Genomic DNA, 57,671 nt, shown 5'->3' on the forward strand with positions numbered 1-57,671 from the left:
CGGGGCGTACGCCGAGCGCTGGCCGTGGGCGTTGCGGCCGGTGCCGTCGAAGTCGGGGAGTTCGTCGGCGGTGAAGGCGACCGTGTTGGCACCCCGGCGCAGGGTGACGGGGACGGAGAGCTCGAAGAAGTTGTTGAAGTGGAAAGTGGTCGGGAACAGCACGCGCCGCGGGTCGGCTCCGTCGACGGAGATGTCGGCGTGGCGGCAGACCGGGTCGGGGTTGTAGTGGGTGGCAGGCGCTTGTTCGCCGTTGGAGTAGCGGATGGTCAGCGCGTGCCGTCCGGCGCGCTCGGCCAGGACGGTCAGGGTGAGCGAGTTCGCCGGTCCGGCTCCGACGCCGTCCACCGCCTTGCCGCCGGTGGCGAAGGTGTGGGCGCCGGTGACCTGCGCCCGGCCGGTCAGGACGCCGTCCTCCGCCTGGTACGTGGAGACGGGCAGCAGGCCGCGGGACGGTCCGGCCAGCAGCCGGTCCAGGACGATCCGGTCCGACGCCCCCGTGACCGTGACCTTGTTGATGCCACCGGCCAGGAAGACCGGCAGCGCACCGCGTTCGACGGGCCCGAGTTCCTCGCCGTTGACCGTGAGCAGGCCCTCGCCCGGTCCGATGAGGTCGACGGTGACGCTCGCCTCGCCGTCAACGGACGCGTGCACCCAGAAGGTGGCGGTGCCCCCGCGCGGCAGGACGACCGCGCCGGGTCCGGAGGAACCGCGGTGCGCGTAGCTCACCCGCGCCCCGTTCCCGAGCGCGGCGTACTCGGCGTCGTACAGCGCGGGCGCGGTCACGTGCCCGTCGCGCAGGGCGAGGTCGAGCCGGTCGACGACCGCGTCGCCGCGGGTGGCGCCCAGGTCGGCGTCGTGGGCGGCCAGGGTGAGCGTGTGGTGGCCGGCGGTCAGCTCCACCCGGGTGTCGGTGCGGCCCCAGACCGCCCACTTGTAGCCGAGGGGCAGCCGCAGCTCCTGCGGCCGCTCGCCGTCGACGCGCAGGAAGACGTTGGTGGGGCCCTGTTCGCGCACGCCCTCGGCGAGATTGTGGGAGTTCGCGAAGACGGTGACGTCGTACGTCCCGTCGCGCGGAACCTCTACGTCGAAGGCGAGGACCAGGTCGGAACCGGTGCGCAGGCCGCCGACGTGGTGGCCGCCGGAGGTGGCGAACTTCTCCACGTCGGCCGGGGACCCTTCGGGCCCGTGCACGACGTGGCCGTCACCGCGGTGCGCCGCGTCCTCGGCCTCGTACGTCCGCCGCCAGCCGGTCGAGGGCGGCACCGGAGCGGCACCGCCGCCGGGAGACATGATCACCTGGTAGGCGGACATCTCCTCCAACCAAGGCAGACGCACCGTCACCTTGCCGTCCACGACGGGCACTTCCAGGTCGGCGAGCCGCAACGGCGCGGCCGAGGAACCGAGTTGGCCCGTCCATGGAATCTCGTGCAGCCGTACGTGCACGACGTCGCCGAACACCTCCCGGCCCACGCCCTCGAAGACGAGGCCGGCGCCGCCGCTCCCGCCGCCGAAGAGCACCCGTGCCTGGCGCTTGTCCCGGTCGAGGGAGGCGACGCCCTGGAGGGTGTACTGCACGTTCGGCTGCGGCGCGGTGACCCGGACCGTGTTGCCGGTCAGCTGTCCGTAGGCGTTGAACAGCCACCACTGGCCGTTGCCCTTGTTGGCCTCCACGGCGGAGTCGTTGAGGTTGCCGTCGATGTTCCAGTACGCCATGTCGGCGTCGACCTTGCACTCCTCCAGGGCGGCGATCCACTGGATCATCTGGCCGGGCACGGAGAGGTGGTAGTTGTGGGCGTACTCGTTGATGTTGACCGGCAGCGGGCCGATCCCCAACTCCCGTTCCGTCCGCCGGTACTCGGCGACGTTGCGGCGGATCTCGTCCGGTGACGAGAGCTCGTGCCAGGTGACCACGTCGGGGAGGACGCCGTGGTCGCGGGCGAACTCCAGGAAGCCCCGGACCTCCTCGTACAGGATGCAGGTGTTGGGCCCGGCGATGCGCGCACCGGGGTGCAGGTCCCGGATGAGCCCGCACAGGTCCTGCCAGGCGGCGAAGTAGCGGGCCGGGTCGTCCCGCCAGGAGACGCTGTCGTAACTCCACTCCCCCGTGCCGAACATGTTGCCCTCGGGCTCGTTGAAGGGCACGTACACGACGTGGGACGCCAGGGGGCCGAGGGTGAGCACCTGCTCGACCTGGCGGCGGACCCGGGCCCGGAAGCCGGCGAGGCGTTCCTCGCCGGTGGCGCCGGGCCACTCGTAGGGGAAGCCGCGGTAGATGTCGGTCATGTAGACGTACACGTCCCGGCCGCCCGCCTCGACGAAGGAGGGCAGGATCTCCAGGGCGTCGGCGCCCGGGTGCTGGGTGCCGTCCTGTGCCTTGGTGGAGACCGTGCGCACGTACATGCCCTCGACGACGTTTCGGCTGGGCACGCCGTCGCCGTACAGCCCGTACAGCGTGCCGCCGGCGCCGCCGTGGACGGGGCCGGTGTCGGTGCCGAGATCGACGGTGAGCGTCTGGGCGGCGGAGTCTGCGTCGGTCACGACACCATCCCTTGTCCGTGATTTCGTACACCAGTCGGTAACCCGAACGGGACGACCGTAAGGATCACCTGCGGTCCGCGTCAACGGTCGCGACGGGCACCGCTCACGCGCGCAGGGCGCCCATCCGTCCCTCCAGCCGGGTCAGCAGCTCGGCGAGCAGGCCGGCCAGCTCCCCCGTGCCACCCGGGGCCAGGACGGACAGGACGGCCGTCTCGTAGGCGAGCTGCTCGGGGAGGATGCCGTCCACGAGGGCACGGCCCGCGTCGGTGAGGCGCAGATGCGCGACCCGGCGGTCACGGGTGTCGCCGCGGCGTTCGACCAGGCCGCGCGCGGTGAGCTGCTTGAGGCGCTTGGTGACGGCCGCGCCGGAGGAGTAGGTCTCGCGGGCCAGCTCGCTCGGTGTCAGCTCGTGGCCGGTGCGGCGCAGGGCGCCCAGCAGGTCGAACTCGGGGCGGCTGAGCCCGGCGCGGCGCAGCGGGGCGTCCTCGGCCTGTTGCAGGAGGGCCGCGCAGCGGTTGATGCGGCCGATGACCTCCATGGGCCCGGTGTCCAGCTCGGGATGGACGGCCTGCCACTGCCGGACCACCGCGGCGACCGTGTCCCCCCTCGCCGCGTCACCGTCGGCCGCCGGTCGTCCGTTCGTCCCCGTCATGGCCGTACGTCCTCCGTGGTCCTCGTCCCGGCCGGGGGGCGCGGCCCCAGGCGTCGTACCGTCGCGGCGAGCGTACGGTGTCCGGACTGCTCGGCGAGCACGACCCGCTCCTCGGGCAGGGCGCGTTGCCACCACTCGCCGGACGCGGCGTCGGCCGTGGCGCGCAGTTCGACCAGGGCGGCGGCCAGCGAACGGCGGGCCGTTTCCAGCGCGCGGGGCTCCGGACGGGGTTCGGCGAGCAGACGGGCGGCGCGTTCACGGGCCCGTTCGGCCGCGGTCAGCGCGTGTCCGAGACGGTCGCCCGCCCGCCGGTTGGTCACGGCGACGGCGGCGACGAAGCCGACGAGCGCGCCGACCAGGGTGTCCACGACCCGCTCGGTGATCAGTGCGGCGGAGTCCTGCGTCCGGGCGAACTCGGTGATGAGCAGCGCCATGGGGGTGACGCAGACTGTGCCGAGCCAGTAGTTGCGGCCGATCAGCGCCTCGGCGCCGAAGTTCAGGGCGAGGCAGCACAGCACCAGGGCCGCGGGGTGCAGGTGGGCCACCGGAACGAGGGCGGCGAAGAAAAGGACGCCGACCAGGTTGCCGACGACACGCTGTACGCCCCGGCTCCAGGTGAGAGTGACGTTGGCCTGGTACATGGAGGCGGCGGTGACGACGGCCCAGTAGGGCCTGCCGATTCCCAGAGCCAGGGAGGCGTATCCGGCGAGCGAGCAGCCGATCGCGGTGCGGGCGGCGATCGGGGCGAGCGGGCCGAGGGCGCGCCACCAGGCGGGGTGCGGGGCGGCGCGTTCGGCGTCCACGCCGAGGAGTTCGTCGGCGCCGGCGGCGTCCGGGAGGCCGGTCCGGGGGACGCGGCCGGTGCCTCGCAGGGCCCGCGCCCAGCCGCGCAGCCGCTCGGGGTCGGTGTCGGCGGGTGCGGCGAGGGCGACCTCGGCTCGGACGAGCAGGCGTTCGAGGGCACGGCGGGTGCGGTCGGCGCGGGCGCCGGTGGACAGCAGCGACTGCCAGGCGGCGTGCACGGCGGCGGCCGCGGCGGCACGAGTGCGGGCGTGGCCGTCGCCGGTGCCGCGCGTGGCGGCGTACGCGGCGGCACGAGTGCGGGCGTGGCCGTCGCCGGTGCCGCGCGTGGCGGCGTACGCGGCGGCGGCGTTCAGGGCCTGGGCGGTGGCACGGCGCTCGGGGCCGTGCGGGCGCAGCAGGCCGGGCGCCATGCCGACCAGCCAGGCCCAGGCGCCCGCTCCCACGGCCAGCGCCAGGTGGCCGGGCACCTGGCCGAGGGTCTGCGGCACGAACAGGGAAGCGGAGCTGATGAAGGTCAGCACCACGTTCCCGGGCGGGCCGACACGGGTGGCGTCGCACACCGCCTTCTGCACGGCGGCCAGGAGTGCGCCGACGGTGACCAGGACCAGGGCGTCGGCGGTGAGCGAGGCAGTGAGCAGGGCGACGGCGAGCCCGGCGACCATGCCGAGCACCACCCACGCCAGGGCGCGGGCCCGGGCCGCGTACGGACGGTTGTGGCCGTAGAGCGCGCACAGCGAACCGGCCATCGTGTACATCGCGAGGTCCAGGCGGCCGAGCGCGAGCAGGGCCAGGTTGGGCGGGGCTACCGCGGCGACCACGCTCAGCGCGGGCTTGAACCAGATGTCGGACGGCCGGCCCAGGCGCAGAACGCCGGCCAGGGGAAGACGGTGAGGGGTCGCACAGCTCATACCAACTAATTTAGCATGTGTTTTACCTGTAAATCATTCTCGGGAGGGGCCCTCGCCGAACCTCTCACCTGCCGTGCACCACCGAATGCTCCCGTGCACCCCTATGCGCTCGCGTGCGCAGCGCGCGGATGGGGCATCGCATCCCTCGACCTACCGTGGAGGGGGGAGGTGCGCGTGCACGGACCGACTTCGCCCGGCTGGCTGCTGGTCGCGCTCTGCGCCGGGACCGGGGCCTACTGCCTGCTGCGGATGCGCAGCGGCGTCGAGGAGCAGCGGCGCGCCGCGGGTGGCGAGGCGCTCATGGGCTTCGGCATGGCGGCGATGGCCGTGCCCGGCACGGTGTTCAGCCCACCGCCGTGGACCTGGCCGCTCTACGCCGCGGTGTTCGGCGCGGCGGCAGTGCGTGCCCTGTGGGCCGCGCGCGGCAGCCCGCACCACCTGCACCACCTGGTGGGCAGCGCGGCCATGGTCTACATGGCGGTCGTGATGGCCGCATCCCCGGTATCGCACCACGTCCACGGCGGCGCGGGGGTACCGCCGCTGACGGGCGCGCTGCTCCTCTACTTCGCCGGGTACGTGCTGTTCTCCGGCGTCCGGCTGGTCCCCGCCGGCGTCACGTCCGGCACGGGCGACGTCCGGTGGGGCGACCGGCCGGAGCTGGCGCGGGCGTGCCGGCTGTCGATGGGGATCGGCATGGTGGCCATGCTGCTGACGCTCTGAGGTGCCGGTCGGCGGGGCGGGGCGGGGCGGGGTGCCCTGGACGCGCCGGGCGCAAGCGTTGCCTGCGTCACTTTGCCGCGGCGGACCGTACCCCTCGGTAGCCGCCGCTCATAGGGTGCTGCCCATGATGGTCCCCGCGGCACTGCTGCTGCTCGGCGCCCTGACCGCCGTCGTCGCCCCACGGCTGCTCGCCCGGGCCGACTGGCCGGACCGTGAACCGGTGGTCGCCCTGTGGGCGTGGCAGTGCGTCGTCGCGGCCGTCCTGATGTGCTGCGCGCTGTCGATGACACTCAGCGCGGCGGCCGCCTGGCAGGCGGTGCGCGGGCACGTGTTCGGCTCGGCACCACGGGCGGTCGTGGACGCGTACGCCCTCGGCACGGCCGGACCCTGGGCGGCGACGACCGCGGTGACGCTGGCGTGCGGCGGACTGTGGAGCGCGGCGATGCTGGTCCGCGAGGTGGCCCGGGCCCAGTCACGACGGCGCCGCCGACGGGCCGAACTCCTGGTGCGGGCCCCGCTGTTGCCCGGTGAGGAGCCCGCGGGCGGCCGTCTGGTCGTACTGGAGGGCGGGCGGCCGGACGCCTGGTGGCTGCCGGGGGCCACACCGCAACTCGTCGTCACCACCGCCGCGTTGAGCCGGCTGAAGGGACGGCAACTGGACGCGGTCCTCGCTCACGAGCAGGGACACGCACAGGCCCGCCACGACTGGTTGCTGCACTGCTCGGCCGCGCTGGCGGGTGGTTTTCCGCAGGTGCCGGTGTTCGCCGCGTTCCGCGACGAGATGCACCGGCTGGTGGAACTCGCCGCCGACGACATGGCCTCCCGCCGCTTCGGCCGGCTGACGACCGCGCTGGCCCTGGTGGAACTCAACGAGGACCGGGGCGTCTTCGGCCCCGGCTCCACCCCGCACGCCCACGTCCCCCAACGCGTGCACCGGCTGCTCACGCCCCCGGACCGCCTCACGGCGATGCACCGCCTCCGCCTGACCGCCGCGGCGGCGGTGGTGCCGGTCATCCCGGTGCTGGTGGCGCTGGTGCCGGGGCTGCGGGCGCTGGGGTAGGCCCGCCCCTCGGGCTCGTGGTGCCGGGCCGCTCGGGGCGACGGGCTCCGAGCCCCCGTCGGCCCGGGACTGGCCTCGCACCCCACGTTTCGGCGAAGATCGCATCATGCACCACCCGTCCGTCGACTCGCCGCCCCGCCCGAAGCAGTACCGCGCGGCAGCCGTGGCGGCCGCGCTCCTCGCGCTGTGCTCCGCGCTGCTGCTGACGCTGGTCGCGACCAGATGGCACCCCCTGATCGCCGCGGACGGGGACGTCTCCCGCACGACACACCACTGGGCGGTCGCGGAGCACGGCGTGACGCACACCTTCCGCATCCTCACCGACTGGGTCTGGGACCCGCTGACGATGCGCCTGGTGTGCGCGGCGGCCGCGGTGTGGCTGGTGTGGCGCCGGTCGGCGTGGTGGACGGCGGCGTGGCTGGCGGTGACCGTCGCGGTGGCCACCATCGTGCAGCAGTCGCTGAAGACGGCCGTCGACCGCCCGCGCCCGGTCTGGCACGACCCCGTCGACTCCGCGCACTACGCGGCCTTCCCCTCGGGTCACGCCATGACCGCCACGGTGGTGTGCGGCCTCCTGCTCTGGCTGCTCCCCCGCTTCGGCGCCGGCCGCGCCCTGCGGCGTACGGCCCTGGCCGTGGCCGTCGTGTCCGTACTGGGCGTCGGCCTGACCAGGGTGTGGCTGGGCGTGCACTGGCTGTCGGACGTGGTCGGGGGGTGGCTGGCCGGGGGGCTGGTGGTCGCGGTGGCGATCATGGCCTACGAGTCGCCGTGGGGCGCCCGGGCCCGCTCTCACTGACGGACGGTCCCAGTCAGCCCCACCCGAACATCGAACGTGCTTACGATCATGCGGCGCGGCGTCCGCGCGGCCGGCCCAGGCCCAGGAGGCTCAGGCGGCGTCGGCGTCGGCGGATTTCTCCCCAGGGACGCTCTTCTCCGGGCAGTCCGCCATCGGCGACATCGACGCCTACCTGGACATCAAGTTCAGCATCCAGGTGACCGACGCCCCCGCGGCCAACTCCATCGACCCGCTCGAGATCGCCACCCGCGGCTGGCACGCCGTCAGGTTCTACGGCACCCCGCCGGCCGGGCCACCCGCTACAGTCCAGCGCATGGCTGCCGTCCTCTTCGACTTCTCCGGGACCCTGTTCCGCATCGAGTCCACCGAGTCCTGGCTGCGTGCCGTCCTCGCCGAGTCGGCACTGGAGTTGCCGGAGCCGGAACTGGCCCAGACAGCAAAGGCGTTGGAGGTCGCCGGAGCGCTGCCCGGCGGGGCGGCGCCGGTCGAGCTGCCCGCGGAGCTGGCGGAGGTGTGGGCGGTCCGGGACGAGAGCGCCGCGCTGCACCGGGCCGCGTACACCGGTCTGTCCCGCCGGGTTCCGCTGCCTGCTCCCGGGCTGCACGAGGCGCTGTACGACCGGCACATGTCCCCGCGGGCCTGGTCTCCGTACCCCGACGCCGTCAAGGTGCTGAGCACCCTGCGTGAGCGCGGGATCGGCGTGGGCGTGATCAGCAACATCGGCTGGGACCTGCGCCCGGTCTTCCGCGAGCACGGACTCGACGAGTACGTGGACGCGTACGTGCTGTCGTACGAACACGGCATCCAGAAGCCGGACCCGCGCCTGTTCGCCACGGCCTGCGCGGCGCTCGGCGTCGAGCCCCGTGACGCGCTGATGGTCGGCGACAGCCGACCGGCGGACGGTGGTGCGGCGGCCCTGGGGTGCCGGGTGCACTTCGTGGACCACCTGCCGGTGTCCGAGCGGCCGGACGCGCTGCTGCCGGTGCTGGACCTGGTGGGCTGAGCCCGGCGGAGCCCCGTCGGGGTCCTCCCCGAGCCCGGCCCTGGCACGGCGCCGACGCAGCAGGTCCCGGCACTGGTCGAGCAGAGCCGCCCGTCTGGGACGATCCCCCGCGTCGTCCCTGACGGACGGCAGCCCTGGACAGGCCCCGGTGGAAGCGGCGCCTGGTGCGTCGATTATAGTTGGCTGGCAGCCAGTCAACGCAGGAGTTTCAGCATGTCCCCGCGCAGCGCCTCGGTCAATGAAGAGTTGCGGCGGCGTTCCCGGGAGCGGCTCCTTCAGGCCGCGCTGGAGCTGGTCGGGGAGCACGGGTACGAGGCCACGACCTTGGGTGACATCGCGGACCGGGCGGGCTCGGCGCGCGGCCTGGTGTCGTACTACTTCCCCGGCAAACGCCAGCTCGTGCAGTCCGCCGTGCACCGGCTGATGCACCGCACGCTGGAGGAGGCGCTGGAGCGCGAGCCCCGCACCGACGACGGGCGGGAGCGGCTGGCGCGGGCCATCGACGCGATCCTGGGCCTGGCCCGGGACCGGCCCGTGCTGATGCGCCAGCACATGGCCGGGCTCCTCCAGGCCGAGGGCCTGGTCCAGTGCCCGGAGCAGCGCCGCCTGTCCGAGCTGCTCGGTGACACGGTCGCCAGGTACGGCTCGCAGGACGTCCGGGCCGACTATCCACTGCTGCGCGCCGTGCTGATGGGGGCGGTGTACGCGGCGCTGGTGCCGGGCGTGCCGATGCCGGTCCCGAAGCTGCGGGAGGAGCTGTTCCAGCGCTACGGCCTCGACTGGGAGCTGGGTGTCCCGCCCGGGACGGGAACGGCGGAGGGGCCGTGCGAGAAGGACCTTTCGCGGTTCTTCGCCACGGAGGAACGATCCGGGGAGCAGCGGGGCGCCCCGTAGAGCCAGTGGACCGGTGGAACGGTGGGCCGGTGGGGTGACGCCACGGGCCGCCCCGGCACGTCACCCCACCGGCCCCTGTCGGCGGAGCCGACACGGTGCGATCCTGGACCCATGCGTGTCGCCGTCGTCGGCTCCGGGCCGAGCGGGTGTTACACCGCCCAGAGCCTGGTCCAGCTGGATTCCGAGGTGTTCGTCGACGTACTGGACCGACTGCCGTGTCCGTACGGCTTGGTGCGCTACGGCGTGGCCCCGGACCACGAGAAGATCAAGTCGCTCCAGGGCAGCCTGCGCACGGTGCTGGAGCACGACCGGGTGCGGTTCCTCGGGGGCGTGCGGATCGGCGGCCCCGGCGGGCTGCCCGTCGAGCGGCTCAGGGAGCTGTACCACGCGGTCGTGTACTGCGTGGGCGCCGCGACCGACCGCCACCTGGGCATTCCGGGTGAGGATCTGCCGGGCAGCTGGTCGGCGACCGAGTTCGTGTCCTGGTACAGCGCGCATCCCGACGCGGTCGAGGCCGGTTTCCTGGCCGGCGCCCGGTCTGCCGTGGTCATCGGCGTGGGCAATGTCGCCGTGGACGTCAGCCGGATGCTGGCCCGCGGCGCGGCGGAGCTGAGCCCCACCGACATGCCGCAGGCGGCACTCACCACGCTGGCGGCGAGCGGGGTGCGGGAGGTCAGGATGGTGGGCCGGCGCGGCCCCTCGCAGGCCCGCTTCACCACCAAGGAGCTGCGCGAGCTGGGCGGCCTGCCCGGCACCGAGGTCACCGTGGACCCGGACGAACTGGCGCTCGACCCGGAGTACGCCGACCCGTCCGGGCTGCCCGCGCCGCGGCGCCGCAACGTGGAGGTGCTGCGCGGCTGGGCGGCACAACCGTCCACGCAGGCCTCGCACCACATCCGGCTGCGTTTCTATCTGCGCCCCGTCGAACTCCTCGCCGAGGGCGGGCGCGTGGGCGCGGTGCGCTTCGAACGGACCGTGCCGGACGGGCAGGGCGGGGTCACGGGCACCGGCCGGTTCGAGGACGTCGAGGCGCAGTTGGTGCTGCGCTCGGTCGGCTATCGCGGAGTGCCCCTGGAGGGGCTGCCGTTCGACGCGGCGAGCGGCACGGTGCCGAACGTCGAGGGCCGGGTGGTGCGCGGCTCCGCCGTGTCGGCGGGCGAGTACGTGGCCGGCTGGATCAAGCGCGGCCCGACCGGTGTGATCGGCACGAACCGCCCGTGCGCCAAGCAGACGGCGACCTCCCTGCTCGCGGATGCCCCCGTCCTCGCCCGCGCGTCCGTCCCCGACGATCCGGTCGCGGCGCTGCGGGCCGCCGGGATCGATCCGGTGCCGTGGGCGGGCTGGCAGGCGATCGAGCGGGCGGAGGCGGAGCTCGGGGCCTCGCTCGGGCGGAGCGTGGTCAAACTGGCCGACTGGGAATCACTGCTGGCGGCGGCGCGGACGGCGGCCCCTTAGGAGTCCGGCGGATCAGGTCGCCCCGGCGGGGTCGGGCGCGCGTGGGTGGGCAGTACACACACCGGCAACAACACGGAAAACAACAAACTGTTCAAGGCCCTTACGGTCTCGTGCTGTTCGGATGTCGCCCCCGCCCCCGTCTCCGCCCCGCCCCCGCCGCCGCTCTGGAGTGCCCATGGCCACGACCGCCCCCGTCCACCCCGTCGACGAGGTCCCACCCGCACGGCAACTGGCCGCCTTCGGCTTGCAGCACGTGCTCGCGATGTACGCGGGCGCCGTCGCGGTCCCGTTGATCGTGGGCGGCGCGCTGAAGCTGTCGCCCGCGGACCTGGCGTATCTGATCACCGCCGACCTGCTGGTGTGCGGCATCGCCACGCTCATCCAGTGCGTCGGCTTCTGGCGGTTCGGTGTGCGGCTGCCGATCATGCAGGGCTGCACCTTCGCGGCCGTGTCACCGATGGTGCTCATCGGGACCACGGGCGGCGGACTGCCCGCGATCTACGGCTCGGTGATCGTGGCGGGGCTGGCGATCATGCTGCTGGCACCGGTCTTCGGCAGGCTGCTGCGCTTCTTCCCGCCATTGGTCACCGGCACGGTGATTCTGATCATCGGTCTGTCGCTGCTGCCGGTCGCCGGCAACTGGGCGGCGGGCGGGGCCGGTGCGAAGGACTTCGGGGAGCCGAAGAACCTGGCGCTCGCGGCCTTCGTGCTGGCGGTGGTGATCGGCGTGCAACGGTTCGCCCCCGCCTTCCTGGGCCGGATCGCCGTGCTGATCGGCATCGGGGTGGGACTGGCGGTGGCCGTGCTCTTCGGTTTCACGGACTTCGGCGGGGTCGGGGACGCCGACTGGGTCGGTGTCAGCACGCCGTTCCACTTCGGGGCACCGGCGTTCCAGCTGTCCGCGATCGTGTCCATGCTGGTGGTGGCCCTGGTGACCATGACGGAGACGACCGGTGACCTGATCGCGGTCGGCGAGCTGACCGGGCGGAAGGTCGAGCCGCGCTCCCTGGCGGACGGGCTGCGCGCCGACGGGCTGTCCACCGTCCTCGGCGGCGTGTTCAACACCTTCCCGTACACGGCGTACGCGCAGAACGTCGGTCTGGTCGGGATGACCCGGGTGCGCAGCCGCTGGGTGGTCGCGGCGGCCGGCGGCATCCTGGTGCTGCTCGGCCTGCTGCCCAAGCTGGGCGCGGTGGTCTCGGCCATTCCCGCGCCGGTACTGGGCGGCGCGGGCATGATGATGTTCGGGACGGTCGCGGCGAGCGGTGTGCGGACGCTGACGCGGGTCGACTTCAAGGGCAACGACAACCTGACGGTGGTGGCCGTATCGGTCGCCGTGGGTCTGCTGCCGGTGGGTGTGCCCACGGTGTACGCCAAGTTCCCGGACTGGTTCCAGACGGTGATGAACAGCGGGATCAGCGCGGGCTGCCTGACCGCGATCGTACTGAACCTGCTGTTCAACCACACTCCGGCGCGGGCCGGTTCGGCCGCGGACGGCGGCGAGGAGCCCGTCGAGGAGCCCCGGGGAGAGGCCGCCTAGGTCGTCCTTGGAGTTCAGTCCTTGGAGTTCAGTCCTTGGAGTTCAGTCCTTGGAGTTCAGTCCTGGGAGTTCAGTCCTGGGAGTTCAGTCCTGGGAGTTCAGTCCTGGGAGTTCAGTCCTGGGAGTTCAGTCCCTGCGGAACAGCCCCGTGGGCACCGCCGCGGCCAGCTTCCCGTAGCCCGTCGGGTTCAGGTGCAGCCAGTCCCCGTCGTGCAGGTCGGGGCGGAGGCGGCGGGGGGCGTCCGGGTCCCGTACCGCGCGGTCGAAGTCGATGACCGCGTCGAAGTGGCCGGGAGTGCGGATCCAGGCGTTGACGCGCTGCCTGGCGGCCTCGCGCTCGCCTGCGGGATCGTCGTAGGGGGTGCTGCCGCCGAAGGGTGTCAGGGTGGCGCCGTAGACGCGGATACCCTGGGCGTGGGCGCGGACGACGATCTGCTGGTAGGCGGCGATCAGGTCGTCGGTGAGCCGGCGCTGGGCGTCGGGGGTGGCGTCGGCGGTGCCGATGTCGTTGACGCCCTCGAAGACGATCAGCCTGGAGACGCCGCTGCGGGAGAGGACGTCGCGGTCGAGGCGGGCGAGGACGTTGGGGCCGAGCCCGTCGTTGAGGACGCGGTTGCCGCCCGCCGCCTGGTTGAGGACGGCGATGCCGGAGGTGGCGGACCGGGTCTGGAGGCGGTCGAAGAACTGGTCGGGCCAGCGGTCGTTGCCGTTGGTGGTGGAGCCGCGGCCGTCGGTCAGCGAGTCGCCCAGGATGGCCAGTGCCTCGGTGGACCCGGGCGACAGGACCTCCACGTCGCTCAGCAGGTACCAGTGGTTGACCGGGGTCGCGCCCGGAAGGTCCTGGTCCTGGGTGTGGTCGCCGCTGATCAGGTACGAGGTCGTGCGCGAGCCCGGGTGCGAGGTGAGCGCGAGCGACGGCTGGCCCTGTGCGAGGTACGCCGTGACGGCCAGGGTGGATCCCGTCACCAGATCGAAGTCCAGGGGATCGGAGACCGCCTCGGCACCGACCGGGACGGTCGTGGAGGCCCGTCCCGAGAAGGTGACCCGTCGGGTGCTGCCGGGTTCGACCGCGGCGTCCCCCGCCTGTCCGTCCCGCGGCAGCGCCACCGTCACCGCCGTGAGCGGCAGCGGGGTGTCGCCGTAGGCGTTGGAGAAGCGCAGCCGGATGCGGTGACCGCCGGTGGACACGCGCAGGGTCTGCCGCAGGGTGGTGTCGGCCAGGACGGACCTGGTGCCGGTGAAGGGCGCGGGTGGCAGGTTGGCGGGTTCGGTGAGCTGGGGCATCGCGGTCCAGGTGTTCACCCAGTGCCGGCCGGGGGACTTGTGCGCAGAGGCCCCCGGTGCGGTGGACCCGGAGTTCCTGACCAGGGCTGTGAGCGCCGACGACGTCACCACGAGGGCGAGCGCGAGGACGCAGGTGCTGAGCAGGGTGGCGAGCGGGATACCTCTGTGCGGCTTCACAGGGCCCTTCCTGAACGAGGGGTCGGGAGGCGGGTGCGCGCCGGACTCCCCTCCGGCGCGCATCCGGGTCAGTCAACTGACCGTGCAGGCGGTTCCGTTGAGGGTGTAGGCGGTGGGGGCGGCGCTGTTGCCGGTGTGTGTGGCCTGGTAGCCGATGCTGACGCTCGTGTTCGGCGCGATGGTGCCGTTGTAGGAGGCGTTGGTGGCCGTCACCGCTCCGGAGGACAGGCTGTAGGTGGCGTTCCAGCCGTTGGTGATGGTCTGGCCGGAGGGCAGGGTGAAGCCCAGCTTCCAGCCGGTGACCGCCGTCGTGCCGGTGTTGGTGATGGTCACGGAGGCGGTCAGACCGGTGCTCCAGGCGTTGGTGGTGACCGTCACCTTGCAGGGCCCGGCGGGAGGCGGGGGCACGGTGCCGCCGCTGTCGAGGCCGAAGAAGCGCAGCGCGCGGGCCGCCATGCCGTAGGTGTACAGGTTGTGGCCGACGCCCTGGAGGCTGATGGCCTCGACGGGGGCCTGGTCACCGGTGGAACCGTAGCGGGTGCGGGTCCAGCCGGACTGGGGCGAGTCGGTGGCGGCGGGTGTCTGGCTCACGCCGAGGACGTTGGTCCACTGCTTGATCGCCTCCCCGAAGTTGGGGTAGCGCAGCACGTCGTCCTCGGTGCCGTGCCACAGCTGCATCCGCGGCCGGGGGCCGCTGTAGCCGGGGTAGGCGCCGCGGACCAGGTCGCCCCACTCCTGCGGGGTGTGGGTGAGCGCGCCCGAGGAGCAGGTGCTGTTCCACTCGGACCCGTCGGTGGTGGCGAAGCAGCCGAAGGGCACGCCGGAGAACGCGGCGCCCGCGGCGAACACGTCCGGGTAGTCGCCGAGCAGGACGTTCGTCATCATCGCGCCGGAGGAGATACCGGTGACGAACACCTTGCCGGTGTCGGCGGAGTAGGTGCGGGTCGCCCAGTCCACCATCGACCTGATGCCGACCGGGTCGCTGCCGCCGCCGTGGCGCAGTGCCTGCGGTGAGGAGACGTCGAAGCACTTGCTGGCCCGGCTCACCGACGGGTACACGACGACGAACCCGTACTGGTCGGCCAGTTGGGCCCACTCGGTGCCGGAGTACATGGCGGAGGCGGAGCCGCCGCACCAGTGGACGGCCACCACGACCGCCGGGTGCGCGGTGACGCCGCTCGGTACGTACATGTACATCTGGAGGTCGCTGGGGTTGTCGCCGAAGCCGGTGACCTCGGTGAGCGTCGCCGTGGGCAGGGCGGCGGGGGCCTCGGTGCGGGCGGCGGCCGGCGGCGCGGTGAGGAACACCGCCGCGAGCAGCGGGAGCAGCGCCGCGAGGAGCGCGGTCAGGGTCCGTCGTAAGGGCACTGTGGGGGGCATGTGGGGCATCGTGGCATGGACATGGCCTCCATGGAAGCGCTCCCACGCGACTTCCCCGTGGCCGGAACAAGCCGTGCCGTCTTCTGCGCGAAGCGTTGACTAGAAAGCGCTTGCATCCTACGGTCCCGTTCAGCGACATGACCGAGGGGATGGATATCAGACGGATATCGCCCCCTATATGGTCGTTTTCTTGCGCAGGTCGTTCAACACCACGCACACAATTCACTTCCATGACCTCGCACGTGGACACCTCACCCCCACGAAGGGGTGCGCCCCCAGGCACCCCCGACAAGGAAGAAGGAATCGGGACATGACTTCTTCGGCACGACCGCGCGTCCGCAGGCGCGCCGTGACGGGCGCACTGGCCGCCGTCGGGCTCTCTGCTGTCATGATCATGACAGACGGAGTCCTGGCGCCGGCGAGCGCCGCCACCTGGCCCAGCGCAAACGGCAGCCAGGCGGTCACCTCCACCATCTCCGTCTCCGGCACCAAGGACTACGGGATGAAGCGCCTGTACGGCAGCGGAGACCTGGGCACCGGCGGACAGAGCGAGGACCAGGACCCGATCCTCGAACTGGCGCCCGGCGCCGTTGTGAAGAACGTGATCATCGGCGCCCCCGCCGCGGACGGCATCCACTGCCTGGGCAGCTGCACGCTCCAGAACGTGTGGTGGGAGGACGTCGGCGAGGACGCGGCGACGTTCCTCGGCTCATCGTCGTCCAACGTGTACACCGTCTCCGGCGGTGGCGCGAAGGAGGCCAGCGACAAGGTGTTCCAGTTCAACGGTGCCGGAACGCTCAACGTCTCCGACTTCGCGGTGCAGAACTTCGGCAAGCTGGTCCGTTCCTGCGGCAACTGCCGGACGCAGTACAAGCGGACCATCAACCTCAACACCATCGAGGCGACCTACAAGGGCAGCGCGCTCGTCGGCATCAACACCAACTACGGCGACAGCGCGACGCTGAAGAAGATCACCATCGTCGGGGACAGCAGCAAGAAGATCGTGCCCTGCCAGAAGTACATCGGCAACAACACGGGCGCGGAGCCGCCCAAGAACGGCAGCGGCCCTGACTCGACGTACTGCAAGTACTCGACCTCCGACATCACCTACAGGTAAGGCACCACCACTCCCCCACGACGGCCGTCGTACGAGGCGCACCCGACGGCGCTTCGTGCGACCGCCCACCAGTGTCCACTGCTGTCTACGCCGTCCTGCCGAGCATCGTGTCCGTCAACTCCCGCTGATAGCCGGTGTAGGCGGCGCGCAGGTCCGGGCCCGGCCAGTCAGCGGGCAGGAGTTCGGCGGGCAGCACGGGGTCGGCCAGGAGGTGGCGCACGGCGGCCGCGAGGGCGGTGAAGCGGTCGGCCGGGCGGTCGGTCGCGGCGACGTGGGCGAGCAGCGCCCTGGCGGTGTCCGCCCAGGCCTCCAACGGCCACAGCCCCGTGGCCAGGTCACGGGCGGGTTCCTCGGGCCGGGCGGTGAAACGCCGGACGACGTCGCCGAGGCCGTCGGGATCCGCGCGGCGCAGATTGGCCGGCCGCAGCCAGATGCCCTCGCGGAGTTCGGCCAGTCTGCGGGCGGCCAGCCGGGCGCGGAGCTCGGCGCGTTCGCCGGGGCCGCGGCCGGTCGCGGTGACGACCACCATCTCCCATTCGCCGTCCCAGGGGCGGGTCTCCGGATGCACGGCCTCGTCCTGCCGCCGCCGACGGCTGAGCAGACGGTCGCTGAGCCGGTAGACGGCGTCCGTGCGCCGCAGGTCACCGGCGGCCACCATCCGGCTGAGGGCCGCCCGCAGGGTGGATCCGCCGACGCCGAGCGGCTCGACCGCGCGTACCAGGTCCTTCACCGGCAGCTCGGGCGGCTGCGCGCCCAGCAGCAGGCTGAGGACCACCGACCGGGCGGACAGGGGGCGCAGCTCGAGCTCCGGGGGGTGGGCCGCCGCGTTCCCGGCCGTGTTCCCGGCCGTGTTCTCGTGCATGGAGACGTACTGTACGGGGCGGCGGTTGTTGCGATATTGCTGCGCTCGTAGAAATAGTGCAACACTGCCGTGTATGGCCGACACCTTCGCGCACCCGCAGCCGTCATGGCACACCACGCACGACGTCACCAACCAGCCCCCGCCCCTGGCCCCCTACGACGCGTCCGAGGACGTGGCCCTGCTGGAGGGGCTGCGCCGGGAGGGCGCCGGCTGGGCCGAGGAGGACGTCCGGCGGCTGGGAGCGCTGGCGGGCAGCGCGGAGGCGCAGGAGTGGGCCGAACTGGCCAACCGGCACGAGCCGGAGCTGCGTACGCACGACCGGTACGGGAACCGGATCGACGAGGTCGAGTTCCACCCGAGCTGGCACCATCTGATGCGGGCCGCGGTCGCCGAGGGGCTGGCGGGCGCGCCCTGGGCCGACGACCGGCCGGGCGCGCATGTCGCCCGCAGCGCGGGCGGGCTGGTGTGGGGGCACACGGACGCCGGGCACGGCTGTCCTACCTCGATGACGTACGCGGCGGTCCCCGCGCTGCGGGCCCAGCCGGAGCTGGCGAAGGTCTACGAGCCGCTGCTGACCGGCAGGGAGTACGACCCGGAGTTGCGCGTCCCCACCGACAAGCCCGGGCTGCTGGCCGGGATGGGCATGACCGAGAAACAGGGCGGCTCCGACGTCCGGACGAACGCGACCGCCGCCACGCCCACCGCCGAACCCGGCGTGTACACACTGCGCGGGCACAAGTGGTTCACGTCGGCGCCGATGTGCGACGTGTTCCTGGTGCTGGCCCAGGCTCCGGGCGGCCTGTCCTGCTTCCTCGTCCCCCGCGTACTGCCCGACGGCACCCGCAACACCTTCCGCATCCAGCGGCTCAAGGACAAGCTGGGCAACCGGTCCAACGCCTCCTCCGAGCCGGAGTTCGACGGCACCGTGGCCTGGCTGGTCGGGGCGGAGGGGCGGGGCGTGAAGACGATCATCGAGATGGTCAACTGCACCCGTCTCGACTGCGTGATGATGTCGGCGGCGCTGATGCGCAAGACGCTCGTCGAGGCCGGCCACCATGCGCGGCACCGCAGCGCGTTCGGCGCGCGGCTCGTCGACCAGCCGCTGATGCGCAACGTACTGGCCGATCTCGCGCTGGAGTCGGAGGCCGCGACGACGCTGACGCTGCGGCTGGCGGGGGCGGCGGACCGGGCGGTGCGCGGGGACGCCGGGGAGCAGGCCTTCCGGCGGATCGCGACGGCCGTCGGCAAGTACTGGGTGACCAAGCGGGGGCCGGCCTTCACGGCGGAGGCCCTGGAGTGCCTCGGCGGCAACGGGTACGTGGAGGAGTCCGGGATGCCCCGCCACTACCGGGAGGCGCCCCTGCTGTCGATCTGGGAGGGCTCGGGGAACGTCAACGCGCTCGATGTGCTGCGGGCGTTGGGGCGGGAGCCCGCCACGGCCGAGGCCCTGTTCGCCGAACTGGCCCTGGCCAGTGGTGCGGACGCCCGGCTGGACGCGGCCGTGGGCCGGTTGAAGGACCGCCTGCCCGAGGCCGAACCGGCGGGCGCCCGACGCCTGGTGGAGGCGATGGCTCTGGCCCTGCAAGCCTCCCTGCTCGTCCGGCACGCCCCGTCGGCGGTCGCCGACGCCTTCTGCGCCACGCGGCTCGGCGGGGACTGGGGGCATGCGTTCGGCACGCTGCCGGGGTCGGCGGACGTGGACGGGATTCTGGGGCGGGCGGTGCCTGCCGCGAACTGACGTCCGGCCTTGCGGGCGGCGCCGCCGGGGCGGTCGGCGGGGGTTTCTCGCCCCCGCCGCCCCTACCCTTCCCGGCCCCCAGGGGCTCCGCCCCTTCGACCCCGCCAGGGGGCGCGCCCCTGCACCCCCAGCGGGGCTCCGCCCCTGCACCCCGCCCGGGGGCTGCCGCCCCCAGGACCCCAGGGGGCTCTGCCCCTGCAACCCGTCAAGGGGCTGCGCCCCGGCACCCCCGCAGGGGATCCGCCCCTGCACCCCGCCCGAGGGCTGCCGCCCCCAGGACCCCCACGGGGCTCTGCTCCTGCCACCCCGCCGGGCCTGCGCCTCGGCACCCCCGCAGGGGATCCGCCCCTGCACCCCGCTCGGCGGCTGCCGCCCCCGGACCCGGCTCCGCCGCTGTGCCGCGCCGGGTCTGCGCCCCCGCACCCCGCCCAGGGGCTGCCGCCCCCAGGGCCCCCACAGGGCTCCACCGCTGGGCACCGCCGGGCCTGCCTCCCTGCACCACCCCAGCGGAGCTTCGCCCCTGCAACCCTGCCCGGGGCTACCGCCCCCAAGACCTCCACGGGGCTCTACCCCTGCAACCCCGCCGGGCCCGCGCCCCGGCACCCCGCCCAAGGCTGCCCTCCTCCAGGAACCCGCGGGGCCCGCCCCTTGCAAGCCCGACCGGGGCTGCCGCCCCAGAAACCCCACGGGGACCCGCCCCTGCAACCCCGCCCGGGGCTACCACCTCCTGCACCCCCATCGGGCCCGCGCCTGCCGGGGCTCCGCCCCGGGCGCCATCGGCCTGGACAGCCTCGTCATCGAACGCCGGACTGGCTGTTCTTGTGGTTCGTCGGGTCGGCATGCGCACGCCATCTGGGGGGAATTGATCCCTCCGGGCCGTGGGCGCGGTTCGTGGCCGGTCCGTGCCGACGGATCGCACACAGTCGCCGTGCGATTCCGCTTCGTTGTCAGTGCCGTGGTGCAGACTCGCGATCAGGTGGCAATCGCCTGGGGAGGACAACGTGTTCACGGGGATCGACGAGGTCGACTGGGCCTCGCTGCGGCATGCGTACGGCAGCGCCGAGGACGTGCCCGGGCTGCTGCGGGGGCTGGCGTCCGCGGACCGGGACGAACGGGAGGGCGCGCTGGACGGGATGTACGGCTCGGTGCACCACCAGGGGAACGTGTACGACTCGACGCTCGCCTGCGTCCCGTTCCTGTTCGCCCTCGCGGCCCGCGCCGACGTCCCGGACCGCGGCGGCATAGTCGAGTTGCTGGTGAGCATCGGCATGGAGGGCGAGGGCGCCGCGGTGCGGTCGGGTGCCGAGGGGTTCGTCGCTCTGGCCGCGGATCCTGATCCATGGGTGCGGCGCGCGGCGTCGGCCGCGCTGGTGCGGTTCCTCGACGATCCGGGACGTGTGCTGGGCGTGTTGCGGGACCGGATCACGGTCGAGCGGGACGACCGGGTCCTGTTGGCCCTCACCGAGAGCCTGGGTCTCTTCGTACGGCGGCATCCGGCGCACGCCGCCGCCGCGGTGGACCTCCTGGCCGCGCAGAGCCTGCCGCCGTACGGACCCGGGCTGCGGCTCGCGGCCCTCGGTCAGCTCGCGCTCGGGGCGCCGGACCGGCTCCCGGCCGAGCTGGTGCCGACCGCGGTCCGGCTGCTCCGGGACAGGTCCGAGCAGCGGACCGGCGGACGGCCGGACGAGCCGGACCGCCCCGGCACGGACACCCTCGTCGGCCGGATACGGCGGCTGCGGCCCTCGGACGAGGAGGGCGCGTACCTGCTGCGGACCCTCCACAGCGCGTTGGACGACCGGGTCGCGGACCGGATCGCCCTGCTCACCGGGCAGTTGACCAGCCCGGCCCCGGTGGACCGGCGCAACGCGGTGTGGATGGCGGCGGCGCTGCTGCGTGAGTGGCGTGCCGACTACGCGGGGCTCGTCGGGCTGCTCGGCACCCAAGTCATGCAGGAGCAGGATCCGTTACGGGACGCGGCGGTGTCCGTGCTGGCCGAGCTGTTCGACCTGGCCGCCCCCGCGGTCGACCACGTCCATGCCCTGGTGACCGCACGGCCCGACCTGTGGGTGCGCCGCTGGGAGCGCGGGGCGCCGGCGCTGGGTGGTCCGCTCAAGGCCCTCGCCCGCAGCGGGGATGCCAGGGCGGTGCCCGTTCTCGCTCAGCTGCTGGCCGGCCCGCTTCCGCCGGACGACCTGGGGCACGCGGTGGTGCACCTCGGGCCCGCCGCGGCCCCGCTCGCCCCGGCGCTGCGGCGCCGGCTCGGGCAGATACGCCTCGACTCGCCCGGGGCCGCCGACCGTGCCGCTCCGCTGCTGTCGGCGCTCACGGCCCTGGCCGACGTGGCGGCCCTGCCGGAGGTCCTGCGCCTGCTGAGTACCGCGCCGCGTGCCCTCGGACCACGCGACACCGCCGTCGGGTTCGCGATCCGCGCCCTGGACAGCTTCGGGCCCGCCGCGCGGGAGGCGGCGCCGCTGCTGCGGGGGCTCCTGGACACCGAATACGCCGCGGAGGCCGCGGGGGCACTGTGGTCGACCGGCGAGGACGTGTCCGTCGTACTTCCCGTGCTGCTGCGGGAGTTGACGCACGAACGCTCCGGGCGCCGCCGTCCGGCCGCCGGGGAGCTGGCCCGGCTCGGGCCCGCGGCCCGCCCCGCGCTCCCCGCGCTGCGCCGTATGACCGGGGCGAGCGGAGTGGGGGAACGGGTCTCGGCCGCGGCGGCGTTGTGGCGGATCGGCCAGGATCCGGAAGACGTCCTGCCGGTGTTCCGCGCGGCCTGGGCCGGGAATCCCCGGACCCGCGGCACGATCGCCGCCTGTCTCGCCCGCATGGGGCCGGCGGGCGACCCACTGCGGGACCTCCTGCGGACCGAAGTGACCGGCCCTCGGCGCCACACCGCACGGGCGGGCGGGTACGGGAGCCATGACATACAGAAGGACGAGGAACTGCTCCGGCTGTGCCGGAGGGTGCTCGCGGGAGAGTGAGGGGCCGTCCGGCCACTTGCCGGTGGCGACCGGCCCCCGCGCTCCGCGACCGGCCCCCGCGCTCCGCGGCCGGTCGCGTCAGCCGGTCATGCGCCCCCACTGCGGGCCCAGTCGCGCCCACTCGGTGTCCCAGTCGGCCATGCGGCGGCGTTCCAGCCGGCCACGCAGGGCCAGTCCGGAGACCAGGGGGACGGCGGCGGCGCTGACGCCCACGAGGCTGCCGATCAGGCCGGCGCGCAGGTGGGCCTGGGAGACCGAAGCGGGACGGCTGACCAGCTGGCCCTGCGGGTCGGTCCACACGGTGACCGGGCTGCCCGGCTTGCTGCCGGGCTCGACGCGGGCCTGGCCGGTGTGCGTGGAGCCGTCCGCCACGGTCCAGCGGACCTTGGCCCACACCCGTTCGCCGGAGTTCGCCGTCCCCGGGGCCTTCTCGGTGACCTGGGCCACGGTCGGCCGCCACTCGACGCGCTCCCGGGCCAGCCCGTGCTCGACGGAGCCGGCCGCCGCGAGTCCCGACAGGACCCCGGTCAGCACGGTGAGCAGCCAGACGCCGAGCACCAGCCAGGCCTCCACCGTGTCGGCACGTCGTTTGAGCGGGTTGCGCCGCCAGCGCCACAGCCAGACCTTCGGACCACGGAACGCCTTCAAAGGCATCCTCCTCACGAGCGCACGGACAGACCGGCCGCCTTCCCGACCGCCTTCCCATACGGGGGATGTCCCCGTCCTGCTCAGGGCGAGCCCCCGACTCGACGGTCGCACGACAGCGCCGGTCCGCGCAGGCGTCTGACCCGAAGACGCCCCACTGATCTCCGCCACACGCCGACACGACCCGCCTGACCAGCGATGACGCCACTTCCATAGGTGACTGTCAGTGCCGGGGTGCAGACTGGCCGATGTCTGAAAACTCACGTGACAAAGACGTCCCGGAGGTGGTCGGCATGAGCGAGGTTCTGCTCGCTGTGGGTACGCGAAAGGGCTTGTTCATCGGGCGGCGGCGAGGTGGCGCCTGGGAGTTCGACGAGAGTCCCTGCTTCAACGCCCAGGCGGTCTACTCGGTAGCCCTGGACACCCGCGGCGGCACCCCGCGGCTGCTGGCCGGAGGCGACAGCGCGCACTGGGGCCCGTCGGTGTTCCACTCCGACGACCTGGGCCGCACCTGGACCGAACCGGCCCGGCCGGCCGTGAAGTTCCCCAAGGACACGGGCGCCTCCCTGGAGCGGGTCTGGCAGCTGCACCCGGCCGTCGCCGAGCCGGACGTGGTGTACGCGGGCACGGAACCGGCCGCGCTGTACCGCTCGGAGGACCGCGGGGAGAGCTTCGAGCTGGTGCGCCCGCTGTGGGAGCACCCCACCCGCTCGCGGTGGGTGCCGGGCGGCGGCGGTGAGGGGCTGCACACCGTGGTGACCGACCACCGGGATCCGCGGGCGGTGACCGTCGCGGTCTCGACGGCCGGGGTGTTCCGCACCACGGACGGCGGCGCGAGCTGGGCGCCGTCCAACTCCGGTGTGTCCGCGGTGTTCCTGCCGGACCCGAACCCGGAGTTCGGCCAGTGCGTGCACAAGATCGCGCAGGATGCGGCGAACCCGGACCGGCTCTATCTCCAGAACCACTGGGGTGTGTACCGCAGCGACGACGCGGGCGCGCACTGGACGGACATCGGCGCGGATCTGCCGTCCACCTTCGGTTTCGCGGTGGCCGCCCACCCGCACCGGGGCGACACGGCGTACGTCTTCCCGATCAACGCGGACGCCGACCGGGTGCCCGCCGACCGTCGCTGCCGGGTCTTCCGCACACAGGACGCGGGCAAGACCTGGGAGCCCCTGGCCGCCGGGCTGCCCCAGGAGGACCATTACGGCACGGTGTTGCGCGACGCGCTCCGCACGGACGACGCGGACCCGGCGGGCGTCTACTTCGGCAATCGCAACGGCGAGGTGTACGCCTCCGGCGACGACGGCGACAGCTGGCAGCTGCTCGCCTCCCATCTGCCGGACGTGCTGTGCGTACGGGCGGCGGTCGTGGACTGATCATCTCTGTCGACGGTTCGGTCATCCTCGGTCGGCCCGCGGCCTGCGCTTGATCAACGCACCGCGTGCGGCAGTAGGGTGACGCCCGTGGCACCACGACCCTTGCATGAAATCGTCGAACCGGGCTGGGCGAAGGCCCTGGAACCCGTGGCCGGACGGATCGCCGCGATGGGCGACTTCCTGCGCGCGGAGATCGCGGCGGGACGCACCTACCTCCCGGCCGGGCCGAACGTCCTGCGCGCCTTCCAGCAACCCTTCGACGACGTCCGTGTCCTGATCGTCGGCCAGGACCCGTACCCCACGCCCGGACACGCGGTGGGGCTGTCGTTCTCCGTCGCGCCGGACGTACGGCCGCTGCCGCCCAGCCTGATCAACATCTTCCGCGAGCTGGGCGCCGATCTGGGGCTGCCCCAGCCGTCGACCGGCGACCTCACCCCGTGGACGCAGCAGGGCGTGCTGCTGCTCAACAGGGCGCTCACCACGGCTCCGCGCAGCCCCGGCGCGCACCGTGGCAAGGGCTGGGAGGAGGTCACCGAGCAGGCGATCCGCGCGTTGGCCGCGCGCGGCAAGCCGCTGGTGTCCGTCCTGTGGGGCCGCGACGCCCGCAACCTGCGTCCGCTGCTGGGCGATCTGCCGTCGGTGGAGTCCGCGCACCCGTCACCGATGTCGGCCGACCGCGGCTTCTTCGGCTCCCGTCCCTTCAGCCGGGCCAACGACCTGCTGATCCGGCAGGGGGGACAGCCCGTGGACTGGCGCCTGCCGTGACCGGTGCGGGGGCCGGACCGGGCTTCCTGGCCGTCGACTCGGGAGGCTCCGGCCTGCGGGTCGTCGTCGGGGCGGCCGGGCGCGGTCCGTCCGCGCAGGGGCAGTCGCGGGAGCCGGTGCGCACGGGTGCCCGGGGGATCGACCCCGCCCATCTGATGGAACAACTCGTGCCCATGGTGCGGGCGTTGGCGGCGGAGGCCGGGGTCGGCGGGCTGGACACGGCCGTGGTCGGTGCCGCCGGGTTCGCGTCCCTGGGCGGGGCGCTGCGGGCCGAGCTGCCGGGCGCCCTGGCCCGGGAGCTCGGGGTGCGGGCCGTCGCGCTCGCCGCCGACGCCGTCACCGCGTACGTGGGTGCGCTGGGGCCACGGGCGGGGGCCGTGGTCGCCGCGGGTACGGGACTGATCGCGCTCGGCACCGATCTGACGAGCTGGCGGCGGGCGGACGGCTGGGGCCATCTGCTGGGCGACTGCGGCGGCGGTGCCTGGATCGGGCGGGCCGGGCTCGAGGCGGCGCTGCGCGCCCATGACGGACGCGACGGCGGCTCCGCCCCGCTGCTGGCGTGCGCCGAGGAGCGGTTCGGGCCGGTCGCGGGGCTGCCCGGCACGCTCTACCCGCGCGCGGACCGCCCCGCCGTCCTCGCCTCCTTCGCGCCCCAGGTGGCCGCCTGTGCCGCGGGCGATCCCGTCGCGGCCGGCATCCTGCGCGCCGCGGCCCGGCACATGGCCGAATCCGCCACCGCGGTGTGCCCGCCCGCAGGGGAGCCCCAAGTGGCTGTCACCGGGGGTCTGGTCAATCTGGGCGCGCCGCTTCTCGTACCGCTTGCCGAGGAGTTGGCGCGGCGACTGCCGCACGCCCGCCATGTCCAGCCCGAGGGGGATCCGCTGCACGGCGCGGTGCGGCTGGCGGCCGAGTTGGCCGCCGGGCGGCTCACTCTCCCGAGTGATGAGGCGATGTTGTACGTGGTGACCACAAAACGGGATTGATCCCGTCGGTGAAGGAAGTGTCCAGGAAGTGTCCGAAACGTGAAGCGATCACTTCTCATGTGTCCGTAACTCATCAGACAAAACCGGACGGATACCGCTCACCTGCACCCTCCCCGAACAGAGAAGCCCAGGAAACCAGTAACATGCGGCGCCATGAGTTCCCCCACTGGGCCCGCGTCCGGCCTGCCAGTACGAATGCCGCGACCCCGCCAGCCCGGACGGCACCGCCGCCCCGAACCGCTGGTGGCTCCCGAGGGCGCGCCCGCGCTCGTCCTCGCGGTGCCCGGCACGCCCAGCGCCGCCACGCGCAGCCTCGCCGAGGAGGTCGTGAGCATCGCCCGCTCCGAGCTGCCCGGCCTGGATGCCCTGATCGGCTACCTGGACGGGGACGACGCGGAGTTCCCGACCCTGAAGTCCGTCCTCGCGTACGCCGCCGACGAGCGCACGGCCCGCTATGAGCAGGCCCGCGCCGCGGGCGTCGACGTCAAGGCGCCCGACGGCCCGGTGGCCGTCGTCGTCCCGCTGCTGGCCGGGCCGGACAGCGCACTGCTGCGCCGGGTCCGGCAGGCCCTCATGGACAGCCGGCTCGCCGCCGAGCTGACCGATGTCCTCGGCCCGCACCCGCTGCTCGCCGAGGCGCTGCACGTGCGTCTGTCCGAGGCGGGTCTGGCCCGCGCCGACCGGGCCCGGCTGTTCACCGTGGCGACCGCCGCGGACGGCATCATCCTGGCCTCCGTCGGCGGTGACGAGGCCGTGCAGGCGGCCGGGATCACCGGAATGCTGCTCGCCGCACGCCTCGCCGTGCCGGTGATGGCGGCGGCCCTGGACGAGGAGGGCTCGATCTCGTCCGTCGCCGACCAGCTGCGCTCCTCGGGTTCGCAGCAGCTGGCGCTCGCGCCGTATCTGATCGGCCCCGAGATCGACGCCGGCCTGCTGGAGGCGGCCGCCACGGAGGCGGACTGCGCCATCGCGGAGCCGCTCGGCCCGTACCCGGCGATCGGCAAGCTGGCGCTGGCCAAGTACACGACGGCGCTCGGGATCGCCCCGCAGCAGGCGCAGGGCACGCCGGTGCGCTGAGGCGCCGGCGTCCGCCCCGGGAGAGACCGTACGGACGGCGAAGGGCCCGCACCTCGGGGAGGTGCGGGCCCTTCGCCGTGCCCGGGCGAACCGGGTCAGTCGAGGACCACGCAGGAGGCCGCGGGCACCTCGACCGAGCCCTCGTAGAGCGGCATCCCGGTCGCCGGGTCGACCGTGAACCAGGTGACGTTCCCGGAGCGTTCGTTGGCCGCGTAGAGGACGCCTCGGGACTCGGCGAGCGCGCGCGGCCAGTGACCGCCGCACGGGACCGTGCCGATCAGCCGCAGGACCTCGCCGTCGACGGCGAACGTCGTCAGTACGTCCTCGCCGCGTGTGGCGATCCACACATGGCGGCCGTCGGGCGAGACGACGATGCCGGAGGGGTAGGCGTCCTCGGCCGGGGCGCCCGGCAGGACGGGGGTCTCGGCCAGCGGCTGGAGGGAACCGCTGTCGCCCTCCCAACGGCAGACGGTGACGGTCGGGGTGAGTTCGTTGACGACGTAGGCGTACCGGCCGTCCGGGTGGAAGGCCAGGTGGCGGGGGCCGGAGCCGGGGCGCAGCGCGAACTCGCGGTGTACGGCCGGGGTGCCCCGCCGAAGCGTGCAGACCCGGACCGAGTCCGTGCCGAGGTCGACGCTGACGGCCCAGCGGCCTCCGGGGGCGGGCTGCACCTGGTGGACGTGCGGTCCCCGCTGACGCTTCTGGTGGGGGCCTGATCCGGTGTGCTGGAGGTGGCCGGAGGGCGCGGCCTCCAGGGTGCCGTCGGCGCGCAGGGGGACGACGGTGACGCTGCCCGAACCGTAGTTGGCGGTGAGGACGTGTCCGTCGTGGACGCTGAGGTGCGTGGGCCCGCTGCCGCCGACCGGCACCGGATGGCCCGCGAGCTCGGGCCGCTCGCCGTGCACCCGGTAGGCGGCCACCGAGCCCTCGGCGGTCTCGCTGACCGCGTAGAGCGTGTGCCCGCTGGGCGAGAGGGCCAGGTACGACGGGTCGGGAACGCCGCGGACGCTGCCGAGCAGGCTCAGCGCGCCGCTCTCCGGATGCACCGCCGCCATCACGATCCCGGGGCCGCCCGCCGCCGTGAACGACCCGATGAACGCCCTTCGCCGCCGCGTGCCGCCCTCTGCCACCGCTGCCCCTTCCTCGCCGCGCCCGCGCATGCTCGCTCGGGCCGACGGTAGCAGTGGATCACGGTCGGTCTAGACCAGGCGGGGCGCGGGGCGTCCCGACGAACCGTTTCCTCGCCCCCGCCGCCCCTACCCTTCCCGTCCCCAGGGGCTCCGCCCCTTCAACCCCGCCGGGGGCTGCGCCCCCGAACCCCCACGCGGCTCCGCCCCCGCACCCCACCGGGGGCTGCGCCCCCACGACCCCGCCGGGCCCCGCCCCTACCCCGCAGGGACTGCCGCCCCCAAGGCCCCGCCGGCCCCTGCCCCTTCAGCTCCGCCGGGGACTACGCCCCCGAACCCCCACGCGGCTCCGCCCCTACACCCCCCGGGGGCTGCCCCGAAGCCCCCGCCGGGGACTGCGCCCCCAACCCCCCCACGGGGCTCCGCCCCTGCACCCCGCCGGGCGCTGCCGCCCCAAAGCCCCCGCCGGGCCCCACCCCTACAACCCCTCCGGAGGCTGCCGCCCCCAAGACCCCCGCCAAGCCCCGCCCCTCCAGCCCCGCCGGGCCCCACCCGTTCAGTCCCTCCGGGGACTGCGTCCCCAAACCCCACCGGGCGCTGCCGCCCCCAAGACCCGCGCCAGGCCCCACTCCCACACCCCACCGGGCGCTGCCGGCTCCAGGCCCCCAGGGGGTCCGCCCTCACCCCGGCCGGGCTCCGTCCCTCGCGCCCCGCGCCGCAGGCGTCGAAACGGCCTTCAGGCCCTCACCAGCCCCGTCGCCGCCGGAGGCGTTCGCAGGGGCTCTGCCAGGTCGGACAGGGCGCGCTCCAGGCCGTGCAGGTGGGCCAGGGCGGGCTCGGCAGGGGGTTCGGCGGGGTGGGTGACGTGGCCGGGGGCGCCCTCGGTGAGCGCCTCGACGGCCGTCTCCACGCGCCAGCAGGCGGCGGCCAGGCGGGCGTCGTGGGAGGCCTCCGGGTCCGCGGCGACCGTGACCAGGCCGCGGATCTCCCGGGCGCAGTCGTCGAGCAGGGCGAGCACCCGGCGGGCGCGCCGCTTGCGGCCGAGCAGGGGGTTCAGGGGGTGCACGAGCGGCGCGACGGACAGCCGTACCCGGCCGAGCAGCTGCTCGAGTTCGGCCACGCGGAGCGCCGGGTCCGCCGCCTGGTCACCCGCGAGGCGGGCCGCGGCCTCCGCCGTGCAGGCGTGCACGCAGCGCAGGGCGCGCTGGATCCAGGCGTCGGTGGTCGTGTGGGTGGTGACGGGCAGCACGAACAGGACGGCCAGCACTGCACCGGCGGCGCCTACGGCGGTCTCGGCCAGGCGCAGGGCCAGCAGGCCGGGACCGAGGACGCCGAGGAGTCCGTAGAGGAGCTCGGCGAGCAGCGTCACCCAGAGCATCATCCAGGTGTAGGACACGGCGGCGGTGTAGAAGATGCCGAAGACCGACGCGGCGACGAGGACGGCGGTGGCGAGCGGCGCTCCGTGCAGCGGGACGACGACCAGCAGCCCCAGGGCGATGCCGATGACCGTGCCGAGGACCCGGCGGAAGCCGCGTACCAGCGTCTCGCCGCGCGAGGCGGTGTTCACGAAGATCCACCAGGTGGCGCCGACGGCCCAGTACCAGCGCTGCCCGGACACCAGCTGGCCCAGGACGAGGGCGAAGGCGGAGCCGGCGGTCGCCTGGACCGCCTGCCGGGTGGTCACGCGGGCCAGTCCGCCGGCGGCGGGCGCGGCGGGCACCGGGGCCGGGGGCAGCCGCCGCTCGTAGCACCACAGCCCGAAGCGCACCGCCGCCGCGGTGAGCACGGACAGCAGGACGGCGGCGTACAGCTCGGGCAGCTGTCCGACCCTCGCGTGCAGGAACTGGGCCACGAAGAACGTCATGAAGGCGAACACGCCGAGGCTGTGGCCGCGCGGCCCCCAGCGGCGCGCGTACACGCCCGCCCCGACCACGGCGAGGAAGGCCAGGTCCCGCGCCACGGGGTGGTCGCGCAGTTCGGCCGCCGCGGCGAGCACCGGCAGGCCCACGGCGGGCAGCAGCGCCGTCGTGACCGCCTGCCCCCGCACGGGGGCGTCGGTGACGGTGAACAGGGCGAGCAGCGCGGCCAGCCCGCCGGTCACGGCGCCCACGAGGGAATGCCCGGCGAGGCCGCAGACCACGACCGCCAGTCCGATGCCCAGTACGGCCCGCGAGGCGAACCTGAGCCGCAGCCGCCCCGGGTCCGGAGCCACGAACACCCTCTTCAGCACTGCTTCCCACCCCTTGACGCACCGGCACACAAAAGGCGCCACGGAGATCCGCGGCGCCATCGACGCTCCAATGAGAGCATCAAGCAGCTCACTGGCTCAAGTGTCGGCTCCATCACTGGGCCATTGGCTTAGTTTCCATCCCCTTCCCGCATCCACGGCGAGGCCAACGGTGCAGGTCGCGCGGTACACGTCAACCGGGTATCGCTGAGCCATTGGTACAGTCGTACGTCATGACCGTGGACGAGCTCGACACCCGCATCCTGCGGCTGCTGCTGGAGCAGCCCCGCACCAGCGTGCGCGAGTACGCCCGCATCCTCGGTGTCGCCCGCGGCACGCTCCAGGCCCGCCTGGACCGTCTGGAGCGGGACGGTGTGATCACCGGCACGGGCCCGTCCCTCTCCCCCGCCGCGCTGGGCCACCCGGTGCTGGCGTTCGTGCACATCGAGGTCACGCAGGGCCATCTGGACGACGTCGGGGACGCCCTGGCCTGCGTGCCGGAGATCGTGGAGGCGTTCTCGATCACGGGTGGCGGGGATCTGCTGACCCGGGTCGTGGCGCGGGACAACGAGCACCTGGAGGACGTGATCCAGAAGCTGATCAGCCTGCCCGGTGTGGTGCGCACCCGCACGGAGGTGGCCCTGCGCGAGCGCGTCCCGCACCGGCTGCTGCCGCTGGTGGAGTCGGTGGGCAGGGCCTCCCGCACCTAGGGCCTGTTGCGGCGCGGCATCCTGGACGCCATGAGCACCGGCCATCACTTCTCGGTCATCTTCGACCTCGACGGAACGCTCGTGGACAGCGAGCCGAACTACTACGAAGCGGGCCGGCTGACCCTGGCCGAGCACGGCGTCCGGGACTTCACCTGGGCGGACCACGAGGGCTACGTCGGTGTCAGCACCCTGGAGACGGTCGCCCTCTGGCGGGAGCGGTACGGCCTGAGCGCCCCGGTGGCGGAACTGTTCGCCGCGACCGACCGGCGCTATCTGGAGCTGGCCCGGAGCCGCACGCGCGTGTACCCCGAGATGCGGAAGTTCGTGGAGCTGCTGGCCGACGGGGGCGTCCCGATGGCCGTGGCCTCCGGCTCATCCCCCGAGGCGATCGATGCGATCCTGGCGGGCACGGGTCTGGACAGCCGGCTGCGTACCGTCGTCTCGGCCGACGAGGTGTCCCGCGGCAAGCCCGCCCCGGACGTCTTCCTGGAGGCGGCGCGGCGGCTCGGGGCGGCCCCGGCGGACTGTGTCGTCGTGGAGGACTCGGCACCCGGCGCGGCCGCCGCCCACGCGGCCGGGATGCGTTGCGTCGCGGTCCCCTACGTCGCCGCGCAGGCCGGCGCGCCGGAGTTCGCCACCGCCGCTCTGCTGGTGCGCGGCGGCCAGGCGGAGTTCACGGCGCGGTCGGCCTTCGCGTGGCTCACGGGACGGGCCGCGACCGCCTGACCGGCCGCGCTCCCCGTGCGGTGGACGGCCGGGCATGCCAGCGTGGCGCCATGACCACAGTCCAGGCACGGTCGTCCGAGCCGAGCGTCGATGACCGGCGCTGGCTGGCGCTCGGGGTGTGCCTCACCGCCGGGTTCATGACCCTCCTGGACACGTCGATCGTGAACGTGGCCCTGCCGTCGATACAGCAGGGGCTGGGGGCCGATCAGGCCGACCTGTCGTGGGTGGCCTCCGGGTACGCCCTGACGTACGGGCTGATGCTGGTGCCGGCGGGCCGGCTGGGTGATCTGCGGGGCCGCAGGGAGACCTTCCTCGTCGGGGTGGCGCTGTTCACGCTGGCCTCGGCGGCGTGCGGGATGTCCTCGGCCGCCGGGTGGCTGGTGGTGTTCCGGCTGCTCCAGGGCATGGCCGGGGGCATGATCGCGCCACAGAGCTCGGGACTGATCCAGCAGATGTTCCAGGGCGCCGAGCGGGCCCGGGCGTTCGCCATGTTCGGCAGTGTCGTCGCCGTCTCCACCGCGGTCGGCCCGCTGACGGGCGGTCTGCTGATCCAGGCGTCCGGCGGCGACGACGCCTGGCGCTGGGTGTTCTACGTCAATCTGCCCATCGGCGTGGCGGTGTTCGCCGCGGCGCTGCGGCTGCTGCCCCGGACCCCGCCACGGGTGGGCCCGCAGGAGGGGTTCGACGTGCCCGGCGTGCTGCTGCTGGGCTCCGGTGCGCTCGCGCTGATGCTGCCCCTGGTGCAGGAACAGCAGTGGCCCGGACGGCGCAAGTGGGCGCTGGTTCCGGTGGCCGTGCTCCTGCTGCTGGCGTTCTGGGCGTGGGAGCGGCGGCAGGGGCGGCTCGGGCGGGCCCCACTGGTGGACCTGCGGCTGTTCACCCGGCGGTCGTTCTCCCTGGGCGCGCTGCTCAGCCTCGTGTACTTCGCGGGCTTCACCTCGGTCTTCTTCGTCTACACGCTGTTCCTCCAGAACAGCCTCGGCTACAGCGCGCTCGCCGCCGGAGCGGCCGCGACACCGTTCGCGGTCGGCTCGGCGGTCGCCGCCCTCGCCGGAGGGCGGCTGGTCGTCCGTTACGGCCGCATACTGGTGGTCCACGGGCTGTGCGCCGTGGCGCTGGGGCTCCTCGGGGCCGTCGCGGCCGTGGAGTTCGTCCCGGACCGGGACGTGGCCTGGGCCGCAGCGTTGCCGCTGCTCGTCGCCGGGGTCGGTTCGGGGCTGACCGTCTCCCCCAACACCACGCTCACCCTCGGCCGCGTCCCGGTCCGCCGGGCCGGGGCCGCCGGGGGTGTGCTCCAGACGGGTCAGCGGATCGGTTCCGCGGCCGGTATCGCCGCCGTGGGCGCCGTGTACTTCGCCCACCTCGCGGGCCACGGACAGGTCGCCGGGGCGCTGGAGATGGGTCTGGCCACCGCTCTCGGGTTCGTGCTGATCGCACTGGTGCTGGCCATGGCGGACCTGTGGGAGAGCGAGCGTGCCACGGGTCGGTGATCCGGTCGCGCGGACGGCCGGCGGTGGGCCCCTCCGGTCAGGACCGCCGTCGCGGCTTGCCCCGTTTCGGGGCCTTCGCGCCGCCGGAGCGGCTCCTGGGGCTGCGGCCGGCCGTCTTGCCGGCGGCGGGCTTCTGCCGGGCGGCGGACGAGTCCGCGCGCTTGCCCTTGGGCGGGGTCTCGGGCCGGGCGGGGCGGCCGCGCGTGCTGTTGACGGTGCGGCCGCGGACGATGCCGATGAAGTCCTCGACGAGGTCGGTGGTGGCCTCCTCCGGCCAGGACAGGGCGACGCTCGACTGCGGGGCGTCCACGACCGTCCGGTAGGTGAGGTCACGGCGGTGGTGCAGGCGGGCCAGTGACTGGGGGACGACGAGGAGGCCGACGCCGGCGGCGACGAGTTCGACGGCGTCCGCCGTGGTCGCGGGGCGCTCGAAGGCGGGCTCGCCGGGCGGGCTGTCCCAGTCGAACACGTCGTCGAGGGGGTGGAAGAGGACCTCGTCGGCGAGGTCGGCCAGGGTCACCTCCTCGGCCGCCGTGATCAGGTGGTCCTTCGGGACCACGACCACCGTGGTCTCGGTGTAGAGGGGGATGGCGCTGAAGACCGTGCGGTCCACGGGCAGCCGGACGAATCCCGCGTCGGCCTCGCCCGTCCGCAGGGCGTCGGACGCCTCGACGGCCGTCACCTGGAGGAGTTCGAGCGGGATGTCGGGCAGGCGCTCGTTCCAGATCCGCACCCACTTGGCGGGGGTCACTCCGGGGACGTACGCGAGCCGGAACGACGGCGATTCCTGCGAGTCTGTCACGTCCGCCAGGTTACCGGCCGTGTTCGGACGTCCCCTACTCGGCCGATACCCTTGACGTCATGAAGTCGCAGCAGACCACCCAGACGATGAAGCCCGCCACGGCGGCGAAGAAGCTGGGTGTGTACCTCCCCGCCACCCCCGCCGAGTTCCAGGAGGGTGTGGTCACGCGCGCCGAGCTGAACCAGCTCCAGGCCGAGCCGCCCGAGTGGCTGCGGGAGCTGCGCCGCACCGGTCCGCACCCGCGCCCGGTCGTCGCGGCGAAGCTGGGCGTGTCCATCGCGGGTCTCGCGCGCGGCGGGGTCACCGAGGCGCTCACGACCGAGCAGATCGACGCGCTGAAGCAGGCCGGCCCCGAGTGGCTGGAGAAGGAGCGCGCCACCCAGGCGGAGGTCCGCAAGGAAACCGCGCGGATCAAGAAGAAGAACGCCGAACGCGCCGAGCGCCCCTGACACCGACCGCACGCGCCCCTGAGACCGAGCGCCCCGGTTCTCCTTCTCGCCGACGCCCCCATCGCCGAGCGTCCCGTCGTAGGTGGGCATCTGGATGGCCGCCCCCTACAACATGGTCATCATCCTCGCCGGACTGGCCGGCGTGGACCGCACCCTGTACGAGGCCGCCGCGATGGACGGCGTCTCGCTGTGGCAGCGGCTGCGCCATGTGACCCTGCCCGCGATCCGGCCCGCCATGGGCATCGTCCTCACCCTCGCCGCCATCCGCGGACTGCGCGTGTTCACCGAGGTCTACGTCCTCACCGGCGGCGGCCCGGCCGGATCCACGGACGTTTGGATGGCCCGCGCCTACACCCTGGGCTTCACCCGCAACGACATCGGCGGCGCCTCCGCGGCCTCCGTCGTCCTGCTCTGCGTGACGCTGCTGCTCACCGTCACGGTCAACTACTTCCGCAAGAGGGGAGACGTGCGATGAGCGCCCCCGCCCTCGACCCCGTCCACACCCCGTCCGGCAAGGTCACCGCCTCCCCCGCGAAGGCGCGCGGCCAGCAGGCCCGGGCCACCGCGGCCCGCTTCGACACCGCGCTCGGCTGGAGCGACAGGCCGGGTCCGGCCTGGGCCCTGCGGATCCTGCTGCCGACGACGTGATCCTCCCCGGCGCCCTGGAACTGCGCGGCGGCGAGATCAAGGTCCCCACCGGCCCGGGCCTCGGGGTGGAGCTCGACCACGACGCCCTGGACCGGCTGCACCGGCTGTACGTGGACTCCGGCGTGCGCAGCCGTGACGACACCGGGTACATGCGCCGGATCCATCCGGAGTACGAGCTGCGGCTGCCCCGCTGGTGAACGCCCCGCCGGTGACCGCCCCGCTGTGACCTACCGGCCCGCACGGCGTTGTCAGTGCCCTGTCCTAGAGTTCCCGTCACTTGATCACTGCGGTGCGGGGAGGCACGGATGGGGTGGGTGCGGGCGGGCGGCTACGAGGTCGCCCTGGAAGCCGGGAAGGTGGTGTGCCGCAACGCGTCCGGGCGGCGGCTGAAGTCCGTCCCCGCCAAACTCGCCGACGAACCGGCGGTCGTGGGACTGCGACAGCTCGTCGAGTGGCTCGAACGGCACGAACGGCAGTGCCTGGCCGACGTCGAGAAGTGGATGGTCCGCTCGCTTCCCGTGCCCCTCGCCGTCATCGCCCGGGTGTGGCCCGACCCCGCCTGGCGGGCCGCGCTGCGCGACCTCGTGGTCACCGGCGCCGACGGCACGGTCGCGGGATTCCTGCGGGACGCCGACGCCGAGCGCGGCCTCGGCCTGGTCGACCTCGACGGCGACACCGTGCGCATGGCCCCCGCCCTCGTCCGCGTTCCGCACCCCGTGCTCCTCGACGACCTCGAGGAGCTGCGCGAGTTCGCCGTCGAACTCGGCGTGGAGCAGCGGGCCCAGCAGCTCTTCCGCGAGGTTTTCCCCCGCCCGGCCGCCGTCGACGCCGAGGGCACACAGGTCGAGGAGTACGCGGGCGGCTCCTTCAAGGAGCTGCGCTTCCTGCACGGCCGGGCCACCCAGCTGGGCTACCGCGTGCGCGGGGGCAACGCCGTGTGCTCCGTGCTGGAGGACGGCCGCGGGATCGAGGCCCGGGTGTGGATCGGCGACTACGACGGTTACGAGGAGACCGAGACCGGACCGCTGATGTGGACCGACGCCGCCGGCCGGGCGCTGAAGCTCGGTCAGGTCGGGCCGGTCGCCTGGTCGGAGGGCATGCGCATGGCGGCCGCGCTGTACGCCGGACGCGACATCGAGGACGAGGAGCGGGTGGCATGACGACCTACGACGAGACCACCGTCACCGCGCTGCTGGACTCCGGCGCCGTCCTGCCCCCGGGCAGCACCGTCCGCGAGGACGCCGACACCCTCACCGTCCGCACCTACACCCACCCCGCCCTGGACGACCGTCAGGTGGTCCGGCTCGTGCCCGGCACCCTCGGCGAGGCCGAGGACCTGGCGCTGGAGTTCCTCGGCCTGACCCGGGAGCCGGAGACGCCCGAGGTCGGACAGGTACGCCGGGAGACGCTGGGCTTCCCCGCCTGGGCGCTGGTCAACGACCCGGCGAACGGACACCACGCGCTGGCCCTGGTCAAGGACGTGGAGCGGCTCGCCCGCCAGGCCAAGTCCCGCCCGGGCAACGCCAAGGACGGTTTCGAGGCGCTCGGCGTGCGGCTCGGCCGGACCGTGCCGCACTTCCTGCCGACCTTCTACGAGCAGGCCGCCCGGGTTTTCCTCCAGCACGAGAACACCACGTACGCCGCCGCCTTCTTCGGCAAGGCCCGCGAGGCCGAGCGGGTGCACGCGCTGGCCGTCGACGAGAATCGGCAGCGGGCGGTGTTCCTGGAGTTCGCCTTCGCCGGGGCGCTGACGGTCAAGGCGCTCAAGGAGCATGTGAAGGACCTCGCGCGACGGCTCGACCCAGCTCAGGCGTGGGCGCAGTTCCGGCAGCTGACGGTGGAGCGCTGCGCGGCCGGGATGCCGCCGTACGCTTCGCTGCCGCAGGACGCGCGCGGTCTGATCAAGGCCGCCAACCTGCCCCGCGTCACGGAGGAGTGCGCGCTCCTCGCCGACCTGCTCGCCTCGCCCGCCGCCGTCCGCGCGCCCGCCTCCTTCTGGACCGCCTACCGGGCCACCCTGCCGGTCCTCGCCGAACAGCGGCCGGCGGTCCGGGCGCGGCTGCTGGACATCATGCCGACGGGGCTCGGCCGGGAGGTCGAGGACGACGAGTTCTGGCTGACGCTGCTGGCGGAGTGCGGCGCGGACCGGCTGCTGACCGGAGAGGACGATGACGCGGCCGACACGGGGCCCGACGACGACGCCGCCGACTGGCTGAGCCGCTGGGCGCTGCACCGCAAGCACGGCAGCGCCTACAGCCGCCGCTCCCCGGCCACCCTCGCGCTCGTCGAGCGGATGGCGCCGAAGCTGCGAACGGCCGGGCGGCCCGTCGACCTGTTCACCGGGCGCTGGCACGCCGGTGCGGACCTCGACCTGCTGGACCTGTGCGCGGCGCTGGGTGTCCCGCTCGCCGTGCCCGACGCCGGCGTGGACGTGTACCTGGCGCTGGAGCGCTGGCTGCCCGACACCACCCCGCCGGGCCGGCGTGATCTGGCCGCCACCGCCGCGGACCCGCGCCTGCGGCGCCTGCTGCACGGGGCCGTCGGCACGCTGGGCAACGGACAGCGGGTGACGCCCGAGGTGATGGCCGCCCTCGCCGCCCACCCCGTGCTGGGTGACGTCCTGCGCGAGTGGCTGGACGAGGCGGCCGGGGAGTTCACGCGCGCGGCGGGCCTGCCCGGTGCCCGTGCGGCCCTCGACCGGCTGCGGCCCTTCCGTGCCGTCGCCCGAGAGGCCAACCCCGAAGCGGTCGCCCGGATCACGCGCCGCGCGGTCGCGCCGCTGCTCGGCCGGACGCTGCGCGCGGGCATCCTCGACGAGCTCGGCTGGCCCGCCCTGGAGGAAGGGCTGCGGCTGCTCGACGGCAAGCCCAGGAAGGGCGAGGACAACGCACTGTCCGTCACCGAGGCCTGGCCCGCGCTGATCCTCGCCCGCCGCCACAAGGCGGTCGTCGTCGGCCCCGAGGAGATCCTGCTCGAGCACGAGCTGCGCCTGCCCGACGACCTCGACCGCTGGCAACGTCCCCGGTTCCGCTACACCGACGGCGAACTGCTGGTGATGTGGCGGCAGGGCAGCAAGCAGTCCGGCTACTGGTCCGCCCGGCCGGCCGAGGTGTTCCCGCTCACCGGCGAGCAGATCCCCGGCTACTGGTCCGGCCACGAGGCCGGCACACCCTCGATCCCGCTGCCCGGCGGCGGCCGGGCCACCGGCGGGCGCACCCTGCACGCCGGCGACACCGTCCTGCCGCCCAGCCGTGCCGTCATCGGCGACGGCACCACGTACTGGCGGCAGGGCAGACAGGGCCGGCAGACGGTGTGGCTCGAGTACGACCCGGCCACCGGCACGCACGGCCGTGCCTCGCTGCCCGCCTTCCTCCGGTCGGGCATCCGTGAGGACGCGTCCCTGCTGCCTGCCCAGTGCGAGGTGCTGCCGCTGCGACCGGGCCTGGAGAACAGCCCCTTCGGCACCGACGGCACGGTCCTGGGCCGCTGGGTGCGTTCCGAGGGACAGGGGCCCGAGGCGGTGACGACCGCGGGCACCCCGGACGGCCGGACCGTCACCCTGGCCGCCGGGCGGGGTCAGGTACGCCGCGTTCCGCTGGGCGGGCTGAGGCTGCCCGGAGGTGCCGAGCCCGTGGTCGCGCAGGACTTCCCGAAGGTCGCCCTGTTCGCGGGCGACGACACCTCGGACGCCGGCCTGCTCGGCCGGGTGTCACCGCTCGAGCAGGGCGGCGAATTCGCCGCCGGCACCCGCCTCGTGCCGCCGGTCTCCTTCTGGCACGCCCTGCGCCCGCGCGACGAGCGGTCGTCGGCCGTGCTGCGGGCCCTCACCGACGAACAGGTCGACGAGGTGCAGCGGGTCACGGCCACGGCGCTGGCCGAGCGGCGGGAGCGGGAGGCGGCGGCCCGCAAGAGCATCACCCATGGCCCGGGCACCGAAGGCGGGCTCGGCGTGCCGACCGCCGAGGAAGTCGCCCGCGAGGCCGTGTCCCGTGCCCTGCCGGGCCTCGCCGACGAGCGGATGCTCATCGGCGTCGCCGCCCTGGTCCGTACGGCACTGCGGATCGCCGAGTCGGCCGCAGCCTTCGCGGCACCACCCGTGGAGCGGCCGCAGCCGGACCGCCGGCGGACCGAGGGCATGTTCGCCGACTACGGTCCCGAACTCGGCGACGACCGCGCCCTGCACGTCGCCACCGCCGGCCTCGCCCGCCTGGGCTCGTGGTGGGGCGGACAGCGCTGGAGCGTGCTGCGCCAGATCCGGTCCGTGAACCACGTGCTGTCCGGCAACCCCGCCGACGGCAAGCCGCTGCCCGACCGCGAGCGGCTCGCCACGCTCGACGGCGGCTGGCACAGCGACGAGCACACGATCCCCGGCATCGGCATGGTGTGGACGCCCCTGCTGTCCGTGCTGCGCCCCCTCGCCCACCGCGCCGCCTCGGCCGCCCTGCCCGACACCGAACGGGAAGCGCTGCTCCTGCTGTTCGAGGCGATGACCGAGGGCCCGCTCGTCACCGCCTGCGGGGACACGCTCCGCGAGATCGTGCTGAGCGAACCGCACGACAAGCAGCAGCGGACCGGCCAGGTACTGCGCCGCGAGGGCCGCACCGTGGTCGTCCTCGGCTGCCAGAACATCGACGCCCGGAGCGACCGGGTCAACTGGCTGGCCCTCGACCACGATCCGACCGGCACGTTCGGCGCCGTCGCCCACTTCACGCTCGACAGGGAGACCCGGCACACGCCGGAGATCTCCACCGAGCGGCTGGCCACCCTCACCCAGCTGATCCGGGACAAGGGCGCCGCGCCCTGGCGGCCCGAGGCACCCGCCGCGCTCGGCGCCGCGACGCGCCAGGGTCTGGGCCCCGTGCAGGCCGCCGTGCTGCTCGCCGGTCTGCCGGACCATCCCGACGCCGAGGTGTTCGCCACCCTCGGGCTGAAGCCGCGTCAGGTGGACTTCGGCAAGGGCATGCTCGCCTCGCTCGGCACGGACGGCCGTGCCGCGCTCGTCGCCGCCCTGCTGCCCGAGGACCCGGCCGATCTGTGGGCCTCGGGGCCGGACACCGAGGCCGCGGGCCGGCTGTGGGCCGAACGCCACGGCTCGCTCGTCCGTCTGACCGAGGAGCTCGCCGCCGAGCTTCCCGTGGGCGCCGGCGCCGCCGAGGCGGTGCTCAACCCCGGGCACACTCCCTGGCTGAGCCGCACCACCGTCCTGCGCCCCGACAAGGACGGCGAACTCGCCTGGGCCGACCCGACGGCGATCCCGAGCCGGTACGACCTGACCGGCGCCGTCGCCGCCCTGTCCACGCTCGCCTACCACCTGCCGTACGGGCATCCGCTGCGCGCCGCCCTGCCGGACGGCCTGGCCGCGCTGCGCCGCCGGCTCACCGACCCTGAGCTGCTGCTCGATCTGGACGTCGCCTGGGCGGAGAAGGGCGGCCCGACCGCCGTCGAACTCCGCAAGGCGTACGGACTGCCCGCCACCGGCGGCTCGGACGAGTACGGGCGCACCCCGGTCGGCGAGGCGCTCGTGCTGCGGCCCTGGTACGGCGACAGCGAGAGCGTCCTGGTCCGCCCGGCCGCGCTCACCGGCCCGGACGACGACGTCCTGCTGCTCCTCGAAGGTCTGGTCGGCCCCGCGCGGGGCGAGGGCATACGGACTCTGCGGACGATCCTCGGCGACGGCCTCGACCGGGCCCTGTCGGCCGGTACCGGGGCGGACGGTCCGGCCGGCCACGCCCAGGACCCCACTCTCAGCGCGCCCGCACTGGTCACCGAGGTCGCCGAGGCCCGGGAACTGAGCGAGGACGCGGCGGCGCTCTACCTGCAACTGCTGGCCCTGCCCGACCCCACGGACCGCAACTGCGCCCGCTGGACCGGCTGGAAGCCCGCCCGACTGAAGAAGGCCCGAGCCGAACTGGCCGGGACCGGCCTGGTCGTGGAGGCCAAGCGGCCGCGCGCCGGACGCACCCTGTTCCTGCCGTGCGGCTGGCACGACCTCAAGTCCCCGGCGCTGCCGGTGGAGACCTGGAAGGAAGGGCTCTACCCGGTCTCCCTGCACGGCCGTGCGGCACCGCCGCTGCCGGTGCCCGAGTTGTTCGCCCGCGCCTGGGACCGCGTACGCGCGGGAGACGCGCCGGCGTACGAGGAGCTGACCACGCGGGCGACGCGCAGGGGGCGCCGCCGATGAGCAGCCCCGGCTCGAGCGCCCCGACCCCCTTGACCACCATCCGTACCAGCGCCCCCGAGGACCACCGCCGATGACCACCACCCTCGTCCCCGACGCCACCCGGCAGATCGTCCCGCCCGAGGAGCGGTACGCCACCGAGCTGGCCTTCCTCACCGCGTACGACGACGGGCCGCGTCCGCCCGCCTGGCGGCTCACCCCGCGTGCCGTCGTCACGTTCGTCATGGGCAGCGACGGGCGGGCGCTGCGGCTGCCCGACGACGCGGAGGTCCCCGAGGGTGTGCCGCGCCGGCTGGTGGTCGAGGGCAAGTTCGTCGGCGACCGCGCACTGGTCGAGCGGTGCGTGGTCACGCTCGCCGGTGAGCGCGGTCTGCTGCTCGTGGGCGAGCCAGGCACCGCCAAGTCCATGCTGTCGGAGCTGCTGTCCGCCGCCGTGTGCGGCACCAGCGGCCTGGTCGTGCAGGGCACCGCGGGCACGACCGAGGACCAGCTCAAGTACGGCTGGAACTACGCCCTGCTGCTGGCCAAGGGGCCCAGCCGGGAGGCGCTCGTGCCCTCGCCCGTGCTGGCCGCGATGCGCCGGGGCGCCATCGGGCGGGTCGAGGAGGTCACCCGGTGCCTGCCCGAGGTACAGGACTCGCTGGTGTCGTTGCTCTCCGAGCGGCGCATCGCGGTCCCGGAGCTGACGGGCGGCGAGGACGCCCTCGCGCACGCCGCGCCGGGCTTCAATCTCATCGCCACCGCCAACCTGCGGGACAAGGGCGTCTCCGAGATGTCCGCCGCCCTCAAGCGGCGCTTCAACTTCGAGACGGTCGGCCCGATCCCGGACCTCGACGCCGAGACGGCGCTGGTGCGTAGGCAGGCGCGGGCCTCCGTCGAGCGGGCCGGCGCGCCCTTCCAGGTCGACGACGCCGTCCTGGAGGCCCTCGTCACCGCCTTCCGCGATCTGCGCGAGGGCCGGTCGGCGGAGGGCTGGGAGGTGGAACGGCCGTCCACGGTGATGAGCACCGCCGAAGCGGTCTCCGTCGCAGGCGCGCTGGGGCTGGCCGCCGCCTACTTCCCCGGGGACCGCGACGTGCTCGGACTGCTGCCCGGCCACCTGCTCGGCGTGGTCCGCAAGGACGACCCGGCCGACGCGGCCCGGCTGCGCGGTTACTGGGACGGCCCCGTGCGGCGCCGCGCCGAGCAGGGCTCCGCCACCTGGCGCACCCTGTGGGACCTGCGCACGGTCCTGGAGGGCTGACAGCCGTGCCCGTCTCCCCCTCTCCCGGCTCCCCCTCCCCCGACGAGGCCGTCGCGGCCCTCACCGACCCGGCGGCGCCCTATCTCATCGGGGTACGGCACCACGCGCCCTCCCTGGCCGCGGTCGTGCCGGTGCTGCTGGACGCCGCGAAACCGGACGTGCTGCTCGTCGAACTCCCCGCCGAGCTCCAGGAGTGGCTGCCGTGGCTCGGCCACGAGGAGACCCGGGCCCCGGTCGCCCTCGCCGCCGCACCCGGCGACGGAGGCGGCGGCCCTGCCTTCTACCCCTTCGCCGACTTCTCCCCCGAACTGGCCGCCGTCCGCTGGGCGGCCCGCCACGAGGTCCCGGTGCTCGCCTGCGATCTGCCGCTGGCCGACCGCGCGTGGGGCGAGGACCGGCGGGCCCACCGGCCGCAGGCCGCAGGCCGCCGCCCGGCGTCCGGCGGGCCGGGCCTCGCCGTGGCCCTGCGGTCACGGCTGACCGGCCGCCCCGGCGACGATCTGTGGGACCGTCTCGTCGAGGCCGCCGCGCCGGGCTCACCGCCCGAGGCGGTGCGCCGGGCCGCCCTGCTCACGGGGTGGGCGCTGCGCGAGGACGCGGCGGCCTCGGGCGGGATCCCCGAGGTGGACCTGCGGCGGGAGCGATGGATGCGCGCCCGGCTGGCCGAGGCCACGGCGCGGGGCGAGCGGGCGGCCGTGGTCGTCGGTGCCTTCCACGCACCGGCGTTGGTGCCCTCCTGCGAGGAAGCCGGGCCGGACTCCGCCGCCCCGGCCGAGACCGGTGAGGGGCCCGTATGGACGACCTCGCTCATCCCCTACACCTACGCCCTGCTGGACGAACGCTCCGGCTACCCCGCGGGCATCCGCGATCCGGAGTGGCAGCACCTGGTCCTCGATGCGGCGGGTGACCCGGCCGCGCTGGAGGAGGCGCTGACCCGGGCGGCCGTACAGGTGTGCGCCCAGCTGCGTGCCCTCGGTCATCCGTCCGGACCCGCCGACGCGCGGGAGATCAGCAGGCTCGCCGGAGACCTCGCGCGGTTGCGCGGTCTGCCCGCGGCGGGCCGGGGCGAGCTGGTCGAGGCGGTGCAGACGGTGCTGGCGCAGGGCGAGCCGTACGGCAGGGGCCGGGCCGTGGCCCGGGCGATGGAACGGGTGCTCGTCGGCACGCGCGGCGGGCGCCCCGCACCCGGCGCGCCGCGCAGCGGACTCGCCCCCGCCGTGGAGGCGGAGCTGTCGGCGCTGGGCCTGCCCGGGCCGCAGGCCGGCGCGTCCGGTGCGGCCCGGGACCTGCGCCTCGACCCGCTCCGCTCCGATCTGGACCGCCGCCGTGAGCTCCTGCTGCGCCGCCTGACCGTGTGCGGCGTGCCGTACGCGGAGGCGAAGGACGTCGTCGGCGCGGGCGGCGCCGAGGCTCTGACCTCCCGCTGGGAGGTGCGTTGGACGCCCGCCACCGCGGCCATGCTGGCCACCGCCGGGGTGCGCGGTGTCACCGCCGCCCAGGCCGCCGAGGGCCTGTTGCGCGAGCGGCGGCACGCCGAGCGGGGCGAGGGAGGACCCACCGCCGCGCAAGCCCTGCACGGGCTGGAGCAGGCGGCGGAGTGCGGGCTGCCCGGTCTCGCGGACGAGCGGCTCGCCGACACCGCCGAGGTGCTGCCGCAGACCGGCACCCTGCCCGAACTCCTCGCCGCGCTGGCCCTGTTGGACCGGCTGCGGTCCGGGCACATCGCCGGGCTCGGCACCGACGAGGAGCGCACGGCTCGGGCGGCGGCCGTGGCCGAGCTGCTGACCGCCGCCGCGGTGCGCCAAGTGGACGGGCTCACCGGCTCCGAGGATCCCGCCGACGCCCACGCCCTGCTGGCCCTCGCCCACCGCGCCGACCAGTTGGGCGGAATCCGGCTCACCGACGCCCTCGCCCGCCTGGCCGCGGACGGTTCCCCGCTGATGCGCGGCGCCGCTGGGGCCGTACGCGTGTTTCTCGGGCACGAGGACGCGCGGGCGCTCGGCGGGCGCGTGGCCTCCTGGGTGGACACCGCCCTCGATCCCGAGTCCCGGTCCGCGCTGGCCGCCCGGCTCACCGGGCTGCTGACCGCCGCCGGCCAGCTGCTGGAGGCCGCGCCTCCCGCCCTGGAGCCCCTGCTCGCCCGCGTGTCGGAACTCGGCGACCAGGACTTCCTCGACCGGCTGCCCGCACTGCGGGGCGGATTCGACACGCTCAGCCCGGCCGCCCGCGACCGCCTGCTCGCCGCCGTCGAAGAGCGCCTGGACACCGGCCACTTGGCGGACACCGGCGACATCGACCCCGCGGCCCTCGCCACCTGGACGCGCGCGGATCTGGCGGCCCGCGAGGTGCTGCGGACGGCAGGGCTGCTTCCGCCGCCCGTGAGCCGACGGGAGGAAGCCGGTCCCGTCACCGGAGCGGCCGCCTCCCTCGACGCATCCGGTGCGCTGAACCGGCTCGCCCCCGCCGACCGATGGCGTCTGCTGCTGGGCCGCCGCAAGGACCGACTGCCCCGGAAGGCTGCCGCACTGGCCACCGCGCTGGACGAGCTGTACGGCAGCGGACGCGGCGAGGGCAGCCGGGGCGATCTCACCGGCGGCGGGGGCCGGGGCGGGCGGGAGGTGCCGTATCCCGGGGTGCGGGAGTGGTCGGAGGAGCTGGCGGCGCTGTTCGGGCCGGGCATCCGGGAGGAGGTGCTCGCGGCGGCGGCCGCGGCGGGCCGCCGGGACGTGTTCGCCGAGCTCGACCCCGACACCGTACGGCCCTCGGTCGACCTGTTGCGCAGTGTGCTGCGGCACGCGGGCGGGCTGCCCGAGGCCCGGCTGGCCGCGCTGCGTCCGCTCGTGCGGCGCCTGGTCGACGCCCTGACCCAGCAGCTGGCCACGCGGTTGCGGCCCGCCCTGCACGGCACGGCGCTGCCCCGCCCCAGCCGGCGCCCGGGCGGCGGTCTCGACCTGCCCCGCACGCTGCGGGCCAACCTGGCGACCGCGCGGCGCGGACCGGACGGCACGGTCCAGGTCGTCCCCGAACGGCCCGTCTTCCGCACACGGGCCCGGCGGGCCGCCGACTGGCGGCTGATCCTGGTCACCGACGTGTCCGGGTCCATGGAGGCGTCCACGGTCTGGGCCGCCCTCACGGCCTCCGTACTGGCCGGCGTTCCCACCCTGTCCACGCACTTCCTGGCCTTCTCCACCGAGGTCATCGACCTCACCGACCATGTGCAGGACCCGCTGTCGCTGCTGCTGGAGGTCAGCGTGGGCGGCGGCACGCACATCGCGGCGGGGCTGCGGCACGCCCGCGAACTGGTGACCGTGCCCTCCCGCACCCTCGTCGTGGTCGTCAGCGACTTCGAGGAGGGCTACCCGCTCGGCGGGCTGCTCGCCGAGGTCCGTGCCCTGGTGGGGGCCGGCTGCCATGTCCTGGGCTGCGCGAGCCTCGACGACACCGGCCGGCCCAGGTACTCCACCGGCGTCGCGGGGCAGCTCGTCGCCGTGGGAATGCCCGTCGCCGCCCTCAGCCCGCTCGAACTCGCCCGCTGGGTAGGGGAGAAGATCGCATGAACCCGGACCTCCCGCCGGTCGCCCCGTCCGTGACCGCCGAGCTCGTCGGGGCCCTGTCGCCCCGGCTCCGCAAGCGGCTCGACGCCGGCGTCACCAAGCTCGCCGCCCGGCCCACCGTCGTCGACGGCGACACCGTGCGCATCGCCGTCGACGACGACACCCACCTCGAACTCCACGCCCCCGACGGCTCGGTGACCAGCGCGGACGCGATCCGCTGCGGATGCCTGCTGGCCCCCGGCTGTCTGCACCGCGCCGCGGCGGCGTCGGCGGCACCGATCGCCGACATCGGATCAGCCGCCCCTGCCGAACAAGCAGCCACCGTCGGCGCCGAACCGCAGGCCTCCGACGCACCGGAGCCCTCCGTGGAACCGGAAACGGCCACCGCCGGCCAACGCGCCGCCGCCCGCGCCGTGCACGACGCGGCGGCGGCCGTGCTGGACGCGGGCACGGACGGCACGGGCGCGGTTCTCCAGGCGGAACTGCTGCGCGCCGCGCACACCGCACGGCTGGCGGGCCTGCCCCGGGCCGCCGCCTCGGCGGTCGCCACGGTCACGGCGGTGCGCGCGGCCCGCTCGGCGGATCCGGCGTACCGCCTCACCGACCTCGTCGCCGCGCTGCGCGAGGTCCTGTCCGTCGCGCACCGCCTGCCGTCCGCCACCGGCTCCGACCTGGCGGCCCTGCGCGGCACCGTACGGCAGCCGTACACCCCGGACGGTTCGCTGCGCCTGTACGGCCTCTTCTGCGAACCCGTCCTCACCGCGACCGGCTACGCGGGTGCCGTCACGTGGACCGCCGACGCCGACGGCCGTCTCTGCACGGTCTCGGACGTCGCCCCGGGAGGTTCTGGGCGGGCCGTGGGCGCGGCGGACCGTGCCGTGCGCATCGGTGACACGGCTCTGACCCACCGCGAGTTGTCACGGGCGGGCCTCGCGGTGTCCGGGGCCACCGTGTCGCCGACGGGCCGGCTGGGCGCGGGTGCCGGGGTACGGGCGGTCCGCGCGTCCGGCGCCGGCTGGGGCGACGAGCCCCTGAACCGGCTGTGGACCGTGCCCGTCGCCGATCAGGTGGGGCGGGCCCTGGACGACGACCACGGCCTGCTGTTCCTGGACGTCACCCTCATGGGCACGGTCCGCGAGGCGGCGGGCGACTGCCTGCTGGCCGACTGCGACGGCCGCGCGCTCCGCCTTGCCGCCGCCCACGATCACCCCGCGCTTCCCCACCGGGACAACCTCCGCCTGCTGGCCGCGGCCCGTGGCAGCCGCCTGCGGATCGTCGCCCGTCTCACGCCGGCCCCGCAGCCCCGCGCCCTGCTGCTCGCCGCCGAACACCCCACGCGTCCGGGCACGCCCGTGGATCTCGGCTTCGACCGCCTCCAGCAGGCCGACCTGCCCACCGAGGCGCCCCCGCCCGCCGAACCCGTCGTCCCCGCCCCGGACGAAGCCCCCCTCCACCTGCTGCGCCGCCGTGTCCACCAGGCCGCTTCCGGTGGGCGCCGTGTGCTGGCCTTCGCCGGGGAGGGCGACGGCGACGGGCGACGCCTGAGCCACCACGGCCTGCCGACCGCGGGCGACCTGCTCGACGAGCTGCGATCCGCCGCCGCGGACCGCACCCGTGACCCCTTCGGCCGCCTGCTCCCGGCCGACACGGCCCGCTTCGCCCGCGCCTGGCTGGCCGCCGCCCTCTACACCGAGGAGGTGGACCGGGCGCTGTGCGCCGCGGCGTGGGGCGCGTGAGTCGGCACCGCGCGCCCGCCTCAGCGCAAGGCGCCCTTGGTGGCGTCCGCGATGAAGCCGCGGGCGAAGAAGGTGAACACCAGCACCAGCGGGATGACCGACAGGAGCACCCCGGACATCACCATGCTGTAGTCGGTGGAGTGTCCGGCGTACAGCTGGGCCAGCGCCACCTGGAGGGTGAGGCGATCGGGGTTGACGAGCATCACCAGCGGCAGGATGTAGTCGTTCCAGGCGGCGATGAAGGTGTAGATGCCGAGGAACGCCAGGGCCGGCCGGACGCACGGCAGCACCACGTGCCAGTAGAGACGGAAGAATCCCGCGCCCTCGACGCTCTGGCCGCCTGGTGCGCAAACCTCGTCATGGACGGGGAGACCGTGCTGCTCGACATCGGCACCACCGCCCACCGGGTGGCCCGCCATCTGCACGGCCGGTCCCTCACGGTGATGACCAGCAACCTGGCCGTCTACGAGGAACTCCAGGACGACAACGACGTCCAGTTGATCCTGCTGGGCGGCGTGGTCCGGCGCGAGTACCGCTCGCTGGTCGGTTTCCTCACCGAGGACAACCTGCGGCAGGTGCACGCCGACCGGTTGTTCCTCGGCACGAGCGGGATCCGCCCCGACGGACAGGTACTGGACACCACCGCCGTCGAGGTCCCCGTCAAGCGGGCGATGATCGCCGCGAGCGCCCAGGTGGTCCTGCTGGCGGACGCGGGCAAGTTCCCCGGCACCGGCATGGCCCGGGTGTGCGGTCCGGAGGAGCTCGACATCGTGGTGACCAACGCCCCGGGGGACGAGAAGACCTGTAATCGGCTGCGCGAGGCGGGAGTTGAGGTGGTCGAAGTATGAGACTCACGATCCTGGGCGGCGGGGGCTTCCGGGTCCCGCTCGTGTACCGGGCGCTGCTGGGCGACCGGGGCGAAGGACGCGTCACCGACGTGACCCTGTACGACCTCGACGCCTCCCGGCTGACGACCATCAGCCGGGTCCTCGCCGACCAGGCCGCCGGGCACCCCGACCCGCCCGCCGTCACCGTCACCACCGACCTCGACGAGGCGGTCACCGGGGCCGACTTCGTGTTCTCCGCCATCCGCGTGGGCGGGCTCGCCGGCCGGGCGGCGGACGAGCGGATCGCCCTGGAGGAAGGCGTGCTGGGCCAGGAGACCGTCGGCGCGGGCGGCATCTCCTACGGGCTGCGCACCATTGCGGTGGCGCTCGGGATCGCCCGTCGTATCGCCGCCCTGGCACCCGACGCCTGGGTCATCAACTTCACCAACCCCGCCGGCATGGTCACCGAGGCGATGACCGCCCGCCTGGGCGACCGTGTGATCGGGATCTGCGACTCCCCGGTGGGCCTCGGCCGGCGCGTGGCCGGCGCGCTCGGTGTCGACCCGGCCCGCACCCGCCTGGACTACGTGGGCCTGAACCACCTGGGCTGGCTGTGCGGCCTGTACGCCGACGGCCGGGATCTGCTGCCGTCCCTGCTCGCGGACGAGGCCGCGCTGACCTCGTTCGAGGAGGGCAAGCTCTTCGGCGCCGACCTGCTGCGCACGCTGGGCGCGCTGCCCAACGAGTACCTGCACTACTACTACTTCCACCGCGAGTCGGTCGGCTCCGCGCGAGCCGTCGGCCAGACACGTGGAGCCTTCCTGCACTCACAGCAACAGCGCTTCTACGACTCCCTGGGCACCGTCACCGTCGGCCCGCCCGCTCCCCGCGCGGCCTGGAGCGCGTGGGACGCCACCCGCCTGGAGCGCGAGACCACGTACATGGCCGAGAACCGCGACGCCGTCGGCATGGGCGAACGGGACTCCTGCGACCTGGAGTCCGGCGGCTACGAGCGGGTCGCCCTCGCGCTCATGCGGGCCATCGCCCTGGACGAGCGCACCACCCTCGTGCTCAACGTCCGCAACCGCGGCCGGATCCCCGCACTGGACGACGACGCCGTCATCGAGGTCCCCTGCCACGTGGACGCCAACGGCGCCCGGCCCATCGCCGGGGCCCCGCTGCCCGACCACGGGCAGGGCCTGGTGCACGCGGTCAAGACCGCCGAGCGGGCGGTTGTCCACGCCGCCACCACCACCGACCGCGCCCACGCTCAGGGCGTTGACGATCCACCCACTGATCGACTCGTACACCGTCGCGAAGCGCCTGCTGGACGCCTACCAGCGCCACTTCCCCGAACTCGCCTATCTCGGCCGCTGAGCGAACTGTCCTGCGATACGCCTTACTTCGGCGCCTGGAAGCCGCCGATCTTCTGCTCGAGCAGTTCGGCCAGCCGCAGCGGGGTGCGGTCCTCGAACATCGGGCCGATGAGCTGCACTCCCACCGGGAGACCCTCAGGGGACCGGCCCGCCGGTACGGCGGTGGCGGGCAGGCCGGGCATGGTGGCCAGACCGGCCCAGACGAGCTGGTCGAGGTACGGGTACTCGACGCCGTCGATGTCGATCCGGCGCTCCATCGAATCGGGGTTGTGGTCGTGCGGGAACGCGGGAGTGGGCGTGATGGGACACACCACCGCGTCGAACTCGGCGAAGAACCGCCGCCAGCCTCGGCGGTGGAGCTCGCGCCGGTTGTTCACCTCGATCCAGTCGCGGTGGCTGAGCACCATGCCGCGCAGCCGTGCCGCATCGAGACTCCGGTCGTCCGCGCTCAGTCCGGCGGCGTGGGTCCGCAGCTGCTCGTACAGTTCGTCGGGAAAACGCGCGGCGGAGTTCGCGAACAGCAACTGCGTGTAGAGCAGCGCCGCTTCGGTCGGATCGGGCAGCAGCGGACTGTGCCGTTCGACGCGGGCGCCGCCGTCGACGAGCGCGTCGGCCACCCGGTCCACGCCCGCCCGCACAGCGGCCCCGGTCGGAATGAGCGGATGCTCGTCGAGAACCAGGACCCGGAAGTCGTCGAGCCCCTCATGGCGCGCGGGCGGCAGCGTCACGTCGTACGCCACACCGAGCGTCAGCGGGTCCGGTCCGGCCATCACGTCGAGCAGGAGCGCGAGGTCGCGGGCGGTGCGCGCCATCGGGCCGACGACGGCGAGGTCGGGCTCGGCCGGCAGTGCCGGCGCGGGCGGCGGGGCCATGCCGCGGGTCGCCGCCAGCCCGAGTGTCGGCTTGTGCGCGTAGACACCGCAGAAATGCGCGGGGGTGCGCAACGAACCGGCGATGTCGGAGCCGATGGACAGCGCGCCGAACCCGGACGCCAGGGCCGCCGCTGATCCGCCGGAGGATCCGCCCGGCGTTCGACCGTGGTCCCACGGGTTGTTGGTGGTGCCGTAGATCTCGTTGAAGCTCTGCACGTCTTGCAGCCTCAAAGGCACATTGGTCTTGCCGAGCAGCACCGCGCCCGCGGCCTTGAGCCGCGACACCTGCACCGCGTCCTCGGCCGGTATGTGGTTCCGATGCGGCGGCATGCCCCAGGTCGTGGGCAGCCCGGCGATGTCGTAGGACTCTTTGACCGTCACCGGAATGCCGAGCAGCGGTCGGTCCTCACCGCGGGCGCGCGCCTGGTCGGCATCGCGCGCGGCGGCCCGTGCACGGTCGAAGTCCGGCACACAGATCGCGTTGACCGCCTTGTCCTCCCGCTCGATGCGGGCGATCGCCTCTTCGGTCAGCTCCGTCGAGGTCACTTCACCGGCACGTAACGCGGCCGCGAGCGCTTCGGCCGTCTGAAAGCTCCATCCCATGGATCAGACCGTAGCGGCCTCTGGAACAGGCCACGAAATGCCAGTTCGCACAAGGGTGCGGGGGCAGTGGCCAGACAGTCGCCCTGACTGACGGCCAGTCAATTGTGTGCCGTGTCACGCACCCCAATATGTGCCCGAGTTGCATGCATCACAGCGGATATGTCCATTTATCGTCCATGCTCGAAACGGCCACCGACTCCCGAAGTGGAGCCTATCGGCGATGCCTTGGGCGTGAAGTCTCAAAGTGACCCATGACACAGCATTCGCGACAAATCCCCTTGTTCCCTTGGAAAGGTGCCCCGCTATGGCCGCTTACCTCTGCCCTCCCGCCGTGATACATGGCGAGCACTCCGTGGAGACCAGTCAGATCGTGGCGGAGGTGCGCGACCGGCATCCGCACGCGGTGTGGGCGCCGCGGATCGACGGCATCGCGGCCAGTACCGGCATCGAGACCCGCGGCTGGATGCTGCCGCTGGAGGCCGCGGTCGCACCCGGCAACGGCGGCGCACTGCGGGCTGCCGGCATCGGGCCGGCCCAAGAGGCGCTCGCACGCGAGGGGTTCACCCACCAGGACGTGGACCGCGCGATCGCCGCGCTCGAGGCGATACCCGCACCGCAGACCGTCCAGGAGCGCACCGCGCCGGCCTGGGAGGCCGTGCAGTCCTACGGGGAGCGTGCGGCGCGCGGGGCCCTTCAGATCGCCGGACTGGACGCCGCGGACATCGACTGCCTGATCACCAGTCACTCCACCACCCCGGCACTGCCGGGTCTGGACATCGCCCTGGCCAACAGGCTTCCGCTCCGCAACGACGTGATGCTGCTGCCGGCCACGCAGTGGGCCTGTATAGCGGGGACCCGCTCCCTGGCGCTGGCGGCGGATCTCGTGGCCGCGGACCCCGACCGGGTGGTTCTCGTCGTGATCGCGGAGGCGCTGAGCACGACCTACCAGCCCGCGGACGACACTCTCGAGTCCCTGATCGTCCGGTTGCTGTTCGCGGACACCGCGGTCGCCATGGTGGTCACGGGCCGCCCGAGGCGCGAGTCGGTGCTGCGGCTGGACTCCGCCTGGCACCACACCCTGCCCGGCACCCAGGACCTGCACCGCCTGGACACGCGGGCGGACGGCACCCACTTCGTGATGGACCGGCGCGGGCCGCGCGCCGTGCAGGAGACGGTCACCGCGATGTGGGAGTGGCTGCGCGCCCGTTACCAGGACCACCCCGACGCCTGGCACCCCGACGTGCTGCTGGCGCACCCCGGCGGGACCCGGGTGCTGGAGTACATGGAACAGACGATGCCCGACGCGTGGCCGTCGGGGCTGCTGGACCACAGCCGGGACAGCTACACCACCGGCAACCGCGGAGGCGCCGCCGTCTTCGACATCATGCGGCGGGCGCACGACGCCGGGCAGAAGCCGGGCAGTCGCGCCGTCCTGTACGCGGCGGCACCGGGCCTGACCGCCACCGCCCTGGAAGGGGAATGGCTGTAGTGCGAGGCCGTGGTGCCCCCCGCTCCGGCCGACGGGCCGTCCGCACGTCGCCGCGCTTCCGTACGGCGGTCGCGCCCCCGCCCCGCGGCCGCGTCACCTCGCGACCTCCGCCCAGACCACCTTGCCGGTGTCCGTCCACCGCACCCCCCACCGGGTGGTGAGCCTGTGCACGATGTGCAGGCCACGACCGCCGTCGTCGAGGAGGCCGCCCAGGCCCAGACGCGGCCTGCCGTTGCCGGTGTCGCCCACCTCACACAGCAGACCGTGACCGGTCCTGATCAGCCGTACCGTGACGGGACCGGTGGCGAAGCGCACCGCGTTCGTGACCAGCTCGCTGACCAGCAGCAGCACGTTGTCCCGGGTGTCGTCCCTGGTGCGCCACTGCCGCAGCAGCGCGGAGACCTGCGCGCGGGCACGCGCGGGGGCGTCGTCGCGGGCGGGCAGCCGCCAGGTCGCGGTGTCCCCCTTGCGGTAGCCGATCATCCGCGCGAGCAGCAGGGTCACATCGTCACGCTGGCGCGCGGGCGCCAGCCCGGAGACGACGCGCCGTGCGGCCTGCGGCAGGGCGTCCCAGGGGTGCACCGTGGACACGACGTCCGCCAGCCTGCGGATGCCCTCGTCGATCGACACGGCCGGATCCTCCACCAGGCCGTCGGTGTAGAGGGCGAGCAGGGAACCCGGGGGTGCGCCGAACGTGTGCACGCCGAACGGCTCCCGCAGCGCGAACTCGGCGCCCAGGCCGGGATGAGGGCGTACCGGGAGCGGGCCCGCGTGCCCGTCCGGGGACACCAGGATCGGGGGGAGGTGGCCGGCGCTGGACAGTGCCACCCGATGGCTGACCGGGTCGTAGAGGACGATGCAGCAGGTCGACCCGAGGGCGCTGTAGCCGGCCGCCAGCCCGGACTCCGCGTCGTCCAGCAGCGTCACGGTCTCGTCCAGGTGCTCCAGCACCTCGTCGGGCGCCAGCCCCGCGGACAGCAGAGCGCGAGCCTCCATGCTCAGCTGGCCCATGGTCGCCGCGGCTCCCAGGCCGTGCCCGACGACGTCACCGACCACCAGCGCGGTACGGCCGTCCGGCAGCGGAAAGCTGTTCACCCAGTCTCCCCCGACGCCCGCGCTGTCGGGCGTGGCGGGCTGGTAGACGCTGGCGAATTCGATGGTGTCGCCGCCGGCCCGGGGCAGCAGCCGCCGCTGCAACGCCAGCACCTGCGTGTGCTCGCGCTGGTGCTGACGGGCCAGGTCGACGTGATGGGCGGTCCTGGCCACGAGTTCCTGGAGGTCGAACAGCTCGCTGTCGCGGAAGGGGCAGTCCGCCCGCCGCCAGACCTCCGCCAGGCCCAGCACGACGGGCGGCGAGCCGTCCAGGACCAGCGGTATGCACGCGACACCCGCCGACCGTTCACCGGGCACCAGGGCGCGCATCACCCGCGGACTGCCGAGCACCCGCTCGACCGCCTCCCGGTCGGGTATGACGATGGCCTGCGGGGCGTCGTCCCGCCGTACCGCCTGCGCCAGCAGTCGACTCGCGTCGCTGGGAAGATCGTCGCCCGGAGTCACATAGCCCTCGGGCCACGACCGGTCCGGCACCAGGGCCGCCCGCCGTAGCCGGATGCGCCCCCGCCCCTGCCCGGTGACTCCCTCGCCGGTCCACACGGCGAAGTCGAGGTCGACGGCGGCCACGTCTCCCCAGGCCAGCAGGGACTGCGCCAGCGACTGCGCGGTCTCGTCGATGTCCAGCGAGGTGCCGATCGCGGTCTCGGCGGCGTACAGGTGCAGCCTCCTGGCCATGGCGATCACGGAGACGGTCAGGCCCTCCTCAGGCACCGCGGCGGGCAGGATGCTCAGCGAGACCACCAGTTCCGACCCGTCGCCGCGCCGCAGGCGCTGGATCCGGGCGACGTGCGCCTCCCCGGTCTCCAGGACCTGGCGCAACCGCCGTGTGACCGGCGGTACGTCCCTGGGGGGCAGAAGATCGACGAAGGGACTCCCGGCCGCGGCGTCCAGGCCCGCGAACACGGGGGCGTCCAGATTGCTGCCGGTGATTCTCAGGTCCCTGTCCAGGTTGACCGCGCCGAGAATCTGGTCCTGAGGGCCGGCCGCCGGGTTGTCGGGGACGCGTTGGCGGTTGGTGGGCTCGCCCTGCACGTCGGCAGGACCGGCGGCCGCTGCCGCTCCGCCGCGTGGGATGTAGCGCCCCAAAGCGCTGCTGACCAGGCCGAACGACGACGAGGACGAGGGAGAGGGTGTGGACTCCATGCGGCACCCCTCGGCAATCCCCGGCGCAGCGCCGGGGCCGTACTCGGACCCGTGCGACGGGGCCCCGAGATCCCTGACCGCACACCTCATTCAATAACACCGGGGGTCGCTTCGCCCACACCGGCGAAGCGCGGTGAACGCGGACAGTGAGGAACGCACGGCCTGTGGCAGCCCCGGCGACGCATAGGCTCTGAGTGGGGCTCCGGGGGAGACCGGAATCCGAGCTGCGGGAACAGGGGGAGCTTCGATGGTGACAGCGCGCCGGTTTCCGCTCGGCTCCGCGACCACGCTCACGGAACTGGAGGACGACCCCCACCCGCGGCTGGCCCTGCTGCGCGCCCGCGAACCCGTCTCGTGGCTCCCCGTGCTGGGCGGCTGGCTGGTGACCCGGCGTGATCTCGCACTGCGCGTGATGCGCGACGCGACGACCTTCACGGTGGACGACCCCCGCTTCTCCACCGCCCAGGTGGTCGGCCCGAGCATGCTCTCCGTGGAGGGCGCCGAGCACAAGCGGCACCGCACCCCCTTCGCCGACCCGTTCCGCGCGCAGGACGTGCACGACCGGTTCACCGGGTTCGTGGAACAGGAAGCCGCCCGGCTCGTGGAAGGCATCCGGCCGCGTGGCAGCGCCGAACTGCGCCGGGAGGTGGCCGGGCCCCTGGCCGTCGCCGTCGTCGCCGAGTCGCTGGGCTTGGTCGGCGCGGACGCCGAGGCGGTGCTGTCCTGGTACGACGCCCTCGTGAGCGCGGTCTCCGACATCACCGCCGGGCTGCCGGCGAACCCCGCCGGGGCGGCGGCGTTCGACCAGCTGCGAGGAAGCGTCGAGGCGACGGTCGCGACAGGGAGCGACGCGTCGCTGCTGGTCAAGGCGGCCGAGAGTAAGCGCCTGAAACTGCCGGAGGTGGTCGCCAACGCCGCCGTGCTGATGTTCGGCGGTATCGAGACCACCGAGGGGATGATCGCCAACGCCGTACTGCACCTGCTGACGCACCCTGATCAACTCGCCCTCGTACGCGCCGATCCAGACCTGGTCGACGCGGCGATCGAGGAATCGCTGCGTCTGGAACCCGCCGCGGCGGTGGTGGACCGCTACGCGACGGCCGACGTGACGATCGGCGGGGCGGACGTGCGGCGCGGTGATCTGGTGGTCGTCTCGCTCGCCGGCGCGAACCGCGACCCCGAGGTCTTCCAGGACCCCGACCGTTTCGACCTGCGACGGGGCGACTCCCGCCGCCAGCTGGCCTTCGCGCACGGCCCGCACTTCTGTCTGGGCGCCCACCTCGCCCGCCTGGAAACCCGTGCCTGCCTCCTCGCACTCCTCGACCGTCTCCCGGGCCTGCGGCTCGACCCGGCCTCGCCCGCCGCGCCCAGGGGCCTGGTCTTCCGCAAACCCCCGGCTCTGCGCGTCCGCTGGGACGCCCCGGCGCAGCGGTGACATGACGCCGGCTCACCTCCCCCCACCCCGCCGTGTCGGGCAAGGCCGAACGGTGATTGGCTGTCCCCCGTTCCGTCAGGCAGTCCATCCACGGGAAGGCCCCAGCCATGAGCAACCCCTACGCACTCGAGTACAAGGTCGTCACCTTCCGCGAGTCATTGATCGGCGACGCACTGGACAGCGACAAGCTGGAGAAGGTGCTGAACAAGCACGCCGAGGACGGCTGGGCGCTCAAGGCGATCACGTCCGCCGACGTGAAGGGCCGCATAGGGCCCGGTGCGGTCGAGGGCCTGCTGCTCACTCTGGAGCGTCCGCGCCGCTGACGAGCGCCGTTCCCGCACGGCCCGAGCCGGCCGGCGGCTCCTGCTCAGGAGCCGCCGGCCGAGCGCGGGCGTTCACTGCCGCACGCCGACAAGGACGGCGAAGGCGGCGAAGACGCCCCCCTTGCCGGCACGGCCTATGCGCCGCGACGGACCCGGGCGGCCTTGCGGGCCTCGGCGATCTGTCGGGCCTCGGCAGACCGGCGGGACGCGCCACCGCCGCCGGCCCGCCCCGGGCGGGTGCCGAGACCACGGAAAGGGGCGCCGCCGCGCTTCGGGCGCTCCGCGACCGGCTCGCCGCCGGCGACGGGGACACCGGTGGGAGCCTGGGCTCCGGTGATGCGGCTCAGCTCGGCCTCACCGGAGCGGACCTGCGTGATCTTCGGCCTGATGCCCGCGTCGGACATGAGACGGGCCATGTCCCGGCGCTGGCCGGGCAGGACCAGCGTGACGACGCTGCCGGACTCGCCGGCGCGGGCAGTCCGGCCGCCGCGGTGCAGATAGTCCTTGTGGTCGCCCGGCGGGTCGACGTTGACGACGAGATCGAGGTCGTCGATGTGAATGCCCCGAGCCGCGACGTTGGTGGCCACCAGCGCCGTGACGTCGCCGGTCTTGAACTGTGCCAGGGTGCGGGTGCGCTGGGGCTGCGACTTGCCACCGTGCAGCGCCGCGGCCTTCACGCCGCTGCTCAGCAGGTGCTTGGTGAACCGGTCGACAGCGTGCTTGGTGTCCAGGAACATGATCACGCGCCCGTCCCGGGCGGCGATTTCGGTGGCGGTGGCGTACTTGTCGGCGTCGTGCACCTGGAGTACGTGATGCTCCATCGTGGTGACCGCACCGGCCGA

41 protein-coding genes and 5 pseudogenes (2 of these 46 running past the window's edge) are annotated in these 57,671 nt (G+C 74.0%); 31 read left to right on the forward strand and 15 right to left on the reverse strand.

Annotation, left to right across the window (positions count from 1 at the left end; genetic code table 11):
• The 3 genes from ACFY01_RS05715 to ACFY01_RS05725 form a co-directional block, all read right to left on the reverse strand.
• Positions 1-2,538, reverse strand: partial view of a cellulosome protein gene (locus tag ACFY01_RS05715; protein ID WP_390734372.1) — the 5' portion only. It extends 36 nt beyond the left edge of the window; the window shows 2,538 of its 2,574 coding nt (coding positions 1-2,538); the start codon lies at positions 2,536-2,538; its stop codon lies beyond the left edge, outside the window.
• Between the two features lie 103 nt (positions 2,539-2,641).
• Entirely contained in the window at positions 2,642-3,190 is a 549-nt protein-coding gene (locus tag ACFY01_RS05720; protein ID WP_390734373.1) for a MarR family winged helix-turn-helix transcriptional regulator, read from the reverse strand.
• Positions 3,187-4,902 carry an FUSC family protein gene (locus ACFY01_RS05725; RefSeq protein ID WP_390734374.1) on the reverse strand — a complete coding sequence of 572 codons (1,716 nt, stop codon included), beginning with the start codon at positions 4,900-4,902 and terminating at the stop codon, positions 3,187-3,189. Before ACFY01_RS05725 ends, ACFY01_RS05720 begins: the two co-directional genes overlap by 4 nt.
• A 174-nt stretch (positions 4,903-5,076) precedes the next feature.
• Between ACFY01_RS05725 and ACFY01_RS05730 the strand changes: the two genes are divergently transcribed.
• The 4 genes from ACFY01_RS05730 (at position 5,077) to ACFY01_RS05745 (ending at position 8,481) form a co-directional block, all read left to right on the forward strand.
• A complete protein-coding gene (locus tag ACFY01_RS05730; protein ID WP_390734375.1) occupies positions 5,077-5,622 on the forward strand; it encodes a DUF5134 domain-containing protein in 546 nt (181 codons plus the stop codon).
• A 124-nt stretch (positions 5,623-5,746) separates the two neighbouring features.
• Positions 5,747-6,682 (forward strand): M56 family metallopeptidase, encoded by a 936-nt coding sequence (locus ACFY01_RS05735; RefSeq protein ID WP_390734376.1) that lies wholly within the window; start codon positions 5,747-5,749, stop codon positions 6,680-6,682.
• Positions 6,683-6,788: 106 nt separating this feature from the next.
• A complete protein-coding gene (locus ACFY01_RS05740) occupies positions 6,789-7,478 on the forward strand; it encodes a phosphatase PAP2 family protein (RefSeq protein WP_390734377.1) in 690 nt (229 codons plus the stop codon).
• A 313-nt stretch (positions 7,479-7,791) separates the two neighbouring features.
• Positions 7,792-8,481, forward strand: a complete 690-nt coding sequence (locus ACFY01_RS05745) for an HAD family hydrolase (protein ID WP_390734672.1) — start codon at positions 7,792-7,794, stop codon at positions 8,479-8,481.
• Positions 8,482-8,505: 24 nt separating this feature from the next.
• On the opposite strand, the pseudogene ACFY01_RS05750 reads toward ACFY01_RS05745, so the two are convergent.
• Positions 8,506-8,787 (reverse strand): annotated as a pseudogene (locus ACFY01_RS05750) (hypothetical protein); the annotation flags it as partial.
• On the opposite strand from ACFY01_RS05750, the gene ACFY01_RS05755 reads away from it, so the two are divergent.
• The 3 genes from ACFY01_RS05755 to ACFY01_RS05765 all read left to right on the forward strand — a co-directional run bounded on the left by ACFY01_RS05755 (position 8,695) and on the right by ACFY01_RS05765 (position 12,370).
• Positions 8,695-9,375, forward strand: a complete 681-nt coding sequence (locus tag ACFY01_RS05755) for a TetR/AcrR family transcriptional regulator (protein WP_390734378.1) — start codon at positions 8,695-8,697, stop codon at positions 9,373-9,375. The pseudogene ACFY01_RS05750 and the gene ACFY01_RS05755 sit on opposite strands and share 93 nt — an antisense overlap.
• Before the next feature lie 111 nt (positions 9,376-9,486).
• Positions 9,487-10,830, forward strand: a complete 1,344-nt coding sequence (locus ACFY01_RS05760) for an FAD-dependent oxidoreductase (protein WP_390734379.1) — start codon at positions 9,487-9,489, stop codon at positions 10,828-10,830.
• A 175-nt stretch (positions 10,831-11,005) separates the two neighbouring features.
• Positions 11,006-12,370, forward strand: coding sequence for a nucleobase:cation symporter-2 family protein (locus ACFY01_RS05765; protein WP_390734380.1), 1,365 nt, complete (start codon positions 11,006-11,008; stop codon positions 12,368-12,370).
• A 126-nt stretch (positions 12,371-12,496) separates the two neighbouring features.
• Here the strand turns inward: ACFY01_RS05765 and ACFY01_RS05770 are convergent, their stop codons facing one another.
• Positions 12,497-13,798 carry an SGNH/GDSL hydrolase family protein gene (locus tag ACFY01_RS05770; protein ID WP_390734673.1) on the reverse strand — a complete coding sequence of 434 codons (1,302 nt, stop codon included), beginning with the start codon at positions 13,796-13,798 and terminating at the stop codon, positions 12,497-12,499.
• A 105-nt stretch (positions 13,799-13,903) separates the two neighbouring features.
• Complete coding sequence (locus tag ACFY01_RS05775; RefSeq protein ID WP_390734381.1) at positions 13,904-15,211, reverse strand: PHB depolymerase family esterase; 1,308 nt, start codon at positions 15,209-15,211, stop codon at positions 13,904-13,906.
• Positions 15,212-15,521: 310 nt separating this feature from the next.
• Between ACFY01_RS05775 and ACFY01_RS05780 the strand changes: the two genes are divergently transcribed.
• A complete protein-coding gene (locus ACFY01_RS05780) occupies positions 15,522-16,328 on the forward strand; it encodes a pectate lyase (protein ID WP_390734382.1) in 807 nt (268 codons plus the stop codon).
• 85 nt (positions 16,329-16,413) lie between these two features.
• Here the strand turns inward: ACFY01_RS05780 and ACFY01_RS05785 are convergent, their stop codons facing one another.
• Positions 16,414-17,190, reverse strand: a complete 777-nt coding sequence (locus ACFY01_RS05785; protein WP_390734383.1) for a PaaX family transcriptional regulator C-terminal domain-containing protein — start codon at positions 17,188-17,190, stop codon at positions 16,414-16,416.
• 73 nt (positions 17,191-17,263) lie between these two features.
• On the opposite strand from ACFY01_RS05785, the gene ACFY01_RS05790 reads away from it, so the two are divergent.
• Both ACFY01_RS05790 and ACFY01_RS05795 read left to right on the forward strand, forming a co-directional pair.
• A complete protein-coding gene (locus ACFY01_RS05790) occupies positions 17,264-18,928 on the forward strand; it encodes an acyl-CoA dehydrogenase family protein (RefSeq protein ID WP_390734384.1) in 1,665 nt (554 codons plus the stop codon).
• A 1,001-nt stretch (positions 18,929-19,929) separates the two neighbouring features.
• Positions 19,930-21,909 (forward strand): HEAT repeat domain-containing protein, encoded by a 1,980-nt coding sequence (locus ACFY01_RS05795; RefSeq protein ID WP_390734385.1) that lies wholly within the window; start codon positions 19,930-19,932, stop codon positions 21,907-21,909.
• Between the two features lie 78 nt (positions 21,910-21,987).
• Here the strand turns inward: ACFY01_RS05795 and ACFY01_RS05800 are convergent, their stop codons facing one another.
• Positions 21,988-22,563 carry a hypothetical protein gene (locus ACFY01_RS05800; RefSeq protein ID WP_390734386.1) on the reverse strand — a complete coding sequence of 192 codons (576 nt, stop codon included), beginning with the start codon at positions 22,561-22,563 and terminating at the stop codon, positions 21,988-21,990.
• 284 nt (positions 22,564-22,847) lie between these two features.
• Here ACFY01_RS05800 and ACFY01_RS05805 point away from each other — a divergent pair, with 284 nt between their 5' ends.
• The 4 genes from ACFY01_RS05805 to ACFY01_RS05820 all read left to right on the forward strand — a co-directional run bounded on the left by ACFY01_RS05805 (position 22,848) and on the right by ACFY01_RS05820 (position 26,758).
• Positions 22,848-23,933 (forward strand): WD40/YVTN/BNR-like repeat-containing protein, encoded by a 1,086-nt coding sequence (locus tag ACFY01_RS05805; protein ID WP_390734387.1) that lies wholly within the window; start codon positions 22,848-22,850, stop codon positions 23,931-23,933.
• An 87-nt stretch (positions 23,934-24,020) separates the two neighbouring features.
• On the forward strand, positions 24,021-24,698 hold the full coding sequence (locus ACFY01_RS05810) for a uracil-DNA glycosylase (RefSeq protein ID WP_132854793.1): 678 nt from the start codon (positions 24,021-24,023) through the stop codon (positions 24,696-24,698).
• Positions 24,695-25,681 carry an N-acetylglucosamine kinase gene (locus ACFY01_RS05815; protein WP_390734388.1) on the forward strand — a complete coding sequence of 329 codons (987 nt, stop codon included), beginning with the start codon at positions 24,695-24,697 and terminating at the stop codon, positions 25,679-25,681. Before ACFY01_RS05810 ends, ACFY01_RS05815 begins: the two co-directional genes overlap by 4 nt.
• 153 nt (positions 25,682-25,834) lie before the next feature.
• Positions 25,835-26,758, forward strand: a complete 924-nt coding sequence (locus ACFY01_RS05820) for a sirohydrochlorin chelatase (RefSeq protein ID WP_390734389.1) — start codon at positions 25,835-25,837, stop codon at positions 26,756-26,758.
• A gap of 95 nt (positions 26,759-26,853) precedes the next feature.
• Here ACFY01_RS05820 and ACFY01_RS05825 read toward each other — a convergent pair whose 3' ends face one another.
• Together ACFY01_RS05825 and ACFY01_RS05830 are read right to left on the reverse strand one after the other, a co-directional pair.
• A complete protein-coding gene (locus ACFY01_RS05825; protein ID WP_390734390.1) occupies positions 26,854-27,888 on the reverse strand; it encodes a lactonase family protein in 1,035 nt (344 codons plus the stop codon).
• A gap of 733 nt (positions 27,889-28,621) precedes the next feature.
• Positions 28,622-30,115: an FUSC family protein gene (locus ACFY01_RS05830; RefSeq protein WP_390734391.1), complete on the reverse strand. Its 1,494-nt coding sequence runs from the start codon at positions 30,113-30,115 to the stop codon at positions 28,622-28,624.
• 230 nt (positions 30,116-30,345) lie between these two features.
• Between ACFY01_RS05830 and ACFY01_RS05835 the strand changes: the two genes are divergently transcribed.
• The 3 genes from ACFY01_RS05835 to ACFY01_RS05845 are packed head-to-tail and all read left to right on the forward strand — an operon-like array spanning position 30,346 to position 33,038.
• A complete protein-coding gene (locus ACFY01_RS05835) occupies positions 30,346-30,822 on the forward strand; it encodes an Lrp/AsnC family transcriptional regulator (RefSeq protein WP_390734392.1) in 477 nt (158 codons plus the stop codon).
• A gap of 30 nt (positions 30,823-30,852) precedes the next feature.
• Positions 30,853-31,548: an HAD family hydrolase gene (locus ACFY01_RS05840; RefSeq protein WP_390734393.1), complete on the forward strand. Its 696-nt coding sequence runs from the start codon at positions 30,853-30,855 to the stop codon at positions 31,546-31,548.
• 50 nt (positions 31,549-31,598) lie between these two features.
• Positions 31,599-33,038 carry an MFS transporter gene (locus ACFY01_RS05845; protein WP_390734394.1) on the forward strand — a complete coding sequence of 480 codons (1,440 nt, stop codon included), beginning with the start codon at positions 31,599-31,601 and terminating at the stop codon, positions 33,036-33,038.
• A gap of 37 nt (positions 33,039-33,075) precedes the next feature.
• Here the strand turns inward: ACFY01_RS05845 and ACFY01_RS05850 are convergent, their stop codons facing one another.
• Positions 33,076-33,840, reverse strand: a complete 765-nt coding sequence (locus tag ACFY01_RS05850) for a LysR family substrate-binding domain-containing protein (protein WP_390734395.1) — start codon at positions 33,838-33,840, stop codon at positions 33,076-33,078.
• Between the two features lie 59 nt (positions 33,841-33,899).
• Here ACFY01_RS05850 and ACFY01_RS05855 point away from each other — a divergent pair, with 59 nt between their 5' ends.
• The 9 genes and pseudogenes from ACFY01_RS05855 to ACFY01_RS05895 all read left to right on the forward strand — a co-directional run bounded on the left by ACFY01_RS05855 (position 33,900) and on the right by ACFY01_RS05895 (position 47,648).
• The gene (locus ACFY01_RS05855; RefSeq protein WP_390734396.1) at positions 33,900-34,289 is read left to right on the forward strand and encodes a DUF5997 family protein; all 390 of its coding nucleotides are present in this window, start codon (positions 33,900-33,902) and stop codon (positions 34,287-34,289) included.
• Positions 34,290-34,371: 82 nt separating this feature from the next.
• Positions 34,372-34,764 (forward strand): annotated as a pseudogene (locus tag ACFY01_RS05860) (carbohydrate ABC transporter permease); the annotation flags it as partial.
• Positions 34,761-34,937, forward strand: a complete 177-nt coding sequence (locus tag ACFY01_RS05865; RefSeq protein ID WP_390734397.1) for a hypothetical protein — start codon at positions 34,761-34,763, stop codon at positions 34,935-34,937. The pseudogene ACFY01_RS05860 and the gene ACFY01_RS05865, both read left to right, overlap by 4 nt.
• Positions 34,922-35,134, forward strand: a pseudogene (locus ACFY01_RS05870) (glucarate dehydratase); the annotation flags it as partial. The gene ACFY01_RS05865 and the pseudogene ACFY01_RS05870, both read left to right, overlap by 16 nt.
• Before the next feature lie 108 nt (positions 35,135-35,242).
• Entirely contained in the window at positions 35,243-36,097 is an 855-nt protein-coding gene (locus ACFY01_RS05875; protein WP_390734398.1) for a DUF4132 domain-containing protein, read from the forward strand.
• Positions 36,094-41,118 carry a hypothetical protein gene (locus tag ACFY01_RS05880; protein WP_390734399.1) on the forward strand — a complete coding sequence of 1,675 codons (5,025 nt, stop codon included), beginning with the start codon at positions 36,094-36,096 and terminating at the stop codon, positions 41,116-41,118. Before ACFY01_RS05875 ends, ACFY01_RS05880 begins: the two co-directional genes overlap by 4 nt.
• A gap of 70 nt (positions 41,119-41,188) precedes the next feature.
• On the forward strand, positions 41,189-42,358 hold the full coding sequence (locus tag ACFY01_RS05885) for an AAA family ATPase (RefSeq protein ID WP_390734400.1): 1,170 nt from the start codon (positions 41,189-41,191) through the stop codon (positions 42,356-42,358).
• Between the two features lie 5 nt (positions 42,359-42,363).
• A complete protein-coding gene (locus tag ACFY01_RS05890) occupies positions 42,364-45,915 on the forward strand; it encodes a DUF5682 family protein (RefSeq protein ID WP_390734401.1) in 3,552 nt (1,183 codons plus the stop codon).
• On the forward strand, positions 45,912-47,648 hold the full coding sequence (locus tag ACFY01_RS05895) for a hypothetical protein (protein ID WP_390734402.1): 1,737 nt from the start codon (positions 45,912-45,914) through the stop codon (positions 47,646-47,648). Before ACFY01_RS05890 ends, ACFY01_RS05895 begins: the two co-directional genes overlap by 4 nt.
• Positions 47,649-47,668: 20 nt before the next feature.
• Here the strand turns inward: ACFY01_RS05895 and ACFY01_RS05900 are convergent, their stop codons facing one another.
• Positions 47,669-47,938 carry a hypothetical protein gene (locus ACFY01_RS05900; RefSeq protein WP_390734403.1) on the reverse strand — a complete coding sequence of 90 codons (270 nt, stop codon included), beginning with the start codon at positions 47,936-47,938 and terminating at the stop codon, positions 47,669-47,671.
• Positions 47,939-47,974: 36 nt separating this feature from the next.
• On the opposite strand from ACFY01_RS05900, the pseudogene ACFY01_RS05905 reads away from it, so the two are divergent.
• Both ACFY01_RS05905 and ACFY01_RS05910 read left to right on the forward strand, forming a co-directional pair.
• Positions 47,975-48,496, forward strand: a pseudogene (locus ACFY01_RS05905) (DeoR/GlpR family DNA-binding transcription regulator); the annotation flags it as partial.
• Positions 48,493-49,852 (forward strand): annotated as a pseudogene (locus tag ACFY01_RS05910) (6-phospho-beta-glucosidase). The pseudogenes ACFY01_RS05905 and ACFY01_RS05910, both read left to right, overlap by 4 nt.
• Positions 49,853-49,874: 22 nt before the next feature.
• Here ACFY01_RS05910 and ACFY01_RS05915 read toward each other — a convergent pair.
• The gene (locus ACFY01_RS05915; protein ID WP_390734404.1) at positions 49,875-51,326 is read right to left on the reverse strand and encodes an amidase; all 1,452 of its coding nucleotides are present in this window, start codon (positions 51,324-51,326) and stop codon (positions 49,875-49,877) included.
• 304 nt (positions 51,327-51,630) lie between these two features.
• On the opposite strand from ACFY01_RS05915, the gene ACFY01_RS05920 reads away from it, so the two are divergent.
• Positions 51,631-52,815: a type III polyketide synthase gene (locus tag ACFY01_RS05920; RefSeq protein ID WP_390734405.1), complete on the forward strand. Its 1,185-nt coding sequence runs from the start codon at positions 51,631-51,633 to the stop codon at positions 52,813-52,815.
• Positions 52,816-52,908: 93 nt separating this feature from the next.
• Here the strand turns inward: ACFY01_RS05920 and ACFY01_RS05925 are convergent, their stop codons facing one another.
• A complete protein-coding gene (locus ACFY01_RS05925; protein WP_390734406.1) occupies positions 52,909-55,071 on the reverse strand; it encodes a SpoIIE family protein phosphatase in 2,163 nt (720 codons plus the stop codon).
• Between the two features lie 247 nt (positions 55,072-55,318).
• On the opposite strand from ACFY01_RS05925, the gene ACFY01_RS05930 reads away from it, so the two are divergent.
• Together ACFY01_RS05930 and ACFY01_RS05935 are read left to right on the forward strand one after the other, a co-directional pair.
• Positions 55,319-56,506, forward strand: a complete 1,188-nt coding sequence (locus tag ACFY01_RS05930; RefSeq protein WP_390734407.1) for a cytochrome P450 — start codon at positions 55,319-55,321, stop codon at positions 56,504-56,506.
• 107 nt (positions 56,507-56,613) lie between these two features.
• Positions 56,614-56,829: a DUF4177 domain-containing protein gene (locus tag ACFY01_RS05935; RefSeq protein WP_053666946.1), complete on the forward strand. Its 216-nt coding sequence runs from the start codon at positions 56,614-56,616 to the stop codon at positions 56,827-56,829.
• Positions 56,830-56,963: 134 nt separating this feature from the next.
• Here the strand turns inward: ACFY01_RS05935 and ACFY01_RS05940 are convergent, their stop codons facing one another.
• On the reverse strand, positions 56,964-57,671 hold the final stretch of the coding sequence (locus ACFY01_RS05940; RefSeq protein ID WP_390734408.1) for a DEAD/DEAH box helicase. Its footprint extends 717 nt past the window's final position; only the last 708 of its 1,425 coding nucleotides appear in the window; its start codon lies beyond the right edge, outside the window — the gene reads right to left on this strand; it ends in the stop codon at positions 56,964-56,966.

The organism is Streptomyces sp. NPDC001480 (assembly GCF_042894725.1).
Lineage (GTDB): Bacteria > Actinomycetota > Actinomycetes > Streptomycetales > Streptomycetaceae > Streptomyces.

Coding starts and splice junctions, on each gene's coding strand:
- ACFY01_RS05740 (WP_390734377.1), top strand. CDS start 6,789: ATGCACCACCCGTCCGTCGACTCGCCGCCCCGCCCGAAGCAGTACCGC.
- ACFY01_RS05875 (WP_390734398.1), top strand. CDS start 35,243: ATGGGGTGGGTGCGGGCGGGCGGCTACGAGGTCGCCCTGGAAGCCGGG.
- ACFY01_RS05790 (WP_390734384.1), top strand. CDS start 17,264: ATGGCCGACACCTTCGCGCACCCGCAGCCGTCATGGCACACCACGCAC.
- ACFY01_RS05845 (WP_390734394.1), top strand. CDS start 31,599: ATGACCACAGTCCAGGCACGGTCGTCCGAGCCGAGCGTCGATGACCGG.
- ACFY01_RS05745 (WP_390734672.1), top strand. CDS start 7,792: ATGGCTGCCGTCCTCTTCGACTTCTCCGGGACCCTGTTCCGCATCGAG.
- ACFY01_RS05925 (WP_390734406.1), bottom strand. CDS start 55,071: ATGGAGTCCACACCCTCTCCCTCGTCCTCGTCGTCGTTCGGCCTGGTC.
- ACFY01_RS05880 (WP_390734399.1), top strand. CDS start 36,094: ATGACGACCTACGACGAGACCACCGTCACCGCGCTGCTGGACTCCGGC.
- ACFY01_RS05920 (WP_390734405.1), top strand. CDS start 51,631: ATGGCCGCTTACCTCTGCCCTCCCGCCGTGATACATGGCGAGCACTCC.
- ACFY01_RS05760 (WP_390734379.1), top strand. CDS start 9,487: ATGCGTGTCGCCGTCGTCGGCTCCGGGCCGAGCGGGTGTTACACCGCC.
- ACFY01_RS05835 (WP_390734392.1), top strand. CDS start 30,346: ATGACCGTGGACGAGCTCGACACCCGCATCCTGCGGCTGCTGCTGGAG.
- ACFY01_RS05915 (WP_390734404.1), bottom strand. CDS start 51,326: ATGGGATGGAGCTTTCAGACGGCCGAAGCGCTCGCGGCCGCGTTACGT.
- ACFY01_RS05895 (WP_390734402.1), top strand. CDS start 45,912: ATGAACCCGGACCTCCCGCCGGTCGCCCCGTCCGTGACCGCCGAGCTC.
- ACFY01_RS05855 (WP_390734396.1), top strand. CDS start 33,900: ATGAAGTCGCAGCAGACCACCCAGACGATGAAGCCCGCCACGGCGGCG.
- ACFY01_RS05935 (WP_053666946.1), top strand. CDS start 56,614: ATGAGCAACCCCTACGCACTCGAGTACAAGGTCGTCACCTTCCGCGAG.
- ACFY01_RS05775 (WP_390734381.1), bottom strand. CDS start 15,211: ATGCCCCCCACAGTGCCCTTACGACGGACCCTGACCGCGCTCCTCGCG.
- ACFY01_RS05765 (WP_390734380.1), top strand. CDS start 11,006: ATGGCCACGACCGCCCCCGTCCACCCCGTCGACGAGGTCCCACCCGCA.
- ACFY01_RS05735 (WP_390734376.1), top strand. CDS start 5,747: ATGATGGTCCCCGCGGCACTGCTGCTGCTCGGCGCCCTGACCGCCGTC.
- ACFY01_RS05785 (WP_390734383.1), bottom strand. CDS start 17,190: ATGCACGAGAACACGGCCGGGAACACGGCCGGGAACGCGGCGGCCCAC.
- ACFY01_RS05840 (WP_390734393.1), top strand. CDS start 30,853: ATGAGCACCGGCCATCACTTCTCGGTCATCTTCGACCTCGACGGAACG.
- ACFY01_RS05800 (WP_390734386.1), bottom strand. CDS start 22,563: ATGCCTTTGAAGGCGTTCCGTGGTCCGAAGGTCTGGCTGTGGCGCTGG.
- ACFY01_RS05805 (WP_390734387.1), top strand. CDS start 22,848: ATGAGCGAGGTTCTGCTCGCTGTGGGTACGCGAAAGGGCTTGTTCATC.
- ACFY01_RS05780 (WP_390734382.1), top strand. CDS start 15,522: ATGACTTCTTCGGCACGACCGCGCGTCCGCAGGCGCGCCGTGACGGGC.
- ACFY01_RS05930 (WP_390734407.1), top strand. CDS start 55,319: ATGGTGACAGCGCGCCGGTTTCCGCTCGGCTCCGCGACCACGCTCACG.
- ACFY01_RS05725 (WP_390734374.1), bottom strand. CDS start 4,902: ATGAGCTGTGCGACCCCTCACCGTCTTCCCCTGGCCGGCGTTCTGCGC.
- ACFY01_RS05865 (WP_390734397.1), top strand. CDS start 34,761: ATGAGCGCCCCCGCCCTCGACCCCGTCCACACCCCGTCCGGCAAGGTC.
- ACFY01_RS05720 (WP_390734373.1), bottom strand. CDS start 3,190: ATGACGGGGACGAACGGACGACCGGCGGCCGACGGTGACGCGGCGAGG.
- ACFY01_RS05755 (WP_390734378.1), top strand. CDS start 8,695: ATGTCCCCGCGCAGCGCCTCGGTCAATGAAGAGTTGCGGCGGCGTTCC.
- ACFY01_RS05885 (WP_390734400.1), top strand. CDS start 41,189: ATGACCACCACCCTCGTCCCCGACGCCACCCGGCAGATCGTCCCGCCC.
- ACFY01_RS05820 (WP_390734389.1), top strand. CDS start 25,835: ATGAGTTCCCCCACTGGGCCCGCGTCCGGCCTGCCAGTACGAATGCCG.